This is a genomic window from Pseudomonas sp. MWU12-2319 (assembly GCF_023242525.1).
GTDB lineage: Bacteria > Pseudomonadota > Gammaproteobacteria > Pseudomonadales > Pseudomonadaceae > Aquipseudomonas > Aquipseudomonas gingeri_D.
In genome coordinates, this window is sequence record NZ_JALJES010000008.1 from 54,553 (window position 1) to 111,254 (window position 56,702).

At 63.2% G+C, this 56,702-nt stretch carries 56 protein-coding genes (2 of these 56 only partly in view); 39 read left to right on the top strand and 17 right to left on the bottom strand.

The genetic code is table 11. The annotated features are described in order from the left end of the window. The 3 genes in view from kdpB to M5C01_RS14985 are tightly spaced (at most 44 nt apart) and all read left to right on the top strand, a layout consistent with a single transcriptional unit that may run on beyond the window. Window positions 1-1,305, top strand: partial view of a potassium-transporting ATPase subunit KdpB gene (gene kdpB / locus M5C01_RS14975; protein ID WP_152739442.1) — the 3' portion only. It extends 786 nt beyond the left edge of the window; the window shows 1,305 of its 2,091 coding nt (coding positions 787-2,091); the start codon falls outside the window, past its left edge; its stop codon occupies window positions 1,303-1,305. Between the two features lie 12 nt (window positions 1,306-1,317). Beyond that, window positions 1,318-1,941: a potassium-transporting ATPase subunit KdpC gene (kdpC, locus tag M5C01_RS14980; protein ID WP_152739444.1), complete on the top strand. Its 624-nt coding sequence runs from the start codon at window positions 1,318-1,320 to the stop codon at window positions 1,939-1,941. A gap of 44 nt (window positions 1,942-1,985) precedes the next feature. Then, a complete protein-coding gene (locus tag M5C01_RS14985) occupies window positions 1,986-2,270 on the top strand; it encodes a hypothetical protein (protein ID WP_152739446.1) in 285 nt (94 codons plus the stop codon). Between the two features lie 128 nt (window positions 2,271-2,398). On the opposite strand, the gene M5C01_RS14990 is transcribed toward M5C01_RS14985, so the two are convergent. Continuing rightward, window positions 2,399-3,385 carry an aldo/keto reductase gene (locus tag M5C01_RS14990; RefSeq protein ID WP_152739448.1) on the bottom strand — a complete coding sequence of 329 codons (987 nt, stop codon included), beginning with the start codon at window positions 3,383-3,385 and terminating at the stop codon, window positions 2,399-2,401. 110 nt (window positions 3,386-3,495) lie between these two features. Between M5C01_RS14990 and M5C01_RS14995 the strand changes: the two genes are divergently transcribed. The 7 genes from M5C01_RS14995 (at window position 3,496) to M5C01_RS15025 (ending at window position 9,354) form a co-directional block, all read left to right on the top strand. Then, a complete protein-coding gene (locus tag M5C01_RS14995) occupies window positions 3,496-4,404 on the top strand; it encodes a LysR family transcriptional regulator (protein ID WP_152739449.1) in 909 nt (302 codons plus the stop codon). Window positions 4,405-4,509: 105 nt separating this feature from the next. Continuing rightward, window positions 4,510-5,100, top strand: coding sequence for an amino acid synthesis family protein (locus M5C01_RS15000; protein WP_103494624.1), 591 nt, complete (start codon window positions 4,510-4,512; stop codon window positions 5,098-5,100). 25 nt (window positions 5,101-5,125) lie between these two features. Continuing rightward, window positions 5,126-5,959: an alpha/beta fold hydrolase gene (locus M5C01_RS15005; RefSeq protein WP_103494623.1), complete on the top strand. Its 834-nt coding sequence runs from the start codon at window positions 5,126-5,128 to the stop codon at window positions 5,957-5,959. Next, the gene (locus M5C01_RS15010; RefSeq protein WP_103494622.1) at window positions 5,956-7,437 is read left to right on the top strand and encodes an aldehyde dehydrogenase; all 1,482 of its coding nucleotides are present in this window, start codon (window positions 5,956-5,958) and stop codon (window positions 7,435-7,437) included. Before M5C01_RS15005 ends, M5C01_RS15010 begins: the two co-directional genes overlap by 4 nt. Before the next feature lie 12 nt (window positions 7,438-7,449). Beyond that, window positions 7,450-7,935: a flavin reductase family protein gene (locus M5C01_RS15015; RefSeq protein ID WP_103494621.1), complete on the top strand. Its 486-nt coding sequence runs from the start codon at window positions 7,450-7,452 to the stop codon at window positions 7,933-7,935. A gap of 101 nt (window positions 7,936-8,036) precedes the next feature. Further along, window positions 8,037-8,789 (top strand): GntR family transcriptional regulator, encoded by a 753-nt coding sequence (locus tag M5C01_RS15020; protein ID WP_100943754.1) that lies wholly within the window; start codon window positions 8,037-8,039, stop codon window positions 8,787-8,789. Between the two features lies 1 nt (window position 8,790). Then, window positions 8,791-9,354 (top strand): NUDIX hydrolase, encoded by a 564-nt coding sequence (locus M5C01_RS15025; RefSeq protein ID WP_152739450.1) that lies wholly within the window; start codon window positions 8,791-8,793, stop codon window positions 9,352-9,354. A gap of 6 nt (window positions 9,355-9,360) precedes the next feature. On the opposite strand, the gene M5C01_RS15030 is transcribed toward M5C01_RS15025, so the two are convergent. Then, window positions 9,361-9,654 (bottom strand): DUF1330 domain-containing protein, encoded by a 294-nt coding sequence (locus tag M5C01_RS15030; protein ID WP_152739451.1) that lies wholly within the window; start codon window positions 9,652-9,654, stop codon window positions 9,361-9,363. Between the two features lie 75 nt (window positions 9,655-9,729). Between M5C01_RS15030 and ribBA the strand changes: the two genes are divergently transcribed. The 6 genes from ribBA (at window position 9,730) to M5C01_RS15060 (ending at window position 15,739) form a co-directional block, all read left to right on the top strand. Then, window positions 9,730-10,842: a bifunctional 3,4-dihydroxy-2-butanone-4-phosphate synthase/GTP cyclohydrolase II gene (gene ribBA / locus M5C01_RS15035; RefSeq protein ID WP_152739452.1), complete on the top strand. Its 1,113-nt coding sequence runs from the start codon at window positions 9,730-9,732 to the stop codon at window positions 10,840-10,842. Between the two features lie 237 nt (window positions 10,843-11,079). Beyond that, window positions 11,080-12,105, top strand: coding sequence for an ABC transporter substrate-binding protein (locus M5C01_RS15040; protein WP_103494617.1), 1,026 nt, complete (start codon window positions 11,080-11,082; stop codon window positions 12,103-12,105). Further along, window positions 12,102-13,046, top strand: a complete 945-nt coding sequence (locus M5C01_RS15045) for an ABC transporter permease (RefSeq protein WP_178129840.1) — start codon at window positions 12,102-12,104, stop codon at window positions 13,044-13,046. Before M5C01_RS15040 ends, M5C01_RS15045 begins: the two co-directional genes overlap by 4 nt. Window positions 13,047-13,052: 6 nt before the next feature. Then, entirely contained in the window at window positions 13,053-13,862 is an 810-nt protein-coding gene (locus tag M5C01_RS15050) for an ABC transporter permease (RefSeq protein ID WP_103494615.1), read from the top strand. 17 nt (window positions 13,863-13,879) lie between these two features. Next, window positions 13,880-15,034 carry an ABC transporter ATP-binding protein gene (locus tag M5C01_RS15055; protein ID WP_152739454.1) on the top strand — a complete coding sequence of 385 codons (1,155 nt, stop codon included), beginning with the start codon at window positions 13,880-13,882 and terminating at the stop codon, window positions 15,032-15,034. Window positions 15,035-15,103: 69 nt separating this feature from the next. Beyond that, a complete protein-coding gene (locus M5C01_RS15060) occupies window positions 15,104-15,739 on the top strand; it encodes an START domain-containing protein (protein ID WP_103494613.1) in 636 nt (211 codons plus the stop codon). Here M5C01_RS15060 and M5C01_RS15065 read toward each other — a convergent pair whose 3' ends face one another. Next, the gene (locus tag M5C01_RS15065; RefSeq protein ID WP_152739455.1) at window positions 15,740-16,735 is read right to left on the bottom strand and encodes an endonuclease; all 996 of its coding nucleotides are present in this window, start codon (window positions 16,733-16,735) and stop codon (window positions 15,740-15,742) included. A gap of 3 nt (window positions 16,736-16,738) precedes the next feature. Beyond that, window positions 16,739-19,045 (bottom strand): AAA family ATPase, encoded by a 2,307-nt coding sequence (locus M5C01_RS15070; RefSeq protein ID WP_248764340.1) that lies wholly within the window; start codon window positions 19,043-19,045, stop codon window positions 16,739-16,741. 213 nt (window positions 19,046-19,258) lie between these two features. Between M5C01_RS15070 and M5C01_RS15075 the strand changes: the two genes are divergently transcribed. Then, complete coding sequence (locus tag M5C01_RS15075) at window positions 19,259-19,744, top strand: flavin reductase family protein (RefSeq protein ID WP_100943743.1); 486 nt, start codon at window positions 19,259-19,261, stop codon at window positions 19,742-19,744. 117 nt (window positions 19,745-19,861) lie between these two features. Continuing rightward, entirely contained in the window at window positions 19,862-20,905 is a 1,044-nt protein-coding gene (locus M5C01_RS15080; RefSeq protein ID WP_152739456.1) for an LLM class flavin-dependent oxidoreductase, read from the top strand. Window positions 20,906-20,966: 61 nt separating this feature from the next. Here M5C01_RS15080 and M5C01_RS15085 read toward each other — a convergent pair whose 3' ends face one another. The 3 genes from M5C01_RS15085 to M5C01_RS15095 are packed head-to-tail and all read right to left on the bottom strand — an operon-like array spanning window position 20,967 to window position 23,456. Next, window positions 20,967-21,722, bottom strand: a complete 756-nt coding sequence (locus M5C01_RS15085) for a PAS domain-containing protein (protein ID WP_152739457.1) — start codon at window positions 21,720-21,722, stop codon at window positions 20,967-20,969. A 2-nt stretch (window positions 21,723-21,724) separates the two neighbouring features. Then, on the bottom strand, window positions 21,725-22,384 hold the full coding sequence (locus tag M5C01_RS15090) for a response regulator (protein ID WP_152739458.1): 660 nt from the start codon (window positions 22,382-22,384) through the stop codon (window positions 21,725-21,727). Then, on the bottom strand, window positions 22,353-23,456 hold the full coding sequence (locus M5C01_RS15095; RefSeq protein ID WP_248764341.1) for a histidine kinase: 1,104 nt from the start codon (window positions 23,454-23,456) through the stop codon (window positions 22,353-22,355). Before M5C01_RS15095 ends, M5C01_RS15090 begins: the two co-directional genes overlap by 32 nt. A 220-nt stretch (window positions 23,457-23,676) precedes the next feature. On the opposite strand from M5C01_RS15095, the gene M5C01_RS15100 reads away from it, so the two are divergent. The 9 genes from M5C01_RS15100 (at window position 23,677) to folD (M5C01_RS15140) (ending at window position 34,817) form a co-directional block, all read left to right on the top strand. Next, a complete protein-coding gene (locus M5C01_RS15100) occupies window positions 23,677-24,189 on the top strand; it encodes a dimethylamine monooxygenase subunit DmmA family protein (RefSeq protein ID WP_152739460.1) in 513 nt (170 codons plus the stop codon). Beyond that, window positions 24,186-25,121 carry a PDR/VanB family oxidoreductase gene (locus M5C01_RS15105; RefSeq protein WP_152739461.1) on the top strand — a complete coding sequence of 312 codons (936 nt, stop codon included), beginning with the start codon at window positions 24,186-24,188 and terminating at the stop codon, window positions 25,119-25,121. Before M5C01_RS15100 ends, M5C01_RS15105 begins: the two co-directional genes overlap by 4 nt. A gap of 9 nt (window positions 25,122-25,130) precedes the next feature. Beyond that, window positions 25,131-26,147 (top strand): DUF3445 domain-containing protein, encoded by a 1,017-nt coding sequence (locus M5C01_RS15110; protein ID WP_152739462.1) that lies wholly within the window; start codon window positions 25,131-25,133, stop codon window positions 26,145-26,147. 36 nt (window positions 26,148-26,183) lie between these two features. Next, complete coding sequence (locus M5C01_RS15115; protein WP_152739463.1) at window positions 26,184-27,314, top strand: aminomethyltransferase family protein; 1,131 nt, start codon at window positions 26,184-26,186, stop codon at window positions 27,312-27,314. Between the two features lie 18 nt (window positions 27,315-27,332). Next, window positions 27,333-28,199, top strand: a complete 867-nt coding sequence (gene purU / locus M5C01_RS15120; RefSeq protein WP_152739464.1) for a formyltetrahydrofolate deformylase — start codon at window positions 27,333-27,335, stop codon at window positions 28,197-28,199. 30 nt (window positions 28,200-28,229) lie between these two features. Beyond that, window positions 28,230-29,597: an NAD(P)/FAD-dependent oxidoreductase gene (locus M5C01_RS15125; RefSeq protein WP_152739465.1), complete on the top strand. Its 1,368-nt coding sequence runs from the start codon at window positions 28,230-28,232 to the stop codon at window positions 29,595-29,597. Window positions 29,598-29,612: 15 nt separating this feature from the next. Next, window positions 29,613-31,955, top strand: coding sequence for an aminomethyltransferase family protein (locus tag M5C01_RS15130; RefSeq protein ID WP_152739466.1), 2,343 nt, complete (start codon window positions 29,613-29,615; stop codon window positions 31,953-31,955). A gap of 74 nt (window positions 31,956-32,029) precedes the next feature. Next, entirely contained in the window at window positions 32,030-33,709 is a 1,680-nt protein-coding gene (locus M5C01_RS15135; RefSeq protein ID WP_103499805.1) for an APC family permease, read from the top strand. Between the two features lie 229 nt (window positions 33,710-33,938). Beyond that, the gene (folD, locus tag M5C01_RS15140; protein ID WP_103495376.1) at window positions 33,939-34,817 is read left to right on the top strand and encodes a bifunctional methylenetetrahydrofolate dehydrogenase/methenyltetrahydrofolate cyclohydrolase FolD; all 879 of its coding nucleotides are present in this window, start codon (window positions 33,939-33,941) and stop codon (window positions 34,815-34,817) included. A gap of 102 nt (window positions 34,818-34,919) precedes the next feature. Here the strand turns inward: folD (M5C01_RS15140) and M5C01_RS15145 are convergent, their stop codons facing one another. The 5 genes from M5C01_RS15145 to glnT all read right to left on the bottom strand — a co-directional run bounded on the left by M5C01_RS15145 (window position 34,920) and on the right by glnT (window position 40,873). Then, on the bottom strand, window positions 34,920-36,245 hold the full coding sequence (locus tag M5C01_RS15145) for an ammonium transporter (protein WP_152739467.1): 1,326 nt from the start codon (window positions 36,243-36,245) through the stop codon (window positions 34,920-34,922). Window positions 36,246-36,507: 262 nt separating this feature from the next. Beyond that, a complete protein-coding gene (locus M5C01_RS15150) occupies window positions 36,508-37,845 on the bottom strand; it encodes an FMN-binding glutamate synthase family protein (protein WP_103495374.1) in 1,338 nt (445 codons plus the stop codon). 20 nt (window positions 37,846-37,865) lie between these two features. Then, a complete protein-coding gene (locus M5C01_RS15155) occupies window positions 37,866-38,549 on the bottom strand; it encodes a protein glxC (protein WP_103495373.1) in 684 nt (227 codons plus the stop codon). An 11-nt stretch (window positions 38,550-38,560) separates the two neighbouring features. Further along, the gene (locus tag M5C01_RS15160; protein ID WP_152739468.1) at window positions 38,561-39,466 is read right to left on the bottom strand and encodes a glutamine amidotransferase family protein; all 906 of its coding nucleotides are present in this window, start codon (window positions 39,464-39,466) and stop codon (window positions 38,561-38,563) included. A gap of 72 nt (window positions 39,467-39,538) precedes the next feature. After that, window positions 39,539-40,873 carry a type III glutamate--ammonia ligase gene (gene glnT, locus M5C01_RS15165; RefSeq protein ID WP_103495371.1) on the bottom strand — a complete coding sequence of 445 codons (1,335 nt, stop codon included), beginning with the start codon at window positions 40,871-40,873 and terminating at the stop codon, window positions 39,539-39,541. 290 nt (window positions 40,874-41,163) lie between these two features. Here glnT and M5C01_RS15170 point away from each other — a divergent pair, with 290 nt between their 5' ends. From M5C01_RS15170 to M5C01_RS15200, 7 genes are all read left to right on the top strand, one after another. After that, on the top strand, window positions 41,164-41,763 hold the full coding sequence (locus tag M5C01_RS15170) for a helix-turn-helix domain-containing protein (RefSeq protein ID WP_177098893.1): 600 nt from the start codon (window positions 41,164-41,166) through the stop codon (window positions 41,761-41,763). Between the two features lie 230 nt (window positions 41,764-41,993). Then, window positions 41,994-42,860, top strand: a complete 867-nt coding sequence (gene purU, locus M5C01_RS15175) for a formyltetrahydrofolate deformylase (protein WP_152739469.1) — start codon at window positions 41,994-41,996, stop codon at window positions 42,858-42,860. Next, window positions 42,857-43,762, top strand: a complete 906-nt coding sequence (folD, locus tag M5C01_RS15180; RefSeq protein WP_103497287.1) for a bifunctional methylenetetrahydrofolate dehydrogenase/methenyltetrahydrofolate cyclohydrolase FolD — start codon at window positions 42,857-42,859, stop codon at window positions 43,760-43,762. The genes purU (M5C01_RS15175) and folD (M5C01_RS15180) overlap by 4 nt, the downstream gene beginning before the upstream one ends. Further along, window positions 43,744-44,985 carry an FAD-dependent oxidoreductase gene (locus tag M5C01_RS15185; protein ID WP_152739470.1) on the top strand — a complete coding sequence of 414 codons (1,242 nt, stop codon included), beginning with the start codon at window positions 43,744-43,746 and terminating at the stop codon, window positions 44,983-44,985. Before folD (M5C01_RS15180) ends, M5C01_RS15185 begins: the two co-directional genes overlap by 19 nt. Window positions 44,986-44,998: 13 nt before the next feature. After that, on the top strand, window positions 44,999-45,304 hold the full coding sequence (locus M5C01_RS15190) for a sarcosine oxidase subunit delta (RefSeq protein WP_103497285.1): 306 nt from the start codon (window positions 44,999-45,001) through the stop codon (window positions 45,302-45,304). Continuing rightward, window positions 45,301-48,204, top strand: coding sequence for a 2Fe-2S iron-sulfur cluster-binding protein (locus M5C01_RS15195; protein ID WP_103497284.1), 2,904 nt, complete (start codon window positions 45,301-45,303; stop codon window positions 48,202-48,204). Before M5C01_RS15190 ends, M5C01_RS15195 begins: the two co-directional genes overlap by 4 nt. Window positions 48,205-48,207: 3 nt before the next feature. After that, window positions 48,208-48,774: a sarcosine oxidase gene (locus tag M5C01_RS15200; protein WP_152739471.1), complete on the top strand. Its 567-nt coding sequence runs from the start codon at window positions 48,208-48,210 to the stop codon at window positions 48,772-48,774. A gap of 70 nt (window positions 48,775-48,844) precedes the next feature. On the opposite strand, the gene M5C01_RS15205 is transcribed toward M5C01_RS15200, so the two are convergent. Then, on the bottom strand, window positions 48,845-49,096 hold the full coding sequence (locus M5C01_RS15205) for a DUF1652 domain-containing protein (protein WP_103497282.1): 252 nt from the start codon (window positions 49,094-49,096) through the stop codon (window positions 48,845-48,847). A gap of 201 nt (window positions 49,097-49,297) precedes the next feature. Next, entirely contained in the window at window positions 49,298-51,211 is a 1,914-nt protein-coding gene (locus tag M5C01_RS15210; protein WP_152739472.1) for a PAS domain S-box protein, read from the bottom strand. Window positions 51,212-51,433: 222 nt separating this feature from the next. Between M5C01_RS15210 and M5C01_RS15215 the strand changes: the two genes are divergently transcribed. Beyond that, window positions 51,434-51,976, top strand: coding sequence for a DinB family protein (locus M5C01_RS15215; protein WP_178129841.1), 543 nt, complete (start codon window positions 51,434-51,436; stop codon window positions 51,974-51,976). 72 nt (window positions 51,977-52,048) lie between these two features. Here the strand turns inward: M5C01_RS15215 and M5C01_RS15220 are convergent, their stop codons facing one another. After that, window positions 52,049-52,411 carry a helix-turn-helix domain-containing protein gene (locus tag M5C01_RS15220; protein ID WP_103497432.1) on the bottom strand — a complete coding sequence of 121 codons (363 nt, stop codon included), beginning with the start codon at window positions 52,409-52,411 and terminating at the stop codon, window positions 52,049-52,051. A 117-nt stretch (window positions 52,412-52,528) separates the two neighbouring features. Here M5C01_RS15220 and M5C01_RS15225 point away from each other — a divergent pair, with 117 nt between their 5' ends. Further along, the gene (locus tag M5C01_RS15225; protein WP_103497431.1) at window positions 52,529-53,263 is read left to right on the top strand and encodes an SDR family oxidoreductase; all 735 of its coding nucleotides are present in this window, start codon (window positions 52,529-52,531) and stop codon (window positions 53,261-53,263) included. Between the two features lie 69 nt (window positions 53,264-53,332). Next, window positions 53,333-53,782, top strand: a complete 450-nt coding sequence (locus M5C01_RS15230) for an NAD(P)-binding domain-containing protein (protein WP_152739474.1) — start codon at window positions 53,333-53,335, stop codon at window positions 53,780-53,782. On the opposite strand, the gene M5C01_RS15235 is transcribed toward M5C01_RS15230, so the two are convergent. Then, on the bottom strand, window positions 53,688-54,137 hold the full coding sequence (locus tag M5C01_RS15235) for a helix-turn-helix domain-containing protein (RefSeq protein ID WP_152739475.1): 450 nt from the start codon (window positions 54,135-54,137) through the stop codon (window positions 53,688-53,690). The two genes, M5C01_RS15230 and M5C01_RS15235, sit on opposite strands and share 95 nt — an antisense overlap. A 126-nt stretch (window positions 54,138-54,263) precedes the next feature. Between M5C01_RS15235 and M5C01_RS15240 the strand changes: the two genes are divergently transcribed. Then, window positions 54,264-54,689 (top strand): cupin domain-containing protein, encoded by a 426-nt coding sequence (locus M5C01_RS15240; RefSeq protein ID WP_248764348.1) that lies wholly within the window; start codon window positions 54,264-54,266, stop codon window positions 54,687-54,689. 80 nt (window positions 54,690-54,769) lie between these two features. On the opposite strand, the gene M5C01_RS15245 is transcribed toward M5C01_RS15240, so the two are convergent. Then, the gene (locus tag M5C01_RS15245; protein WP_177098752.1) at window positions 54,770-55,366 is read right to left on the bottom strand and encodes a TetR/AcrR family transcriptional regulator; all 597 of its coding nucleotides are present in this window, start codon (window positions 55,364-55,366) and stop codon (window positions 54,770-54,772) included. Between the two features lie 611 nt (window positions 55,367-55,977). Between M5C01_RS15245 and M5C01_RS15250 the strand changes: the two genes are divergently transcribed. Further along, window positions 55,978-56,702: the 5' portion of an SDR family oxidoreductase gene (locus M5C01_RS15250; protein WP_152739478.1), read on the top strand. It continues 289 nt past the right edge of the window; 725 of the gene's 1,014 nt are visible here — the first part of the coding sequence; its start codon is at window positions 55,978-55,980; its stop codon lies off the right edge, out of view.

Sequence of the window (56,702 nt, forward strand, 5' to 3'; positions counted from 1 at the left end):
AATGCGCAGATCAACGTCGCCGACCTGGTGGCCCTGATCGTCGCGCTGATCCCTACCACCATCGGCGCCCTGCTCTCGGCCATCGGTATTGCCGGGATCGACCGCACGCTGCGCTTCAATATGCTGGCGATGTCCGGCAAGGCCGTGGAAGCCGCCGGCGACGTCAACACCCTGCTGCTGGATAAGACCGGCACCATCACCATCGGCAATCGCCAGGCCACCGAGCTGCTACCGGTCAAGGGCGTCACCCGCCAGGAGCTGCAACAGGGGGCTTACCTCGCCTCGTTGTTCGACAGCACCCCGGAAGGCAAGTCCACCAGTGCCTATGCCAAGAGCCTGGGCGTCCATGAAGAAAGCCGGCTGGAAGAAGCCGTCGGCATGGACTTCTCGGCGCAAACCCGCATGAGCGGTTCCGATCTGGCCGACGGGCGCGTGGTGCGCAAGGGCGCGGTGGATTCCCTGGTCAACTACGTCAGGGACAGCTACGGCAGCGAGATTCCCGCCGACCTCGAGCGCCTGGCCCTCGGCGTCAGCCAGCAAGGCGCGACACCCCTGGCGGTGGCCATCGACGGGCGGATCCTCGGCATCATCAACCTGTCCGACGTACTCAAGCCGGGAATCCGCGAACGGGCCGCGCAACTGCGGGCCATGGGCATCCGCACGGTGATGGTCACCGGAGACAACCCGACCACCGCCAGTGTGATCGCCGCCCAGGCCGGCCTCGACGATTTCGTCGCCCAGGCCACCCCCGAGGACAAGCTCAAGCTGATCCGCAGCGAACAGGCGGCCGGGCACCTGGTGGCCATGACCGGCGACGGCACCAACGACGCCCCGGCCCTGGCCCAGGCGGATGTCGGCCTGGCCATGTACACCGGGACCATGCCGGCCAAGGAGGCGGCCAATATCATCGACCTGGACTCCGACCCGACCAAGCTGCTGGACCTGGTCACCATCGGCAAGCGCATGCTGATCACCCGCGGTGCCCTGACGACCTTTTCCATCGCCAACGACGTGGCCAAGTACTTCGCCATCCTGCCGGCGCTGTTCATGGTCGCCCTGCCGGGCCTGGCGGCGTTGAACCTGATGCACCTGGCCACGCCGCAAAGCGCGATCCTCTCGGCACTGATTTTCAACGCGCTGATCATTCCGGCGCTGATTCCCCTGGCCCTGCGCGGGGTCAACTTCATGCCCAAGAGCGCGGAAACCATGTTCTATCGCAACTTGCTGGTATACGGCGTCGGCGGGCTGATTGCGCCCTTTATCGGCATCAAGCTGATCGACCTGTGCCTGGCGCCCTTCCTGTAGGAGGATCTGATCATGATCAAGTTCTTGTCACCGGCCCTGCGTGTGACAGCCGTCACCTTCGCGCTGTGCGGCCTGGCCTACCCCTTTGCCGTCACCGGGATCGGGCAACTGCTGTTTCCCGCCCAGGCCAATGGCAGCCTGCTGAAAAACCCAGAGGGCCAGATCATCGGCTCGGCGCTGATCGGCCAGCAATGGGATGCCCCACAGTGGTTCCATGGGCGGCCATCGGCCACCACCGACACCGATCCCAAGGACCCGCTGAAAACCGTGCCATCGCCCTATAACGCCGCCAGTTCCTCGGGCTCCAACCTGGGGCCGACCAGCCAGGCCCTGAGCGATCGGCTGAGCGCCGACCGGCATGCCCTGGAGCAGTCCCAGCCGGAACTGGCCGGCCAGACCCTGCCCGCCGATATGCTGACCACCTCGGCCTCCGGCCTGGACCCGGACATCAGTCCGGCCAACGCCGCCTTGCAGGCGACCCGCGTGGCACAGCAACGCGGCGCGCCACTGGATAACGTACTGGCGCTGGTCCAGGCCAATACCCAGGGGCCGACGCTGGGAATCTTCGGAGAGTCGCGGGTCAATGTGCTGGCCTTGAACCAAGCTCTGCAACGGGACTATCCGAGCCATCAATAAGGCGGGACAATAGGCGGGACTTAACCTGCAATAGCGACACTGCCATGAATGTACAAGCTTCACGCAACGCCCCGTCCCTGTTCTGCCTGCTGATGCTGGCGATCAGTTTTTCAATGATCGCCGGCTGTTCGGGGAGAGGTTCGCAAACCCCGGTCGGCGGTTACGCCTGCTACGCCAAGGCGGTGCCGACGTTGGGGGATGGCGGATTGGCGTGGGGGCCGAACGTGAAAAGCGCCAGCGTCAAAGCGATGGGCAACTGCCAGCGCTACGCCGCTGAATCGGGCGGAACGCCGGCGACCTGCAAAGTCACCCTGACCGGCTGCCGCTAAAAGCACACCGCAACACCTGTAGCTGGCTTGCCGGCGATAAGGCCAGTAAGCCTTGCATCGACCTTACTGACGTCATCGCCGGCAAGCCGGCTCCTACAAGAAACGCGTTCAACCTTGATGGACAGGCGTTAGCCGCGAATACCCGGCGCCATGAACTCGGGACCCACCGGGTCCTTGATGGTATTGAGCAGGATCTGGTCGATCTGCTTCAGGTCATCCGCCGACAGGCTCCAGCCAAAGGCGTCTTCGATACCCTTCAACTGCTCAGGCTTGCGCGCGCCCCACAAGGCGATGGTCGGCCCCTGGTCGAGCACCCAGCGCAAGGCCAGGGCCAGCACCGACTTGTCATGCCGCTCACGGGCGTACAGGTCCAGCGCCGCCACGGCCGCCAGGTACTGTTCGAAACGCGGGGCACGGAACTTAGGATCGGCACCGCGGATATCGTCGCTGCCAAACGCCGTCGCCGCGCTCATGGAACCGGTCAGCAGCCCGCGGCACAGCGAACCATAAGCCAGCACCACCAGCGAATGCTGCTTGGCATAAGGCAGGATATCGTTGTCGATGGCCCGTTCGAACAGGTTGTAAGGCGGCTGCACCGTGGCCAGTGCCGTGAACTCACGGAACTCGTCCATCTGCGTCGGCGAATAGTTGCTCACCCCCACCGCCAGGATCTTGCCTTCCTGACGCAGCTTTTCCAGCTCCAGCGCGGTTTCCTGCTGTTCGACCAGAGGGTCGGGCCAGTGGATCTGGTACAGATCGATATAGTCAGTCTGCAAGCGACGCAGGGAGTCTTCAACTTCCCGACGAATCCGCACGGCCGTGGCGTTACGCCGAACCGAACCGTCATCCCACTGCAAGCCGGCCTTGGTGGCGATAACGGCTTGATCGCGTACGCCCTTCAAGGCCTTGCCGATCAGCTCTTCGGAATGCCCCTTGCCGTAGACCGGCGCGGAATCGATCAGGTTGATACCCCGTTCCAGGGCGTGACGCAGGGTCTGGATCGAGACTTCATCGTCCGCGCCTCCCCACATCCAGCCGCCCATGGACCAGGTGCCGAGGGCAATGCGCGAGACCGGTTTGTCGATACCGGCGATGGCGATGTGTTCGATGCTCATGATGATCTCCAATGGAATCGAAGCATAAAAGGATCATGATTTTAGATCATCCATGGTTGAATAAGGCTCAACACCCCGTTCACCTTCTCTCCTCGTAAAGAACCCATGACATGGCAGCTTTCAACCGCTCCGAACTGGCCGATCTCAATGTGTTCATGGCCATCATCCGCCGCCGCAGCTTTCGCCAGGCCGCCCATGAACTGGGGGTCACCACCTCGGCCCTGAGCCACACCCTGCGCAACCTGGAAACCCGCCTGGGGGTCAAGCTGCTCAACCGCAACAGCCGCTCGGTGGAACCCACGGATGCCGGTGCCCTGCTGGCGCAGAAGCTGGCCGTCGGTTTCGCCACCATCCAGGAAGCCCTCGACGAACTCGACCGTTATCGCCATGCGCCGATCGGCCGGCTGCGCCTGAATGTGCCCCGGGATGCCGCCCGCCTGCTGGTCAGTCCGGTGCTCGGCGAGTTCATGGCGGCCTACCCGCAGATCAACCTGGACCTGAAGGTCGAGGACCGTCTGGTGGACATCGTCGCCGAAGGTTTCGATGCCGGTATCCGCTATGGCGCGACGGTGCCCCAGGACATGATTGCCGTGCCCCTGACCGGCGAGTTGCGCTGGATCATGATTGCCTCCCCCGACTATCTCGCCCGCCGTGGCGTCCCGGAAAAACCCGCCGACCTGCTGGAGCATGCGTGCATTCGGATGCGCCTGGGCGACAACACGGCCTACAAGTGGGAACTGGGCAACGGCGCGCAAATGATCCGCCTGGATGTCCCCGGAGCCCTGACCGCCTCGGATACCCAGGCGGTGATCGACGCGGCGCTGGCCAGTGTCGGGATTGCCTATTGCCTGGAAAAACGCGTCACCCGGGAACTCGAGGACGGCAGCTTGCAGGAGGTGATGCCGGACTGGTCGAGCATGGGCGCCCCGTTCTGCCTCTACTACTCCAGCCAGCGCCAGTCGCAGCCGGGGCTGCGGCAGTTGATGGAGATGATCCGTCGGCACAACCTTCCACTGTAGGACTCGCCCTCGCGGCAACCTGAATACTTTCAGGAGGGGCTTGCACAGCCAATATTATGGTATACCATCATACCACATGATCAACGTGCACCCAGGAGTCCCCTTATGAGTTTCGAAATCCGCAAGATCGTCAGTTATTCCGAACAGACCCTGATCGAAGGCGGCAAGGCCGCGGACAAACCGGTGACCATGATCGGCCTCGCCGTGGTGATGAAAAACCCCTGGCTGGGTCGGGGTTTCGTCGAAGACCTGAAACCGGAAATCCGCGCCCACTGCTCCGACCTCGGCGCCATGATGGTCGAGCGCCTGGTGGCCGCCATCGGCGGTGCCGACAAGATCGAGGCTTACGGCAAGGCCGCGGTAGTCGGCGCCGACGGTGAAATCGAACATGCCTCGGCGGTGATCCACACCCTGCGCTTCGGCAACCACTACCGCGAGGCGGTCCAGGCCAAAAGCTACCTGAGCTTCACCAACAAGCGCGGCGGGCCCGGCACCTCGATCCAGATCCCGATGATGCACAAGGACGACGAAGGCCTGCGCTCGCACTACATCACCCTGGAAATGCGCATCGAAGACGCTCCGCGCGCCGACGAGATCGTCGTCGTGCTCGGTTGCGCCGACGGTGGTCGCCTGCACCCGCGCATCGGCAACCGCTATATCGACCTGGAAGAACTGGCCGCCGAGAAAGCGCGGTAATCAATAAGAAAGGCAGGAGCGCTCCATGATTCGGCTCACCGCTGAACGCACCCCGGCTGGCACCAGTTACCTGGCGACCGGCCAAGGCCAGCCTGTGGTCTTGATCCACGGCGTGGGCCTGAATAAAGAAATGTGGGGCGGCCAGATCGTTGGCCTGGCCACGACGTACCGCGTGATCACCTACGACATGCTCGGCCACGGCGCCAGCCCGCGCCCGGCCAGCGGCACCCCGCTGCTCGGCTATGCCGACCAGTTGCTGGAGCTGCTCGACCATCTGCAATTGCCCCAGGCAAGCGTGATCGGCTTTTCCATGGGCGGGCTGGTAGCACGGGCGTTTGCCTTGCACTACCCGCAACGTCTGCAAGCCCTGGTGGTGCTCAATAGCGTGTTCAATCGCAGCGCCGAACAGCGTGCCGGCGTTATCGCCCGCACCGCCCAGGCCGCCGAGCACGGACCGGACGCCAACGCCGAAGCCGCGCTGTCGCGCTGGTTCAGCCGCGAATACCAGGCGGCCAATCCCGCGCAAATCGCCGCCCTGCGCCAGACGTTGGCGGACAATGACCCACAAGGTTACCTGACCACCTATGAACTGTTCGCCACCCAGGACATGTACCGTGCCGAGGATCTGGGCGGCATTCAGGTGCCGACCCTGATCGCCACCGGTGAGCTGGACCCGGGGTCGACCCCGGAAATGGCCCGCCAATTGGCCGAACGTATTCCCGGCGCCACGGTTGCCGTGCTCGCCGAGCAACGGCATATGATGCCCGTGGAGTCGCCGCGCCTGGTCAACCAGGTGCTGCTGGACTTCCTCGCCAACGCCCACGCCCGACAAAATCAGATAAAGGGGATCGTTGCATGACACTCACCCGCTTCCAGATGTGCATCGACGGTGAATGGGTCGATGCCCTGTCCGGCCAGACCTTCGACAGCCTCGACCCGGCCCTGGCCGAACCCTGGGCACAGTTGCCCGACGCCGGCGAAGCCGATGTCGAGCGCGCGGTCCAGGCCGCGCAAAGGGCTTTCGACAACCCGACCTGGCGTGGCCTCAGTGCCACCGCCCGGGGCAAGCTGCTGCGTCGCCTCGGCGATCTGATCGCGGAAAACAAGGAGCGCCTGGCCCAACTGGAAAGCCGCGACAATGGCAAGCTGATCCGCGAAACCCGCGGCCAGGTCAGCTACCTGCCGGAGTTCTTCCATTACACCGCGGGCCTGGCCGACAAACTCGAAGGCGGCACCCTGCCGCTGGACAAGCCGGACCTGTTCGCCTACACCGTGCACGAACCCATGGGCGTGGTCGCCGCGATCATCCCCTGGAACAGCCCGCTCTACCTGACCGCGATCAAACTGGCACCGGCCCTCGCGGCGGGCAACACCATCGTGCTCAAACCTTCCGAGCACGCCTCGGCCACCGTCCTGGAACTGGCGCGCCTGGCCCTGGAAGCCGGCATTCCGCCCGGCGTGGTCAATGTCATCACCGGTTACGGCGCAAGCACCGGTGCCGCCCTGACCCGCCACCCTTTGGTGCGCAAGATCGCCTTCACCGGCGGCGCGGCCACCGCCCGCCATGTGGTGCGTAGCAGCGCCGAGAACTTCGCCAAGCTGTCCCTGGAACTGGGCGGCAAGTCGCCGAACATCATCTTTGCCGATGCCGACCTGGACAGCGCGATCAACGGTGCCATTGCCGGGATCTACGCGGCGTCCGGCCAGAGTTGCGTCTCAGGTTCACGGCTGCTGGTCCAGGACGACATCTATGACGAATTCGTCGAGCGCCTGGTGGCACGCGCCCGGCGCATTCGCATCGGCAACCCGCAGGACGACGCCAGCGAGATGGGCCCCATGGCCACCGCGCAGCAACTGGCCGTGGTCGAAGGCCTGGTGGCCGACGCCCTGGCCGAGGGCGCGCGCCTGCGCCTGGGCGGCAAGCGCCCGCCGAACCTGGGTAACGGCTGGTTCTACGAGCCGACCCTGTTCGAGTGCGACCGCAACTCGATGAAGATCATGCAGGAAGAAGTCTTCGGTCCGGTGGCTTCGGTGATCCGTTTCAAGGATGAGGCCGAGGCCCTGGCCATCGCCAACGACTCGCAGTTCGGCCTCGCCGCCGGCATCTGGACCCGCGACCTGGGCCGCGCCCATCGCCTGGCCCGGGACATCCGCTCCGGGATCATCTGGGTCAACACCTACCGCGCGGTCTCGGCCATGGCACCCATCGGCGGTTTCAAGAACAGCGGCTACGGTCGCGAGAGCGGCATCGATTCGGTGCTGGCCTATACCGAGCTGAAAACGGTGTGGATCAACCTCTCGTCAGCCCCCATGCCCGACCCCTTCGTGATGCGCTAGGAGATAAACGAGATGATCGAACCCGGTATCTACAAAGAAGTCATGGGCTCCTTCCCGTCGGGCGTCACGGTGGTCACCACCCTGGACGCCGAGGGGGGCATCGTCGGCATCACCGCCAGTGCCTTCAGCGCCCTGTCCATCGACCCGGCGCTGGTGCTGTTCTGCCCCAACTACGCCTCGGACACCTACCCGATCCTGCGGGACAGCAAGCAGTTCGCGATTCACCTGCTGTCCGCCGACCAGACCGCCGAAGCCTACGCATTCGCCGGCAAAGGCAAGGACAAGGCCAAGGGGATCGCCTGGCACCTGAGCGCCCTGGGCAACCCGCTGCTGGACAAGGCCACCGCCATCATCGAGTGCGAACTGTGGCGCGAATACGATGGCGGCGATCACGCCATTATCGTCGGCGCGGTCAAGAACCTGATCCTGCCCGAGCAAGCGGTGACGCCGATGATCTACCACAAGGGCAAGCTCGGCCCGCTGCCCGCGCTGGCCTGAGGTTTTGCCACGGCGCGAGCCGACGCGGATGAACGGCGCATGATAAGCTTGCCGGTGATTTCGGCCCTCGATCGGCCCCACGAACTTTTAGAGCGGATCCCATGAAACGCCTGCCACTCGACGACAGCTTCAAGGTCAATCGCAACCCCGTTACCCTGCGCGAAATCGTGCTGGACAAGCTGCGAAGCGCCATCATGAACTTCCAACTCATGCCGGGGGACCGCCTGGTCGAGCGCGACCTCTGCGAGCGCCTCGGCGTCAGCCGCACCTCCGTGCGCGAAGCCCTGCGCCACCTCGAGTCCGAAGGCCTGGTGGCGTTCGCCGATGCCAAGGGGCCGAGCGTCGCCATCATCACCCTGGACGATGCGGTCGATATCTACGAACTGCGCTGTGTGCTGGAGGGCCTGATCGTCCAGCTGTTCACCCTGCGGGCCAAGGCCAAGGACATCAAGGCCCTGGAAAAGGCCCTCGAAGTCAATCGCAAGACCCTCAAGGACGGCGAGCTGCAGCAGGTCATCGATTCGGTGCAGGGTTTCTACGACGTCCTGCTCGAAGGCTCGGGCAACCGTGCCGCGGCCACCCAGTTGCGCCAGTTGCAGGCCCGGATCAGCTACCTGCGGGCCACCTCGGTGTCCCAGGAAAACCGGCGCGGCGCCAGCAACCAGGAAATGGAACGCATCGTCGAGGCCATCAAGAGCGGCGACCCGCTGGCCGCCCACCAGGCCTCGGTCGACCACGTGCGCGCGGCGGCCAAGGTGGCGCTGGAATACCTCAAGCGCAAGCAGGACGAAACCGGCCCGGCCCCCGAGATCACCGCGCCCATCGCCCTCAAAGAACCCCGTATGGGCCGCTGACATGCCCAGCCCGCGCTTCTGCCCGCAGTGCGGCGGCGCCGACCTCGCTCGGCAAGTGCCGCCGGGCGATACCCATGAACGCCTGATGTGCGCGGGCTGCGGCTACATCCACTACGTCAACCCGAAGATCATCGCCGGCTGCATCATCGAGCGCGACGGCAAGTACCTGCTGTGCCAACGGGCGATCCCGCCACGGCCCGGCACCTGGACCCTGCCGGCGGGCTTCATGGAAGGTGGCGAGACCACCGAGCAGGCGGCCCTGCGCGAAGTCTGGGAAGAGAGCGGCGTGCGCGCGGAAATCCTCTCGCCCTACTCGATCTTCAGCGTGCCGCAGATCAGCGAGGTGTACATCATCTTCCGCGCCATCGCGCTGGAGATCACCGGCCAGTTCGGGCCGGAAACCCTGGACTACCAATTCTTCGCGCCCGAGGACATCCCCTGGGACAGCATCTACTACCCGGCGATCCGGCAGATCCTCGAACGCTACATCGAGGAACGCCAGGCCGGGGTCTACGGCATCTACATCGGCAACGACGACAGCGGCAAGATTCACTTTATCCGCTAAGCGCCCTCAGGGCGCCATGCCCTCGACAATGATCACTTCGGCCCGGGCCGCGCCTTCGCGGTGCCCGCGCGCCTCCTGGTATTCCGCCGAACGATAGCAGGCCAGCGCCTGGTCGTAGGAATCAAACTCGATCACCACATTGCGTTGTGGCGTTTCCCGCCCCTCCAGGGCCTCGGCGCGCCCGCCCCGTGCCAGCATGCGCCCGCCGTAGCGGGCAAATACCGCTGGGGCGCGGCTTGTGTACTCGGTGTATTGCTCGGGGTCCGTGACATCCACATGGGCAATCCAGTAAGCCTTCATCGATGACCTCATTGCTGGTTGATTTTGTATTATGGTATACCATAAATCACACTTTCAGACAGAGCGAGCGCTGGCATGGCCTTTGACAGTATCCAGGACATCATCGACGACTACCGCCAGGGCAAGATGGTCCTGCTGGTGGATGACGAAGATCGCGAAAACGAAGGCGACCTGCTGATCGCCGCCGACTGCTGCAACGCCCAGGCTATCAGCTTCATGGCCCGCGAGGCACGCGGGCTGATCTGCCTGACCCTGACCGACGAGCATTGCCGGCGCCTGGATCTTACACAGATGGTGCCGAGCAACGGCAGCGCGTTCAGCACCGCCTTTACCGTGTCCATCGAAGCCGCCCACGGCGTGACCACCGGCATTTCCGCCGCCGACCGCGCCCGCACCGTCGAAGCCGCGGTGGCCGCCGATGCCCGCGCCGAAGACCTGGTCCAGCCCGGGCATATCTTCCCCCTGCGGGCCCGGGAAGGCGGCGTGCTGACCCGTGCCGGGCACACCGAGGCCGGTTGCGACCTGGCGCGCCTGGCCGGCTTTACCCCCGCCTCGGTGATCGTCGAAGTGATGAACGATGACGGCAGCATGGCCCGGCGCCCGGACCTGGAAGTGTTTGCGCGAAAACATGGCATCCGGATCGGCACCATCGCCGACCTGATCCACTACCGCCTCAGCACCGAGCACACGGTGCTGCGGATCGGCGAACGGGAACTGCCGACGGTGCACGGCACGTTCCGCCTGATCACCTTCGAGGACCGCATTGAAGGCGGCGTGCATATGGCCATGGTGATGGGCGATATCCGCCGCGATACGCCGACACTGGTGCGAGTCCACGTCATCGATCCGCTGCGTGACCTGGTCGGCGCCGACTACCACGGGCCGAGCAACTGGACGCTCTGGGCGGCGCTGCAACGGGTCGCCGAGGAAGGCTGCGGCGTCGTCGTGGTGCTGGCCAACCACGAATCGTCCCAGGCGCTGCTGGAGCGCGTACCGCAGTTGACCCGGCCAGCGCGCCAGTACAGCCGTTCGCAATCGCGGATCTATTCGCAGATCGGTACCGGGGCACAGATACTGCAGGACATCGGTGTCGGCCAACTGCGCCACCTGGGGCCGCCGCTCAAATATGCCGGGCTGACCGGCTACGATCTGCAGGTGGTGGAAAGCATCCCCTTCACGCAACCCTGATACCCCGTAAAAAAGCGCCAAGGCCGGATCACCGGTAAGGCAAAGTGCTTGCAGAAAGTTTGGAATACCATAATATGATATTCCGTAGACCGGAGATATTTGCCAAGTGCCCCCGACAGGGAAAGCACCCATAAAAGCCCTTGGCGCGGTCGCCTTAAAAGGCCCCGATGGACCTACTGCTCCCGATAGGCGGGCATCAACAACCCGCTCAAAAACACAACAAATGAGGGCGTGAAAATGGTGTTGAACAAAGGTGCAACCGCGACATTGCTCGCGGGTTTCCTGGCAATCGGCAGTTCCTTCGCCATGGCCGCCGACAGCGTCAACTTCGTCAGTTGGGGCGGCAGCACCCAGGACGCGCAGAAACAGGCCTGGGCCGACCCGTTCAGCAAGGCCAGCGGCATCACCGTGGTGCAGGACGGCCCCACCGACTACGGCAAGCTCAAGGCCATGGTCGAAAGCGGTAACGTGCAGTGGGACGTGGTCGACGTCGAAGCCGACTTCGCCCTGCGCGCCGCCGCCGAAGGCCTGCTCGAGCCGCTGGACTTCAGCCAGATCCAGCGCGACAAGATCGACCCGCGCTTCGTCTCGGACCATGGCGTCGGTTCGTTCTACTTCTCCTTTGTCCTCGGCTACAACCAGGGCAAGCTGGGCGCCGGCAAGCCCCAGGACTGGAGCGCCCTGTTCGACACCAAGACCTACCCGGGCAAACGCGCCCTCTACAAATGGCCGAGCCCCGGCGTGCTGGAGTTGGCCCTGCTGGCCGACGGCGTGCCCTCCGACAAGCTCTACCCGCTGGACCTGGATCGCGCCTTCAAGAAACTCGACACCATCAAGAAAGACATCGTCTGGTGGGGCGGCGGCGCGCAGTCCCAGCAGTTGCTGGCCTCCGGTGAAGCGAGCATCGGACAGTTCTGGAACGGCCGGATCTACGCCTTGCAGCAGGACGGCGCAGCGGTGGGCGTGAGCTGGAAACAGAACCTGGTCATGGCCGACATCCTGGTCGTCCCCAAAGGCACGAAAAACAAGGCGGCGGCCATGAAGTTCCTGGCCAGTGCCAGCAGCGCCAAGGGCCAGGCCGACTTCTCCAACCTGACCGCCTATGCCCCGGTCAACATCGACAGCGTCGCGCGCCTGGACTCGGTACTGGCACCGAACCTGCCGACTGCCTACGCTAAGGATCAGATCACACTCGACTTCGCATACTGGGCCAAGAACGGTCCGGCCATTGCGACACGGTGGAACGAATGGCTGGTCAAATGAAAATGACGGCCACGCTTTCCCCTGACACCCGTCCGACCGGGAGCGCCCCTGGCGCTGCCGGCCTGGCCAGCAGCAAGGCGGCGGTCATGCAGCAGTCTTCCACGTATGCGCAGCGCTGGCGGGGGGCGGGTAACCTGTTACCCGCCCTGCTGTTCCTCGGCCTGTTTTTCCTCGCACCACTGATCGGCCTGTTGCTGCGTGGCGTCCTGGAGCCCACGCCGGGGCTTGAAAACTACCAGCAACTGTTCGCCAACTCGGCCTACGCCCGGGTCCTGCTCAACACCTTTTCGGTGGCCGGGCTGGTCACGCTGTTCAGCCTGCTGCTGGGCTTTCCCCTGGCCTGGGCGATTACCCTGGTGCCCCGTGGCTGGGGCCGTTGGCTGCTGAATATCGTGCTGCTGTCGATGTGGACCAGCCTGCTGGCCCGGACCTATTCGTGGCTGGTGCTGCTACAGGCTTCCGGGGTGATCAACAAGGCATTGATGGCCATGGGCATTATCGACCAGCCGCTGGAGATGGTGCACAACCTGACCGGCGTGGTGATCGGCATGAGCTACATCATGATCCCGTTCATTGTCCTGCCGTTGCAGGCGACCATGCAGGCCATCGATCCGATGATCCTGCAGGCCGGGGCCATCTGCGGGGCCAGCCCGTGGCGCAACTTCATGCGGGTGTTCCTGCCGCTGTGCCGGCCGGGGCTGTTTTCCGGCGGGCTGATGGTCTTCGTCATGTCCCTGGGTTACTACGTCACCCCGGCCCTGCTGGGCGGCGCGCAGAACATGATGTTGCCGGAGTTCATCATTCAACAGGTGCAGTCGTTCCTCAACTGGGGCCTGGCCAGCGCCGGTGCCGCCCTGCTGGTGCTGATCACCCTGGTGTTGTTCTACTTCTACCTGAAGCTCCAGCCGGAATCCCCGGTCGGCGCCAGTAACGCGAGGTAAGCCGTCATGCTCCTGACTCCCAATGCCATGAGCCGGCGCCTGCGCCTGGGCCTCTACCTCACCACCGGACTGATCGCCCTGTTCCTGCTGCTGCCGATCGTGTTCATCGTGCTGCTGTCGTTCGGCTCCTCCCAATGGCTGGTGTTTCCGCCACCGGGCTGGACGCTGAAATGGTACGGCCAGTTCTTTTCCAACCCGGACTGGATGAACGCCGCCCTGGCCAGTTTGAAGGTGGCGATCCTGACCACCTTCTTCGCGGTCGCTCTCGGCCTGCCGACGGCCTTCGCCCTGGTCCGTGGACGCTTTCCCGGCCGCGAACTGCTCTACGGCCTGTTCACCCTGCCGATGATCGTGCCCCTGGTGATCATCGCCGTGGCGGTGTACGCGCTGTTTCTCAAACTCGGCTACACGGGGACGCTGTTCGCCTTCGTGGTCAGCCACGTCATCGTCGCGCTGCCCTTCACCATCATCTCGATCATCAACTCGCTGAAGCTGTTCGACCAGTCGATCGAGGATGCCGCGGTGATCTGCGGTGCCTCGCGCCTGCAGGCGGTGTTCAAGGTGACCTTCCCGGCGATTCGTCCCGGCATGGTCGCCGGGGCGCTGTTCGCCTTCCTGGTGTCGTGGGATGAAGTGGTGCTGAGCGTGATGATGGCCAGCCCGACCCTGCAGACCTTGCCCGTGAAAATGTGGACCACCCTGCGCCAGGACCTGACCCCGGTGATCGCCGTCGCTTCGACGCTGCTGATCGCCCTGTCGGTGCTGGTGATGGTGATCGCCGCCGCCCTGCGCCGGCGCAATGAACTTCGCGCCTGAGCGCCAAGGAGTAGAACATGAGTGCCGTGATCAAAGACCCCGCGCAACAACCCGACCGCCCCCTGGTCAGCCTGCGCAACCTGAACAAGCACTACGGCGACTTCGCCGCCGTGGACAATATTTCCCTGGATATCCGGGAGGGTGAATTCCTCACCTTCCTCGGCTCCAGTGGCTCGGGCAAAAGCACCACCCTGTCGATGCTGGCCGGTTTCGAGACGCCCAGCAGCGGTGAAATCCTGGTGGGTGGACAGTCCCTGGTCAAGGTGCCGCCGCACAAACGCGATATCGGCATGGTGTTCCAGCGTTACTCGCTGTTTCCCCACCTGTCGGTGCGTGACAACATCGCCTTCCCGCTGACCCTGCGCAAGCTCAGCAGCGAGGAGCGCGAGCGCCGGGTCGACGCCATGCTCAAGCTGGTGCAGCTCGAAACCTTTGCCCATCGCCGCCCCTCCCAGCTCTCCGGCGGCCAGCAACAGCGTGTGGCGATTGCCCGGGCGCTGGTCTACGAACCGCGCATCCTGCTGATGGACGAACCCCTCGGCGCCCTGGACAAGAAGCTGCGCGAAGACCTGCAGGACGAGCTGCGCCAACTGCATCGTCGACTGGGCATCACCATCGTCTACGTGACCCATGACCAGGAGGAAGCCATGCGCCTGTCCCAGCGCATCGCGATCTTCAGTCACGGCAAGATCGTCGGCCTGGGCAGCGGCTACGACCTCTACCAGAACCCGCCGAACGCCTTTGTCGCCTCATTCCTCGGCAACTCGAACTTCCTCAAGCTCAAGGCCCGGGGCAATGCCGCGGGGGATTTCGAGGGACAGACCCTGACGATCCGGCCGACCAGCGGGGTTTCCAGCGAGCAGCCACTGTTGCTGATGGTGCGCCCGGAGAAAGCCCTGGCCCTGAGCCTCGAACAGGCCGCCGCCGAACCCTTGCCGGCAGGCTGGAACGAGGTCTCGGCCAAGGTCGGCGAAATGCTCTTTCTCGGCGAAAGCCAGACCTGCAGCGTGGTCACCGACGGCGGCACGGCGATGACGGTCAAGGCGCTGTCGGCCACCGGCATGCCGCTCAAGGCCGGCGATCCACTGCGGGTACGCTGGGCCAGCGCGGACGCTTGCGTCTATACCCAATGGAGCGAGGGCGATCTGAACAAAGCAGCCGGCGCCCATTGAATAAAACCCGGGCTCAGGTGTTATATCCGGGTAGCCAGGCACTATCGGCCGTGCAACCCGGAGATCCGAATGAACATCCTGTTATCTGCGACAGCGCTGGCCAGTGCTCTTCTCAGCACGACAACACTGGCGGCGCCCCCGGACTGGCAGTTGGCCAAGGACGAAGACGGCATCCAGGTCTACCTCCGCCACGTCCCGGGCTCGCGCTACCAGAGCTTTCGCGGTGAGACGCGGATCAAGGCCGATGTCGGCACCCTGAGCAACCTCCAGGAAAACCTGCGGGTCGCCTGCAAATGGCTGTATGCCTGCGCCGATATGCGCCTGCTGAAAAATGACGGTGACGACACCTGGGTCTATCTGACCACTGCACTGCCGTGGCCGGCGCAAACCCGTGACATGGTGATCCATGTGCACAGCGAGCGCGCCGACGACGGCAGCCTGACCCGTTATCTGGAGGCGGTACCCGGCTTCGTCCCCCTCGTGCCGGGACAGATCCGTGTCAGCCAGATGAAGGGCACCTGGACCATGCACCCCGAAAGCGACACGCAAACCCGCGTGACCTATGAGCTGCAAGCCGAGCCGGCCGGCGATATCCCCTCCTGGCTGGCCAACCAGTTCGTGGTCGACGCACCGATGGTCAGCCTCAGGACCTTGCGCGTGGTGGCCGAACACCAGGGCATACGCGACGCCGAAACGGCACCGTAGTCAGTCCTGGAGCCGGACCTTGAAGTCCTCGATCCAGGCCCGGACCATGGCCGAATAAGGTGCCTCGGGCCGGGCCATGCGCTTCATTTCACTGAGAATCCGGTCCTGGAGGAAGTACAGGCGCTTGGCGATACTGGCGACCGTGGCCGAGGGCGGCGCCTCGGGATCAGGTAAAAGCTCATCCGCCATAGTCCCCACTTCCAGCGCGAGCATTTCCAGGAACTCCAGCTGGCGCAACAGACGCGTGCGCTCCTGCACCAGGCCCAGCCGGTTCAAACCGTAGACATGAATCGAGACGCTGCCCTTGAGGCTCAGCCCGGCGGCCAGTGCTTCCTGGAGGTTTCCATCCATGGCCGCATCAGTCATGGCCGGAAGGTCTGCTCCCGCGTGGGGACTGGGCAGTACCAGGCCGATCAGGTTGTCCCGGTCGATATGAAACCTCAGGTGTTCGTTGGGGTTGTCACGACACGGGTCGAGCAGCAGCGGGTATTCGTCGGCAAAGTCCTGCGCAGCGGACATCGCCCGCCGGCCGAGAATAGGGAAGCTGTCCTTCTTGCCGGAAAGCAGCAGGCTGCCCTGGTTGAACCCCTGGCGGTCGTCCCGCAGGGTCAGCAGTTTGGCCGACAACCTGGGGGTGACCTGCTTGCGCTTGCGGTTGCAGTCGATGCAACTGGGCAGCAGATTGTCCCAGTCCATGGCCACCCACCAGTAACCGGGATGGCTGGCGTCCTCGGACACCGCGCCCTTGGGCCGATAATGCTCGACATCCACCGGCGCGGTGGAGGCAAAGAAGCTCTCGCAATAGGCGCATTTGCCGTGGAACAGCTCATCAAGCTGCTTCTTGACGCTATCGGATTTGTACACCGCAAAAGCCGGTGGGTTGCCAGTCGGTGCGGCGAACCAGGCCTTGAGTTTTTGCAGCTCCTTGGCGGCGGGCGAGTCGGCTCCGGACAGGGCATCCGGCGCCTTGGCAATCGTTCGAATGACCGCACGCATGCTTCAGATGCCCTCCAGGACAGCGAGGATCCGCTTTTTGGATTCCTTACGCAGCTCGCCGAGCTTGAGCGCACTGACCTGTCGGCGGTTCTGCAGGTATTCCACCACCGCTTCCTGTACCAGCCGCTGGACTTCGGTGGCTCCCACCGGCAAGGCGTCGCTGATATCCCGTTCGAAGCGGCTCCAGGCCTGCTGCTGGGCGTCGCTCAGGGGCTGGCCCTGCTCGCGGGCGGCCAGCAGATCGGCGAACATCGCCAGCTCGCGCTCGGTATCCGGCTGGTCGGTGGAGGTCAGGCTGAAAAAGTCCGAGGTCAACAGTTGCTCGATGGTCAGTTGGCTGACGTTGGGCAGGCGGACCACCTGCTCCACCATCACCGGCCAATCACTGTCGGGATTGTCCTCGCTGGCGACCCTCTGCATGACGATCACCTCCCCCTCTCGCATGCCGCGCAGGCACAGGGGGTCGTGGGTGGTGGCGATAAAGGTCACGTTCGGCAAGGCGCTACGCAACGCGCCCATGATCTGGATTTTCCAGCGCGGGTGCAGATGGGCTTCGACCTCGTCGATCAGCACCACCGCCTGGGCGGTTTCCAGGCTCTCGAAGTGGGGGTTGATGCGCCGGTTCATCAGGCCCTGGATGATGTCGCAGACCATCGCCAGCACCGAGCGATAGCCCGAGGACGCCAGGCTCAGCGGGGTTCGACAGAGGGCTCGACTACCGGCCGCCGCGGTGACGATCAGGCAGCGCTGGTTTTCGAAATCACGCTCCATGACCTCGAACTCACCCTCGATGGAGAGGATATCCCGCAGGGTGCGCACCACACCGTCGAACTCGACCTGCTTGAGGCCCAGCAGCCATTTTTCCGGGTTGGACAACAGGGCCGTGGCGTCGAAAAGGTTGATGATCGATTTGCCCGGACTGTAGCGCCGCACCTGCTTCTGGTATTGGCGGAAGGCGCCGTAGGCGAAGACCGGCGGTGTGATGGGCGCGCCTTCGAGCCAGTAGTCGCCACCGGCGATGGTCAATTCCCGCTGACTGCCGTCCTGGAAGGTCAAGGCAACGGTGGCCGAGGTGCATCGAGGCATCTGCCCCGCGCCCAGCAGTTCGGGATCGAGGGGCAATGCTGCAACGTCGACCGGCAATTGTGCCCGCGCTTCTTCGCTGCACAACGCCAGGGCCGTGGCTTCGAGGATGGAGCTTTTGCCAGCGGCGTTTTCACCGAGGATCAGCAGGGCCGGTCGAGCGGGCTTCGAGCTCGAAGCTGGGGTCTCTTGCGTGGGAGGCATGAGCAATTCGAGCGCCTCGATGCCCTTGAAGTTACTCAAGTGAATCGATGCCAGCGACGAGTACTCCCGAGGCAAGGGCTGCGCCGGCTCCGAAGTCGGGGAAAGCCTCTGCACAACCGGAAACGCCAACCTGGTTTCAAGCCCTCCGCACCAGTCCTCATTACCCAGACTTTCGAGAACCCGGCGTAGCGTCGCGCAAATGCGTCCGGACGAAAGTGCTCGCGGCGCTACTGGGGTCGGTGAAAGCTCCAACACGATACGACGGCACAATAGATACCAGAGACCGCCAAACTCCAGCGCGGCAAAGTCCAGGAGTGGCGGGAATGACGACATGCCCTCTTCTTGCGCCGGCAGTCCAATGTCGATCAGTTCATCGAAATAAACCTTGAGCTTTCTTCCGCGCTGCCTGAACAACTGAGGGCGATTGAGCTTGAAATGGGCAATCGTTTCACGCCCGCGCTCTGTCAGTGCGGACAGCTCGCCCGAAAGATCGACAGACAGGTGATCAGCGAGACGGATGCGCTCGCAGGGATCGAGCAGGACATGACGCTCCTTGAGCGGATAGCCGGGCCATGTACCCTGATTCTCCGCCACATAGGTTTCAAGCTGAAGTTCGCCAGGTAACGGTGAGCGTCTGCCCCGAACCGGGAAGTATTCCGGTCGGTCAGGTCGACAGTCCTCGCATATGGAATAGATGTTCTCCCAGGCACTGCTCAGCCAGATGTAATACAAATGGGCATCTGGTGCTCGCTCTGCAGGGATCGCCCCCGGCCCCGGACGAAACCGGTAATGGGAGGTGGTGACCGCGCGTTCACAGAACGCACACTTGCCACGAAACAACCGACTCAAGCTGACATGGACTGACGCCTCATCCAGATCGAGGCTCAGTTCCAGGGCCCGGGTCTGCGCTCTCCTTGTCGGCTCCGCCAGAAAAATCCTAGCCAGTGCCTGCCGGCCGGCGCTGGCCTCCGGCCCCTGCAAGAGACTCGGCGGCGGCACGAAACTGCGATCAAACCTTTGCATGACTCTCTTCCCTAAGCAGTCAGGGGAAAGCCTGTCGCCCCCCCAAAAAGCACAGACTCTAAACGGCACCTAGGGAAAAGTGGAGCCGTTTCACACCGGCAGACTGTATCGAGCCAATACACCAGAAAAAAAGCTCTTGCATGCATGGTATTACGGTATACCATAATACTTAAATCCTACAAAAAGCAACTCCAGCCACCCGAGGACCGCCCCATGATCGATGCCGCCATCTACAAACAAGTCATGGGCTCGTTCCCGTCCGGGGTCACCGTGATCACCACCCTGGATGACGACGGCCAGGTGGTGGGCCTCACCGCCAGCGCCTTCAGCTCCCTGTCGATGGACCCGGCCCTGGTGCTGTTCTGCCCCAACTACAGCTCCGACTCCTATCCGGTACTGATCAAGAACAAGCGTTTTGCCATTCATGTGCTGTCCGGCGGCCAGCAAAACGAGGCCTATGCCTTCGCCCGCAAAGGCAAGGACAAGGCCCAGGGCATCCAGTGGACCTTGAGCGAACTGGGCAACCCGCTGTTGCCCAATGCCAGCGCCATCATCGAATGCGAACTGTGGCGCGAGTATGAAGGGGGCGACCACGCGATCATGGTCGGCGCGGTGAAGAACCTGATCGTGCCGCGCCAGGACGCCGGGCCGATGATCTACTGCCACGGCAAGATGGGCGCCCTGCCCGTTCTCGCCTGAGCCAGTACAACACTGCGCAGGCGGTCCTTGCTTAAGGGCAATAAACAGTATTATGGTATACCAATAAATCAGCAGACAGACCTGCCGGCCAACAACAAAAGACCCGAGGTAAGCGTCATGAAGTTTTCCCTCTTCATCCACATGGAGCGTTGGGACGAAAGTGTCAGCCACCGCCAATTGTTCGAGGACCTCAGCGAACTGACCCTGATGGCCGAGGCCGGCGGCTTCAGCACCGTATGGATCGGCGAACACCACGCCATGGAATACACCATTTCGCCGAGCCCGATGCCGCTGCTGGCGTATCTCGCGGCCAAGACCAGCACCATTCACCTGGGCGCCGGCACCATCATCGCGCCGTTCTGGCATCCGTTGCGGGTCGCCGGGGAATGCGCCCTGCTGGACGTGATCAGCAATGGCCGGATGGAAGTCGGCCTGGCCCGTGGCGCCTATCAGGTGGAGTTCGACCGCATGGCCGGCGGCATGCCCGCCTCCTCGGGTGGCCAGGCACTGCGGGAAATGGTTCCGGTGGTGCGCGCCCTGTGGCAAGGCGACTACGCCCATGACGGCGATATCTGGAAATTCCCCACCTCCACCAGCGTGCCCAAGCCGATCCAGAAGCCCAACCCGCCGATGTGGATCGCCGCCCGCGACCCGGACTCCCACAACTTCGCCGTGGCCAATGGCTGCAACGTGATGGTCACGCCATTGATGAAGGGCGACGAGGAAGTGCTGGACCTGAAGAACAAGTTCCAGGCCGCGCTGGACAACAATCCCGAGGTGCCGCGCCCGCAACTGATGGTGCTGCGCCACACCCACGTGCATGCGGTCGACGATCCCGAAGGCTGGAAAGTCGGGGCCACGGCGATCTCGAAGTTCTATCGGACCTTCGACGCCTGGTTCGGCAACAAGCAGGTGCCGGTCAACGGTTTCCTGGCGCCGAGCCCGGAAGAAAAATTTGCCGAACGGCCGGAATTCGCCCTGGAGAATATCCGCAAGAACACCATGATCGGCACACCGCAGGAAGTGATCGCGCGGATCCGTTATTACCAGGAGCTGGGGGTCGACGAGTTCAGCTTCTGGTGTGACAACAGTCTGCCCCACGCCGAGAAAAAGAAATCGCTGGAGCTGTTTATCCAACAGGTGGTGCCGGCCTTCCGTTGAGCCTCGCCAGACCGCGGGAGCACCGACCGGTTGCTCCCGCATCGCCGTGACCCGCTCGGGATCATGGCACCTTGCGTTCGAAAATCGCCCCCTCGATCCCCAGCACCTCGCGATTGTCCGAATAGATCCCCACGCCCTTCTCCCACACCGTCTTGATCGAATGGTCGGCACAGCGGATCCGGTAGTTGAGTTCGAACGCCTCCTGCAGCGACAAGGCATATTGCACCGCTCGCCAGACGTAATCGGCATCCTGCGGATGAATCAGGCTGTTGTAGGTGAAGTCATGGTTGTCCACCAGGCGCTGGGCCGGATAGCCGGTCAGTTGCAGGCAGCCGGCACTGACAAACTCCATCGTCCAATCCCGATTGTTGCGTCCGCGATAAATCAGTCCGGGCATGCTGTCCAGCAGGCTCAAGGTGCTGCGTTGACTGGCCTGCAAGGCAATTTCCCGACGCTTGTGCGCGGTGACATCACCGACTGCCAGGCAAAAGCCGTCGGCATTGCGCTTGAGATTGACCTCGAACCAGCGCAACTCCCCCGACGGGTGCACAAAACGCAAGCGCTGACTGAACGCGGTCTCGGGGCGGCGGCGCAACTCGTGGAGCGCCTGCCGCCATAACGGACGGTCCTCCTGGTGCACGTAGTCGATCAGCGGGCGCTGGGCCTGCGGCCGGTCCATCAAGGCGACCCAGGCGCTATTGAAGCGGGCGATCCGCGCATCGTCGCCCAGCTCCAGCAGGGCCACCGGGAAGCGGTCCAGCGCCGTTTCGGCCGGCTCGTTCAACAGCGATTCCAACAGTGATCCTCGCTTGTCCATGGCTAATGACGCTCCTCTGGTCGCCCGCTACCGACGTTGTGCACCCACGCCGCCAGTTCCAGGCGTGAGTGCAGGCTCAACTTCTGCAGGAGATTCTTCACGTAGATCTTTACCGTTCCGTCGCTGATCCCCAATTCCCGGGCGATCTGCTTGTTGCTCATGCCGGCGGCAATCAGCGCCAGCGTCTGGCCTTCGCGCTCGGTCAGGCCGCCGGGGTCCGCCCGGGGTGGCGCCGGGGTGGACTCACCCTGCCCGGCCAGCAGCGAGACCAGGGTGTCGTCGAGGACAATCGCGCCCTTGTTGCAGTTGCGCATATAGGCCAGCAACGCATCGGGCTCGGTCTCCTTGAGCACATAACCATTGGCGCCCAGGCGCAGCGCGGCGAGCAACTCGCCACGGTCCATCGACGCGGTCAGCACCACGATCTGGCAGCCGAGGCGCAACTGGCGCAACTCGTCGAGTACCTGCAAACCGCTGAGGCCGGGCATGTGCAGATCCAGCAGGACCTGTTGCGGCGCCAGGCTCAACGCCAGGTTGATACCTTCCCGCCCACTGGCCGCCTGGCCCACCACTTCGAAATCCTCACTGGCGGCGAACAACTGCGCCAGCCCCTTGCGGAACAGCGGATGATCATCGATCAACAATAAGGTCGTGCAGTCCATTGAAACTCCCCTGGGGGTCGTCTGGGTGGCGGGAAAGGCCAAGGTGCACGCGCACACCGTGGGGCCGGATCGGTTCGATGGAGAGTCGCGCGCCAATGCTGCCGGCCCGCTCACGAATGATTTCCAGGCCGAAATGGTTGTCTTCGCCACAGGCCTGGCTCAGCCCGATGCCGTCATCCTCCACCGCGACCGAAACCTCGCCCTCCTGGGTCTGGCGCAGTTCGATGCGCACGTGCCGCGCATGGGAATGGCGCACCGCGTTGGCCAGGGCCTCGCGGATGATCTGCAGGATCTGCAATTCGATTTCCGGGTTCAGGGCATCGTCGGCCAGGCGGTTGTCCAGTTCGAAGACAATGATGCAACGCCGGGAAAACTCCGCCACCGAGTCCGCCAGGGCCTGGCGCAGCGAACGCCCGTCCATGGTCAGGCGGGCACTGGTGATCAGCTCGCGGACCTGGCGCTGCAACTGGCTCAGGCCGCTGCGCAGCTCCCCCAGCGACGCATCCGCCTGGGCCGGCTCGCCCATGCGCGACTGCATCAGCCGCGCCTGGAATGACAGATAGCCCAGCTGCTGGGCCACCGAGTCATGGAGCTCCCGGGCCAGGGCGCCGTACTGGGACGTGGCATGCTTGCGCTGCTGCTCGCGCTTGTGCCGCAGCAGTTGCACCGTGACCCCGACCGCCCGCGCCGCCTCCTCCAGCAACTGGCGCAAGGTCCGGCCGACCGGGCCCGGTGCATCGAGCAACAACAGGCCGCGCTGCGCGCTACCCACTTCCGGCAAGGCACAGAGCAGGCGGTGCGTACCGTGCCGGCGACACGCCGTGCAGGGCTGCGGCAACTCGCTCACCACACCGCCGCGCCAGGGGCAGTTGGCTTCGCCGTGGCACAGGCTGGTCAATTGTTTACGGGCCGGGCCCAGGTCCTCGTCACCGAGTATCAGGTTCAGGCGGTAACCGGGCAGCAGTGCTTCGAAACGGTCCAGCAGCCGTGGCCAGGCACCGTCAGCGTGCATCAGGCACAGCGGCAACTCGGCCAGCAGCCCGCGCACCTGGCGGACTTGCCCGGGGCTCACGCGCTGAAACCAGCGGACCCACCACTGTGGTCGTGTTCGCACTGTCGATGACTCCCCGTCCGGTTGCTCCGCCCTGACCACTGCTGAGCAACTTCCATGCCCCGCCGCCCAATAACGACGGGCTATCTCCAAAGAGGTACTGCTTTTTCCAGATTGAGTGGAAATTCCTTCTGGGAAACTATCTTCCCCAGCAAGAAACAAGTCAGCCAGGAAAATCACCATGATGGATAGACCCAGCGCCGCCCCCGACCGGCTTCACAGCCTCCCCGTCTACCGGGAACCGATGCCCCGCGAGGCGGCACGCCGGCACATCGTCGTCATGCAGTCGACGGCAGCCGGCGCGGCCTTTGTCGAAGGGCTCGACCAGCCGCTGCTGCTGAATGCCCAGGGCAGGGATTTTCCCTTGCAGCTCACTGGCGTGCTGGCGGATGCCAGCGTCGGCTGTCACCTGTACATCCTCGGCGACGAAGCCTTTATCTGGCTGGTCCATGGCCAGGCCCGCAACGCCGGGCTGCACGACGACGAAATCGACATGATCCTCTCGGCCCCCGGCAGCCGCCGGGTCTATTGCGTGCATTGCGGGCTGACCCAGGCCGCCGGCGCGGCGGACCGTTTCAACTGCATCGGTTGCCAGGTGCAACTGGGTGTCCGTACGCACTTTTCCAGACGCCTGGGGGCCTACCTCGGGGTCTGCGACGACGCCGACCGCCCCTACGCCGGAGCCCACCCATGAGCACACCGTTGCAGGTCCGGGTCAGCGCGGCGCGCCTGCTCACGCCCCTGGTCCGCGAATTCACCCTGGAGCCTTGCACCGGCACCTTGCCGGGCTTCTCTTCGGGCAGCCACGTGCAAGTTCACCTGCCCCTGGGCGAACGGACCCTGCGCAACGCCTACTCGCTGACCGGCGACCCGTCCGATCACCGTCACTACCGTATCGCCGTGCGCCTGCAAGAGACATCGCGAGGCGGCTCGCGCTACCTGCACCAACAGGTCGAAGTCGGCGACACCCTGATCCTCTCGCCGCCAGCCAATCTGTTTGCCCCGCACTCGACCGCGCGACTACACATCCTGATTGCCGGCGGCATCGGCATCACCCCGTTCATGGCCTATCTCGACGCCCTGCAACGGCGGCAGGCGGATGTCGAGTTGCACTACCTCCACCGGCCGGGCCTGACCGATGCCTATCTCGACGAGTTGCAGGAACGCCTGGGGCCGCGCCTGCATCGTTACGCCGCCGGCACACCTTGCGACCTGTCGACGATCCTGCGCGACCGGCCCCTGGGCAGCCATGTCTACACCTGCGGTCCGCAGCGCCTGCTCGATGCGGTACGGGAAACCGCGAACCGCCTCGGTTGGCCCGCCAGCCGCGTGCACTGGGAAGCCTTCAGCGCCGCGCAGCCCGGCCGGCCCTTCGAACTGGAACTGGCCCGCAGCGGCCGCCGCCTTCAGGTCAGCGCCGGACAGAGCCTGCTCGAAGCCCTGGAAAGCGCCGGCATCGCGCCACCCAGCCTGTGTCGTGGCGGGGTCTGCGGCCAGTGCATGACCCGCCATCTACACGGCGAAATCGAACACCGCGACAGCTTCCTGAGCCGTGCCGAACAGGCCGAGTTCCTTATGCCCTGTGTCTCGCGCGGTTGCGGCCCGCGGGTTTTGCTAGATCTCTAGGAGTCGACCATGTCCGTTCAATTCAGCCCACTCCAGACCTACCGGGAGCCCTTCAGCTTCCGCAACAGCCCCAAGGCCATCCGGCGCTTTCCGTTCCCCTTCAGCGAGGACAGTTACCTCTATTCGGTGAATATCGAACCGGCGAACTCGAAGGACCCCGGCTCGATCTACGAACACTGGTTCGATATCGACGAGCACTACCGCTCGGAAATGGCCGAACGCGCCCGGGTCCTGGACCAGGACCCACGCCGCTACCTGGTAATGCCGCATATGCAGGAAGCCGCCTGGGACGCCCTGGAAATGCTGATGGAAAAGCTCGCCGCCGATTATCCGCAGTGGTTCGAACTCGACTGCGACGGCTTGAACTGGCACTGGCGCAACAAGGCCCTGGCGATCGACCAGCGCTTTATCTTCGGCGACGCCACGACCTTGCCGTGCGAGCCGCTGGAGTTCATCACCCGCCAGGTCCAGGGCGATTTCGCCCTGCTCGACCAACGCGACGGCGACCTGTTCATGGACGCCGGCATGGTCACCAGCCCGGCGGACTGGTCGCTGGCCTTCGATGCCGGCATGAGCTTCAAGCAATGGCATTCGCCGGTGCCCATGGCCCACCAGATGGGCATCTTCGAGCGGGCCCTGAAATACCTGCTCAATGTCCCGGTGGGCCAGCCGGTGCGGCGCCTGAACTGGACGCTGACGATCAATCCGCGCCTGGACTCCTCGCCGGAAACCTTCCACGAATGGGGCGCCGACCGCGGCAGTGTCACCGCCGAAAACGCCGGTCGCCTGGTGCACCTGCGGGTCGAACTGCAACTGATGGCGCGCCTGCCCCGCAGCAACGGCCTGATGTTCAGCATCCGCACCTACCTGATCAGCCTCGACGAACTGGTCAGCCAGCCCGGCTGGGGCTGCCGCCTGCACCGCGTGCTGCGCGACCTGCCGGAGCCGATCGCCGACTACAAGGGCATGGCCCGCTACCGAGAGACCCTGGTCAAGTGGCTGAGCCGCTTCGACCCCGACGCCTGACCCCTTACCCACTCTTTGACCGACAAGGACCTGCATATGGCTCATTCATGGCGCATTTCCGCACTCGCCGAGCGCCACCGCGCACTCGGCTCGAACCTGGAAGACTGGAACGGCATGGGCACCGCCTGGACCTACGCCAGCGACCTCGCCGATCACCACGAGGCAATCCGCACCCGGGCCGGACTGATGGACGTGTCCGGGCTGAAAAAAGTCCACTACGTCGGCCCCCACGCCGAGAGCCTGCTGCAATGGGCGACCTCCCGGGACATCAGCAAGCTGTATCCGGGCAAATCGGTGTACGCCTCGATGCTCGACGAGGAAGGCAAGTTCGTCGACGACTGCATCGTCTACCGCACCGGCCCCAACGCGTTCATGGTGGTCCATGGCGCCGGCAGCGGCCATGAAATGCTGGTGCGTTCGGCCCAGGGCCGGCAGGTCGCGGTGCTGTTCGACGACGACCTCCACGACCTGTCGCTGCAAGGCCCGCTGGCGGTGGATTTTCTTGCCGAGCACGTGCCCGGCATTCGCCAGCTGCCCTACTTCCACCACCTGCAGACCCGGCTGTTCGAGCGCCCGGTGATGATCTCGCGCACCGGCTACACCGGCGAGCGCGGCTACGAGATCTTCTGCAAGGCCGCCGATGCGCCCTTGCTCTGGGACCAGATCCTGGAACAGGGTGCGGGCCTGGGCATCATTCCCTGCGCCTTTACCGCCCTGGACTGGTTGCGGGTGGAAAGCTCGCTGATGTTCTTCCCCTACGACAACTCGCAGATGTATCCCTTCGCCGACGAGAAGCCCGGCGACACCCTCTGGGAAATGGGCCTGGAGTTCACCGTCTCGCCGGAAAAACGCGACTTCCGCGGCGCCGAGGAACACCGCCGCCTGCAAGGCCGCGAGCGCTTCAAGATCACTGGCCTGCTGCTGGACGGCGTCCGCGCCGCCGAGGCCGGCGACACCCTCTGGCAAGGCGGCCAACAGGTCGGCGTGGTCACCTGCGGCATGTATTCGCGCTTGAGCAAACGCTCCATGGCCATCGCCCGCATGAACGTCGCCTGCTCCGTGCCCGGTATCGCCCTGCAAGTGCGCGGCAGCCTGGAGACCGGCGCCGTCAGCCACGCGCTGCCCTTCGACGATCCGCAGAAAACCAAACGCACCGCCAAGGGCTGAGCCACCCCGGGAGTTTCCATGGACCATCCAGAGCCACACTACATTCTCAAGATCACCTGCCCGGCCACCTCCGGCATCGTCGCGGCGGTCACCTCCTGCCTGGCCGGGCAGAACTGCTACATCAGCGAGCTGGCGCAGTTCGACGATGAGTTCACCGGGCGTTTCTTCATGCGCGCGGTGTTCCGCTTCAACAAAGGTCCGAGCGCCGACGTCGGCGCACTGCGCGAAGGCCTCGGTGGCCTGGCCGGCGGCTTCGACATGCAGTGGGAGCTGTTCAGCGGTGCCGAGCCGACGCGGGTGCTGCTGATGGTCAGCAAGTTCGACCATTGCCTGACCGACCTGCTCTATCGCCACCGCAAGGGCGAGATGGACATGACCATCACCGCCGTGGTCTCCAATCACCTGGACCTGCGGCCGATGGCCGAGCGCGAGGGCATCCGCTTCATCTACCTGCCGGTGACCAAGGACACCAAGGCCGGGCAGGAAGCCGAGCTGCTGCGCATCGTCGAGGAAACCCACACCGACCTGGTGGTGCTTGCCCGCTACATGCAGATCCTCTCCGACGACCTGTGCCGCAAGCTGTCAGGCCGGGCGATCAATATCCACCACTCGTTCCTGCCGGGGTTCAAGGGTGCCAAGCCCTATCACCAGGCCTACGACCGTGGCGTGAAGCTGATCGGCGCCACCGCCCACTACGTCACCAGCGACCTGGACGAGGGCCCGATCATCGAGCAGGAGATCCAGCGGGTCGACCACACCCACCGGCCCGATTCCCTGGTCGCCATCGGCCGCGACACCGAAACCGTCGCGCTTTCCAAGGCCCTGAAATATCACCTGGAACACCGGGTCTTCATCAACCAGGACAAGACAGTGATCTTTCGCTGAGCGCCGACCCCATCATTACGAGGCACGATCATGACTTTACGCGTGGCAATCATCGGCGCCGGCCCTTGCGGCATGGCGCAACTGCGAGCCTTCCAGTCGGCCCGTGACAAAGGCGCCGAGATCCCGGAACTGGTCTGCTACGAAAAGCAGAGCGACTGGGGCGGCATGTGGAACTACACCTGGCGCACCGGCCTCGACGAAAACGGCGAACCGGTGCACGGCAGCATGTACCGCTACCTGTGGTCGAACGGCCCCAAGGAGTGCCTGGAGTTCGCCGACTACACCTTCGAAGAGCATTTCGGCCGGCCCATCGGGTCCTACCCGCCGCGGGAAGTGCTCTGGGACTACATCAAGGGCCGCGTGGAAAAAGCCGGGGTGCGCCAGTACATTCGCTTCAACAATGTGGTGCGCCAGGTCAGCTTCGACGCCGACAGCGGCCGCTTCACTGTCCAGGCCCATGACTACAACCAGGATCTTCAGACCGAGGAAAGCTTCGACTACGTGATCAATGCCTGCGGCCACTTCTCCACGCCCAAGGTCCCGTACTTCGAGGGTTTCGAGCAGTTCGCCGGACGCATCCTGCACGCCCATGACTTTCGCGAGGCCCTGGAATTCAAGGGCAAGGACCTGCTGATCGTCGGCAGCAGCTATTCGGCCGAGGACATCGGCTCGCAGTGCTACAAATACGGCGCCCGGAGCATCACCAGTTGCTACCGCAGCGCGCCGATGGGCTACCAATGGCCGGCCAACTGGGAGGAAAAACCGCTGCTGCAACGCCTGGAAAACAACCGCGCCTATTTTGCCGACGGCAGCAGCAAGCACATCGACGCGGTGATCCTCTGCACCGGCTACAAGCATCACTTCCCGTTCCTGCCGGACGAACTCTGCCTCAAGACCGACAATCGCCTGTGGCCGATGAACCTGTACAAGGGCGTGTTCTGGGAGCCCAACCCACGGATGATCTACCTCGGCATGCAGGACCAGTGGTACTCCTTCAACATGTTCGACGCCCAGGCCTGGTATGCCCGCGACGTCATCCTCGGGCGCATCGCCTTGCCGTCTCACGCCGAGATGGTCGCCGACAGCCGGCAATGGCACGCACGCGAGCAGACCCTGGAAACCAACCAGCAGATGTTCGAGTACCAGGGCGCCTATATCCAGCAACTGGTGGACGCCACCGACTACCCCGATTTCGACATCGCCGCGGTCAACGACACCTTCCTGCACTGGAAGCACGACAAGGCCGAAAACATCATGGGTTATCGCGACAAGTCCTACCGTTCGCTGATGACCGGCACCCAGTCGCCGACCCATCACACACCCTGGCTGCACGCGCTGGACGACTCCATGGCCGCCTACCTCGGCGAACCGCCCACCTCGATCCAGTCGGTTGGCTGACAGGGGAGTCGCAGCATGAACGCACCACGTGTTTCGCATCCCCGGGAGCCCGGGCTGTTTGCCCGGGCGCCGGCGCAGGAACGTTATCGGGTGGCCGCCGGCGGCGTCGGCCTGGTGGCCCTGGAGCCCGGCGACACCTTGCAGGTGATCGATGTCGAAGGCCTGCAATCCTGCGAGTTGCTGGCCCTCGCGGCGAACGGCCACAGCGCCCTGGCACAATGGGCACTGGCCGCCACGCCGGGCGGCGAGTTTATCGCCGGGCAATTGGCCGAGCCGAGCCTGCACAGCCGACGCATTCTCCAGGCCTTGCACAAACGCGGTATCGATCTCCGCTCACTGCCCCGCGCCGCCTCACTCTGGGGCGACGACAGCGCAGCCGGGCACAGCCGCCGCTTTGTCGCCAGTGGTCCGCTGCTGGTGCTGGTAGCCGCCCCCGCCAGCCCCCACGCCGTCGACCGGCAATACCGGCCCAGCGAGCTGCGCCTGGTGGTCGAGCGGGCCAACCCGTCGCCGCTGTGGCTGCCCGAACCGCCGGAACCCTTGGGCGAACTGGTGGACGAGTTCACCGTACGCGCCGGCAGCGCCCGCGCTTACCACGTCGCCAAGGGTCAATACATCCAGGTGCTGGACGTCGCCGGCCGACAGTGTTCGGACTTCGTCGCCTTCGACCGTCGGGCACTGGATCGCGGGCTGGAGCTGGACCTCGACCAGACCGTCACCCGCACCCTCAACGGCAGTGCCTACCCGGCGCCGGGACTGTTCTCGAAGTTCTTCGACCGGCAGTTTCAGCCCATGCTCGAAGTGGTGCGCGACACCGTGGGCCGTCACGACGCTTTCGCCCTCGCCTGCGCCGCCCGTTATTACGAAAGCCAGGGCTATTTCGGGCACGACAACTGCAGTGACAACCTCAGCCGCGCCCTCGCCCCCCATGGCGTAAAAGCGCGCGCCGGCTGGCCGGCGATCAACTTCTTCTTCAACACCGTGATCGACGCCCACCAGCAGATGACCCTCGACGAACCCTGGTCGCGCCCCGGCGACTATGTACTGCTCAAGGCCATGAACGACCTGGTCTGCGGCAGCTCATCGTGCCCCGACGATATCGACCCGGCCAACGGCTGGAACCCGACCGACATCCATATCCGCGTCTACAGCGAACAGGAGCGTTTTTCCATCGCCATGAGCACTCGAACCACGGCGGACGCCGACCCGATCCTGACCCGTGAATCGGGCTTCCACAGCCGCACCAGCGGCCTGACCGGCAGCTTCACCGACTACCGCAACTGGTGGCTGCCCCTGCGCTACGACGGTTTCGGTGCCATCGACGAATACCTCGGCTGCCGCGAGCGCGTGGCGGTGATGGACCTGACGGCCCTGCGCAAGTTCGAGATCCTCGGCCCGGACGCCGAAGCCCTGTTGCAGTACTGCCTGACCCGCGACGTGCGGCGCCTGGCGGTCGGCCAGGTGGTGTATTCGGCGATGTGCCACGAGCACGGCGGCATGCTCGACGACGGCACCCTGCTGCGCCTGGGGCCGGATAATTTCCGTTGGATCTGCGGCGAGGACTATGCCGGCACCTGGCTGCGGGAACAGGCGGCGAAGCTGGGCATGAAGGTCTGGGTCAAGTCCGCCAGCGAGCAGATCCACAACCTGTCGGTCCAGGGTCCGCTGAGCCGCGAACTGCTCAAGCAGATGGTCTGGACCCCACCGACCCAGCCGGACCTGGAAAGCCTCGGCTGGTTCCGCTTCCTGGTGGGGCGCCTGGACGGCTACGACGGTTGCCCGCTGATGATTTCCCGCACCGGCTACACCGGCGAGTTGGGCTATGAGGTCTGGTGCCAGCCCGAGGACGCCGGGCGGGTCTGGGACCGGATCTGGCAGTTGGGCCAGCCCCTGGGCATCGTCCCCCTGGGCCTGGATGCCCTGGACATGCTGCGCATCGAAGCCGGGCTGATCTTTGCCGGCTACGAGTTCAGCGACCAGACCGATCCATTTGAAGCCGGGATCGGTTTCAGCGTGCCGCTCAAGAGCAAGACCGACGACTTCATCGGTCGCGACGCGCTGCTGCGGCGCAGCGCCCATCCCAGCCACAAGCTGGTGGGCCTGCAACTGAGCGGCAATGAAGGTGCCCACCATGGCGATGCGGTCTATCGCGGGCGGGCCCGGGTAGGAGTCATCACCAGCGCCTGTCGCTCGCCACTGCTGGGCAGCAATATCGCCCTCTGTCGCGTCGATGTGGCCTGCGCCGAGATTGGCATGGAGCTTGAGGTCGGCAAGGTCGATGGCCTGCAGAAGCGCATCAGCGCCACGGTCACGCCCGCAATCTTCTACGACCCGGACAAGAGCCGGGTGCGCAGTTGATCGGAATAACGAACGGTTACGCCAACTGACTTTGACTGCCCAACGCCCCTCCACTCAGACATGGGAATACAACGATGGAAGCGACGACGTTCGAGACCGTACCGCCGGCCACCGCCGCGGTCGGCAGCCTGCACCGCAAGATCGATTGGCGCGGTGCCTTCTGGGTCGCCAGCGGCGTGCCCGCGCTGGTGCTGTTCTCCATTGGCGCGATTGCCGCCACCGTGGGCAAACCGGCCTGGATCGTCTGGATCGTGTCGATCCTGTTCGGTTTTATCCAGGCCTTCACCTATGCCGAAATCGCCGGGCTGTTTCCGCACAAGTCCGGCGGCGCCTCGGTCTACGGCGCCATCGCCTGGGTCCGCTACAGCAAGCTGATCGCCCCGGTGTCGGTGTGGTGCAACTGGCTGGCCTGGTCGCCGGTGCTGGCCATCGGTTCGGGACTGGCCGCCGGCTATATCCTCACCGCGCTGTTTCCGGCGGATGCGCTGATCAACACCTGGCAGTTCACCCTGCTTGACCTGGGCTGGGTCAAGAGCGGCCTGTCGCTGCGCATCAACGCCACCTTCGGTATTGGCCTGCTGATCCTGCTGGGAGTTTTCGCCGTGCAGCACGGCGGCATCCTGCGTTCGGCGCGACTGACCCTGGTGCTGGGCGCCACTTCGCTGATTCCGCTGCTGCTGGTAGGTGTGGTGCCGCTGCTTACCGGCGACGCGGCGCGGGTCAACTTCCTGCCGTTGTTCCCCCTGGCCCACGACGCCGCCGGACAGGTGATCGACGGGCCCTGGGATATTTCCGGCTGGTCGCTGATGGCCGGCGGCCTGTTCATGGCCGCCTGGTCGACCTACGGCTTCGAGACCGCCGTGTGCTATACCCGGGAATTCAAGGATCCCAAGCGCGACACCTTCAAGGCGATCTTCTACGCGGGCCTGCTCTGCATCCTGGTGTTCACCCTGGTGCCGCTGGCTTTCCAGGGCAGCCTCGGGCTCGGTCAACTGGTGACGCCGGCGGTGCTCGATGCCAGCGGCGCGGTGGTCACTCCCGCCGTCTACAGCGGCCTGCTGTCGCCGGCGATCTACAGCGGCATGGGCGTCGGCCAGGTCATGGCCGACAGCATCGGCGGCGGCAAGCTGGTGGCCAATATCGTGCTGATCATGCTGATACTGGCCACGCTGCTGGCGATCATGACCTCGATGTCCGGCTCTTCGCGCACCCTGTACCAGGCCTCGGTGGACGGCTGGTTGCCCAGGTACCTGGGGCGGACCAACGAACACGGCGCGCCGACGGCGGCGATGTGGACCGACCTGACGTTCAATATGCTGCTGTTACTGATGTCCGACTATGTGTTCGTCCTCGCGGCGTCGAATGTCAGCTACATCATCTTCAACTTCCTCAACCTCAACGCCGGCTGGATCCACCGCCTGGACCGCCCGGACTGGGCCCGTCCGTACAAGGCACCGACCCTGTTGCTGGCGGCCGGCGGGGTGCTGAGCTTCGTCAATCTGGCGTGCATGGGAATGGGCGCGGATATCTGGGGCGCCGGTACGCTGTTCACTGGCCTGTTACTGGCGCTGCTGATCATTCCGGTGTTTGTCGTGCGCCATTACTGGCAGGACAAGGGCCGTTTCCCGGAAGCGATGCTGACCGACCTGCATATCCAGGCCGATGCCGGACTCAAGCGCGCGGGTATGCTGCCTTATGTCACACTGCTCGCCGGCGTGCTGGTGGTATATTTCTGCCACCGGCTGGTGGCCTGACCTGAAGAACCCCAATGACCTGGCTGGCGCTACCAGCCGTCTAGGCTGAACCCGATCCCTGTAGGAGCCGGCTTGCTGGCGATGGGGCCAGTGAGCCTTGCATCGCCTGATCGGCCGCTATCGCCAGCAAGCTGGCTCCTACAGGTTTGGCGGTGTCTTCAAGTCCCCCATTGGGGCGAAGGCGCCTGGCCCCACTCTTTTTCCTATCCAGACCATGGTGACGCATTCGATGAATTCTTCCCTTGCACCGGCCCGTGACATCGACGGCAAGGCAATCGCCGCCCAGGTGCTCAATGAAGTCCGCGACGAAGTCGCGAACCTGGCCCGGCAAGCCATCTTCCCCGCACTGGCCGTGGTCCTGGTGGGCGACGACCCGGCCAGCCAGGTCTATGTGCGCAATAAACTGCTGCGCGCCGAAGAAGTCGGCATCCGCTCGCTGGAACATCGCCTGCCCGCAAGCACCGGCCAGGCCGAGCTGCTGCAACTGATTGGCGAACTGAATGCCGATCCGACAGTGAACGGCATCCTGGTGCAACTGCCGTTACCCGCGCATATCGAAGAAAATGCCGTGATCCAGGCCATCGACCCGCTCAAGGATGTCGACGGCTTTCACCGGGAAAACGTCGGCGGCCTGGTTCACGGCGCCGAAGTGCTGACACCCTGCACCCCCAGTGGCTGCATGCGCTTGCTGCAGGAAACCTGCGGCGATCTGAGCGGCAAGCACGCGGTGGTGATCGGTCGTTCGAATATCGTCGGCAAGCCGATGGCGACCTTGCTGTTGCAGGCCGATTGTTCGGTCAGCGTGGTGCACTCGCGCAGTGTCGATGCCCCGGCGTTGTGCCGGCTGGCGGATATTGTGGTGGCCGCTGTCGGGCGCCCGCAGTTGATCGATGCCAGTTGGCTCAAGCCGGGTGCGGTGGTGATCGATGTGGGTATCAACCGGATTGAAACCGAGACCGGCAGCCGACTGGTAGGGGATGTCGACTATGCCAGCGCCCGCCTGGTGGCCAGCGCGATCACCCCGGTACCGGGTGGGGTCGGGCCGATGACCATTGCCTATCTGATGAAGAACACCGTGATTGCCACACAGTTGCAGCAATCCCGGTAGACGCTGGCGGTTGTGCTGTCCTCGCAGACGCCATCGCCGGCTTGCCGGCGATGCGATGTCAGCCGTTACACCGTTTCACCGGCCGGCACACCGGGTCCAGGCTCAATGGTTGTAAGCGCGCTCATTGTGCTCGGCCAGGTCCAGCCCCATCTCTTCCACCGACTCATCGGCGCGCAAACCGATCAACACCTTGATCACCTTGAGAATCACCCAACTGACGACAAAGCAGTAGGCCGTGGTCAGCGCCACCCCCTTGATCTGCGCCAGGACCTGCCCGCCCAGGGTCACGCCCTCCACCAGGCCGCCCATCGACGGCACGCAGAACACCCCGGTCAGCACCGCGCCGATCATGCCGCCGATGCCATGCAGTCCGAAGACATCGAGGCTGTCGTCATAGCCGAAACGTCGTTTCAGCACGGTCACACTCAGGTAGCAGAACACCCCGCACAACAAGCCGATGGCCAGGGCACCGCCGACGCCGACATAGGCGCAAGCCGGGGTGATCCCCACCAAACCGGCCAAGGCACCGCTGGCCAGGCCCAGGGCACTGGGTTTGCCGACCTTGAACCACTCGGTGAACATCCAGCCGAGAATACCGGCACAGGCGCCCAACTGGGTATTGAGCATGACGATGCCCGAGAGCCCGTTGAGACCGCCGCCGGAACCGATATTGAAACCGAACCAGCCGACCCAGAGCATCGCCGCGCCGGCCATGGTCAGGCTCAGGTTGTGCGCCGGCATCGGCTCGTTCTGATAACCCTTGCGCTTGCCGAGGATCAGGCACGCGGCCAGGGCGGCGACGCCGGCATTGATATGCACGGCGGTGCCGCCGGCAAAGTCGAGCACGCCCCAGTTGTGCATCAGGGCCCCGGACCCGCCCCAGACCATATGCGCCACCGGCGCGTAGACCAGGGTGAACCAGACCGCCATGAACAGCAGCGCCGCCGAGAACTTCATGCGCTCGGCAAAGGCCCCGGCAATCAGCGCCGGGGTGATGATGGCGAAGGTCATCTGGAAGGTCACGAACACCCCTTCCGGGATATCACCCACCAGGCTGTCGGGTTTCATTCCGGCCAGGAAGGCCCGGCCCAGGCCACCGACAAAGCTGTTGAAGGTCACCTGGCCGTCGATCATGCCGGTGGTGTCGACCACCATGCTGTAGCCGTAGATCACCCACAACACGCCGACCAGACCAGCGACACCGAAGCACTGGGTGAACAGCGAGAGCATGTTTTTTGCCCGGACCAGGCCGCCGTAGAACAGCGCCAGGCCCGGCAGGCACATGAACAGCACCAGCACCGCCGCGGTGATCATCCAGGCGGTGCTGCCGGTATTGAGGGTCGGGGTGTCGGCTGCTTGAGCCACGGGTGCTATCGCACCGAGGGCCAGCAGCAGTAAAAGGGATTTGCCAGGTAGACGATTGACCATTATTGAAGCTCCTGCAAAAAGAATGGGGATGTCTGGCAGCGAGCAATGTGAGAGTGGACGGGCCTCGGGGCCTCTTCGAATGATGAACGTGCAAATACCGCCTTCCCTGTCAGGGCCCGTCACGGCTGAGCACGCTCTCTGCAGGAGCCAGCTTGCTGGCGATGAGGCCGGTGAGCCTTGCATCGTCTGAGCGGCCGCTATCGCCAGCAAGCTGGCTCCTACAGGTTTTTCGGCGTGTTCAAGATTCCATTGGAGTCTTGGTTCAGTAGCCCGAACCCGGAATCCACGACGTGCCGGCCAGCGGCACCCGGGCCATGGCCGCCGATTCCACGGTCAGGGCCACCAGGTCCTCGGGATCGAGGTTATGCAGGTGCGACTTGCCACAGGCCCGCGCCATGGTCTGCGCCTCCAGCACCAGCACCCGCAGGTAGTTGGCCAGGCGCCGGCCGCCTTCCACCGGATCGAGGCGCTTGGACAGCTCCGGGTCCTGGGTGGTGATCCCCGCCGGGTCACGACCGTTCTGCCAGTCATCGTAAAAGCCGGCCGCCGAGCCGATCTTCTTCAATTCCTCGTCCAGGCGCGGGTGGTTGTCACCCAGGGCAATCAATGCCGCCGTGCCGATCGCCACCGCATCGGCCCCCAGCGCCATGGCCTTGGCCACATCGGCGCCGTTGCGAATCCCGCCCGAGACGATCAACTGCACCTTGCGATGCATGCCCATCTCCTGCAACGCCTGGACCGCCTGGGGAATCGCCGGCAGGATCGGAATCCCCACATGTTCGATAAACACTTCCTGGGTCGCCGCCGTGCCGCCCTGCATGCCATCGAGCACAATCACGTCGGCCCCGGCCTTGACCGCCAGCTTGACGTCGTAATACGGCCGGCTGGCGCCGATCTTCACGTAGATCGGTTTTTCCCAATCGGTGATTTCCCGCAACTCGGCAATCTTGATCGCCAGGTCGTCCGGGCCGGTCCAGTCCGGGTGCCGACAGGCGCTGCGCTGGTCGACGCCGATCGGCAGCGTGCGCATGCCCGCTACGCGCTCGGTGACTTTCATCCCCAGCAGCATGCCGCCACCGCCCGGCTTGGCGCCCTGCCCCAGGACGATCTCGATGGCGTCGGCCTTGCGCAGATCATCCGGGTTCATGCCATAACGGGACGGCAGGTATTGATAGACCAGGTGCTGCGATTGCCCGCGCTCTTCCGGGGTCATGCCGCCGTCACCGGTGGTGGTGCTGGTGCCGGCAATGGTCGCGCCACGGCCAAGGGCTTCCTTGGCATTGGCCGACAGCGCGCCGAAGCTCATGCCGGCAATGGTCACCGGAATCTTCAGGTGAATCGGCTTCTTGGCGAAGCGGTTGCCGAGAATCACATCGGTCCCGCACTTCTCCCGGTAGCCTTCCAGCGGGTAGCGCGAGACGCTGGCACCGAGCAGCAGCAAGTCATCGAAGTGCGGCAGCTTGCGCTTGGTGCCGCCACCCCGGATGTCATAGATACCGGTCTCGGCGGCACGCTGGATTTCCTGGATGGTCAGGCGGTCGAAGGTGGCGGATTCACGCAGCACCGGAGTAGCGGCTTTTGGGTTAACAGGGTCGCTCATGGCAGTTCTCCTCGCGCGGATCAGTACGCGGACGCGTTATCGACTTTGAAGTTGTACAACTGACGGGCCGAGCCATAGCGCTTGAAGCTGGCGGGGGACTCGTCGAAACCGGCGCGGTTGAGCAGTTCCTGCAACTCTTCCAGGTGCTCGGCGCGCATCTCTTTCTCGACGCAATCCGACCCCAGGGACTGCACGCTGCCTTTGACGTAGATACGGGTTTCGTAGAGCGAATCGCCCAGGGCATCGCCGGCATCGCCACACACCACCAGGCGCCCGGCCTGGCCCATGAAGCAGCTCATATGGCCGATGCTGCCGCCGACCACGATATCAATGCCCTTCATCGAGATCCCGCAACGGGCCCCGGCATCACCCTCGATCACCAGCAGACCGCCATGGGCCGTGGCTCCGGCCGCCTGGGAGGCGCTGCCCTTGATCCGGACCATGCCGGACATCATGTTCTCCGCCACACCGACACCGGCATTGCCGTGCACGGTGATGCTCGCCTTCTGGTTCATGCCCGCGCAGTAGTAACCGGCATGGCCCTGGATATCGATGGACACCGCCTGGTTCACCCCCACCGCGAGGTTGTGCTTGCCGTTGGAATGGGTCACCACCCATTCACGGTCCTCTAGCTGATGGACCTGGTCATGCAGCGCCTGGTTGAGGTCGCGCACCGAGGCCGTGGAAAGATCGATGGTTTTCATGCAGGCACTCCTTAAGCTGATTCGCGTTCCCAGAGGTACAGGGTGGCCGGTGCCGGCTCCCAGACCTTGGCGTGTTCGATACCCGGCAGGCTCGACAGGGCCTGGTATTCCGAGGCCATGGCCACGTAGTCGTCGGTTTCGGCGATAATCGCCGGCTTGCACGCCACCGGATCGCGGATCACCGCGAAGCCGTTGCGGGTGCCGATGGCGAAGGTGAAGAAGCCATCGAGGTCGCGCAGTGAATGGTCCAGCGCCTGCTTCAGCGAGTCGCCCTGTTGCAGGCGCCAGGTCAGGTAACCGGCGGCCACTTCGGTGTCGTTGTCGGTCTCGAAATGAATGCCTTCGCGCTTGAGTTCCTGGCGCAGACGGAAGTGGTTGGACAGCGAGCCGTTGTGCACCAGGCACAGGTCCGCGCCAGTGGAGAACGGGTGACTGCCTTCCAGGGTCACCGCGCTTTCGGTGGCCATGCGGGTATGCCCGATAATGTGGCTGCCCTGCATGCCGGCCAGGCCGAAACGCCGGGAAATCTCCAGCGGCAGGCCCATGCCCTTGAGAATTTCGATGCTCTGTCCGACGCTCATGATCCGCACCGACGGCGCCAGCTCATTGAGCAGCGCCCGTACCGGGGCTTCACTGGCCTGGATTTTCAGCACCACGGCACTGGCGTTCTGAAACCAGTCCAGGGAGCAGCCCAGGCGCCCTTCCAGCTCGGCCATCAGTGGTTGCCAGTCGAAACCCTCAGTGGTCGCCTGCAAGGTCAGTTTGAGCCAGCCGTCGGCCACTTCATCACCGTAGATGGCAAAGCCGGCGCTGTCCGGGCCACGGTCGGTCATGGCCAGCAACATCGGCTCGAACAACTGGCCGAGCCGGGCTTCCAGCTGCGGATTTTTCAGGTAAAGCCCTACGATCCCACACATATCAAGTCTCCCTCGAAGACGCAGGACGCCCGGTTTGACCCCGACCGCCCGAATGGTTGTTGAAGCGGTCGGTCAGAAGAATTCGGTGTAGCGCTGGATTTCCCAGTCGGAGACATGGCGGCTGTATTCCACCCACTCCATGCGCTTGAGCTTGATGAACTCACCGACGATTTGCGGGCCCATGACCTCGGCGAACAGCGGGTCGGCTTCGAGGGCGTCGGTGGCTTCCTTGAGCGATTGCGGCAAGGTCTTGATGCCCCGGGCAGCGATCTGCTCCAGGCTCAGGCTGTAGAGGTTTTCGTTGCAGACATGCTCGACTTCCAGTTGCCGGTCGATGCCGTCCAGGCCTGCGGCGATGATCGCGGCGCTGACCAGGTAGGGGTTGCAGCCGGCATCCGGCAGGCGGAATTCGAGGCGTCCGTAAGGCACGCGGACCATCGCCGAGCGGTTGTTGGCGCCGAAGGCGATAAAGGCCGGGGCCCAGGTCGCGCCGGACAGGGAGTTACCCACCACCAGGCGCTTGTAGGAGTTCACCGTCGGCGCGGCGAAGGCACACAGCGCCGGGCCATGGGCGAGCAGGCCGGCGGCGAAGTGATAGGCCAGCTTCGACAGGCCCATGCCGCTCGGGTCGCTGGCGTCATGGAACAGGTTCTTGTTCTCGGCGCTGGCGATCGACAGGTGAAAGTGCATGCCGTTGCCGGCCCGCTTCGGGTCGGGCTTGGGCATGAACGAGCAGATCATGCCCAGGTCGTTGGCAATCTCGCCGGCGGCCATGCGGAAGAAGGTGAAGCGATCGGCCGAGGTCAGGGCATCGCTGTAGGTGTAGTTGATCTCGAACTGGCCGTTGGCGTCTTCGTGGTCGATCTGGTAAACCTCGAAATCCACCGCTTGCAGCGCCTCGGTCAGGTGCTCGAGAAACACCCGGGAACGCGACAGGCCCTTGTAGTCGTAGCAGGGCTTGTCGAGGTTGTCGCTGGCGTCGACCGCTTGCAGCTTGCCCTCGGCGTCACGGCGGAACAGGCTGAATTCCGGCTCCAGGCCAGTGTTGAGGGTCCAACCCTTGTCCTGCAGGCGCTGGACCTGTTGTTGCAGGACATAGCGGCTGTCATAGGGATGCGGCTGGCCGTCGACATGCCCGACACAGACCACGCGGCCATACCCCGGCTGCCAGGGCACCGGCGTCAGGGTCGACAGATCGCCACGGGCCATGAAGTCCGGACCGTGGGGCTCCATGCCCATGCCGCAGATGGCGAAACCGGCAAATCCGGCCCCTTCTTCCGCCACCGTCTTGAGTCCGCACACCGGCACCGATTTGGTTTTTGCCGCGCCATGGATATCGACAAATTGCGCAAGCACGTACTTGATCCCGTGCTTGTCGATAAGGCGCTGGGTTTCTGCTGGCAACATGGGGTCTTCACTCCTCGTGAAAAGGCAAAGCGCTAGGGATGGAGTTGACGCTCTCAACCTTCTTTATTCCGCAGAAGAAAGTTAATTTCTCTTCAGGAATGCAAAGCCCTTGCCAAGTCCCGCCATGCCGAAATGCGACATCAGTGACCGCGCATTTGTGCTGTATATATGGGAAAATTGTTTTCCTTGTGGGAATACACCGCAGCGGCGGACCACACAGGTTGCCGCCTTGCACTTTCTCAGTGCGAAACTAATATTATTGAACAGAAACCGTGCAGGTCCCGATGAATATGCCGAACGAGCTCGAACCCCGCCTCAAGCTGGAGCAGTACCTGGGCATGCAGATCAAGCGCCAGCGCCTGGCCCAGGACCTGAAGCTGTCCGATGTGGCGAAGATCGCCGGCATCAGCCAGGGCATGTTGAGCAAGATCGAAAACGCCCAGGTGTCCACCAGCCTCGATACCCTGAGCCGCCTGTGCGACGTGCTCGGGCTGCCGATGTCCAAGCTGTTCAGCCAGTACGACCAGCAAGGTGGCAGTGCCCTGCTGGTCAAGGCCGACCAGGGCATGGAGGTGGTGCGCCGGGGCACGGAGAAAGGCCACACCTACCACCTGCTCAACCATACCCGCGGGCCGAAGAAGAGCTTCGAGGCGTATATGGTCAGCATGGATGACGCCAGCGAGGAGTTTCCGACCTTCTCCCATCCCGGCACCGAGTTCCTGCATCTGCTCGAAGGCGAGTTGATCTACCGCCACGGCAATCAGCTGTACCGCATGGAAGCCGGTGACAGCCTGACCTTCGAAGGCGAAGTGCCCCACGGTCCCGAGCAATTGGTGCAGGTGCCGATCCGCCTGCTGTCGATCATGAACTACGGCAACGGCAACGAATAAACCCGCCCCTCGCGCACGACGGCCAGAAACGCTGTCGTGCCGCCTGATATTTCCCACCAGTTAAAAAACTTTCAGAAACCTCTGGACGTCCCCCGCGCATTTCCCCTATAAAGCCGCTATTGGGAATATTTTATTCCCCATAAGAAAATACGCTTCATCCATGAAGCTGGCTTCACCGTTGTTTTTTATCGCCCTGCGATGAGCTGCCGCCACCCTCCCGAGGACGCGTCATGCAACACGACAAAAACCATTTCATCATCAAGATCAGCTGTCCGGCGGTGTCCGGGATCGTCGCCGCCGTCACCACTTACCTGGCGGACAACGGTTGCTACATCGGGGAGATGGCGCAATTCGACGACGAGTTCAGCGGCAAGTTTTTCATGCGTGCGGTGTTCCGCTTCAACGACGGCCTGCCCGCCGATATCGAGACGCTCAAGGCCGGCTTCGCCGACGTGGCCAAGGCCTTCGACATGGCCTGGGAGCTGCACGATACGCGCCAGCCCATGCGCGTGCTGCTGATGGTGAGCAAGTTCGACCATTGCCTCACCGACCTGCTCTACCGCTACCACAAGGGCGAGATGGACATGACCATCACCGCCATCGTCTCCAATCACCTGGACCTGCGGCCCATGGCCGAGCGCGAAGGCATCCGCTTCATCTACCTGCCGGTGACCCAGGACACCAAGGCCCGCCAGGAAGCCGAGTTGATGACCATCATCGACGACACCCGCACCGACCTGGTGGTCCTGGCGCGCTACATGCAGATCCTCTCAGACGACCTGTGCCGGCAGCTCTCGGGCCGGGCGATCAATATCCACCATTCGTTCCTGCCCGGTTTCAAGGGTGCCAAGCCCTATCACCAGGCTTACCAGCGCGGGGTGAAACTGATTGGCGCCACCGCCCACTACGTCACCAGCGACCTGGACGAAGGTCCGATCATCGAGCAGGAAGTACAACGGGTCGACCACGTGTACCGCCCCGATGACCTGGTGGCGACCGGTCGCGACACCGAAACCGTGGCCCTGTCCAAGGCGGTCAAGTACCACCTGGAGCACCGGGTTTTCCTCAACCAGGACAGAACGGTGATCTTCCGGTGAACACACCCCGACTGATAGATGGCAAGGCCGCTTCGGCGCGGGTCCTGGAACAAGTGCGTCGTGAAGTCGGCGAGCTGCTCGCCCAGGCGGTGCAACCGGCGCTGGCAGTGATCCTGGTGGGCGGCGACCCGGCCAGCCAGGTCTATGTGCGCAACAAGATCCTGCGCGCCGATGAGGTGGGGATTCGCTCCCAGGAGCATCGCCTGCCCGGCGACACCAGCACCGAGCAGTTGCTGAACCTGATCAAGGGCCTCAACGACGATCCCTCGATCAACGGCATCCTCCTGCAACTCCCGCTGCCGGCGCAGATCGACGAACTGCGGGCCCTGGAAGCCATCGACCCGCGCAAGGACGTGGACGGTTTCCACAGTGAAAACGTCGGCGGCCTGAGCCAGGGCCGCGACGTGCTCGCCCCTTGCACTCCCAGCGGCTGCCTGCACCTGCTGGAACAAACCTGCGGCGATCTGCGCGGCAAGCATGCGGTGGTGGTCGGCCGCTCGAATATCGTCGGCAAACCCATGGCGGCTTTGCTGCTCAAGGCCGATTGCTCGGTCACCGTGCTCCACTCCCGTAGCCGTGATGCCCAGGCGCTGTGCCGCCAGGCCGATATCGTGATTGCCGCCGTCGGCCGCGCCGGCCTGATCGACGCCAGCTGGCTGAAACCGGGAGCGGTGGTGATCGATGTGGGGATCAATCGGATTGATACCGGGAATGGCAGCCGCCTGGTCGGCGATGTCGATTTCGCCAACGCCCTGCCCCAGGTCTCGGCGATTACCCCGGTCCCCGGCGGCGTCGGCCCGATGACCATCGCCTTCCTGATGAAAAACACCGTGATCGCCGCCCGCCAGCAACACCAGGCGCAACGCAACCAATCGGAGGCCGTATGCCATTCAATCTATTGAAATACGGACTGAGCGCCGAATACCCGGTGGACGTCGACCTGCCGCCGCCCTGCGAGCTCAAGCCGTCCTATGACGTGGTGATCATCGGCGCCGGCGGCCATGGCCTGGCCACCGCCTACTACCTGTCACGCTACCACGGCATCAACAATATCGCCGTGCTGGAGAAGGCCTACCTGGGCGGCGGCAACACCGCGCGCAATACCGCGGTGATCCGCTCCAACTACCTCACCAGCGAAGGCGTGCGCTTCTATGCCGAGTCGGTGAAGCTGTTCCAGAACCTCTCCAACGAATTCGACTTCAACATCATGTACTCGGAGCGCGGCCAACTGACCCTGGCCCACACCGATGCGACGGTGCGCTCGTTCCGCCAGCGCGCCGAGGTCAACAAGCACTTCGGCGGCCGCACGGAAATGATCGACCGCCAGCAGATTCGCGAGCTGGTGCCCAGCCTCAATCTCGACCCCGGCCATCTGCCGGTGATCGCCGGGCTCTGGCATATCGACGGCGCCACCGCGCGGCATGACTCGGTGGCCTGGGGCTACGCCAAGCAAGCGGCCAAGCGCGGGGTGGAGATTCATCAGCTCACCGAGGTCCAGGACCTGGTGATAGAGAACGGCCGGATCCGCGCGCTGAAAACCAATCGCGGCACCCTGCAGTGTGGCTGCGTGGTCCAGGCCATCGCCGGGCACAGTTCGCTGTTGATGGCCAAGGCCGGGATCCGTTCGCCGATCCAGACCTTTCCCTTGCAGGCCATGGTGACCCAGCCGTTCAAGCCCTTCCTCGATCCGCTGGTGAGCTCCTCGGCGCTGCATTGCTATGTGCAGCAGACCAGTCGCGGCGAAGTGGTGTTCGGGGGGGGCTCGGACCCCTACCCGCTGTTCAACAGCCGTTCGACCCTGGACCTGAAGGAAAGCCTGCTGGCCCATGCCATCGAGATGTTCCCGTTCCTGGCCAACGCCAAGCTGATGCGCCAGTGGGCCGGGATCACCGACATGACCCCGGACTACAGCCCGATCATGGGCCTGTCGCCGGTGGAAAATTACTACCTGGACGCCGGCTGGGGCACCTGGGGCTTCAAGGCCACGCCGATCTGCGGCAAGACCATGGCCGAGCTGGTTGCCAGCGGCGGCCGGGTGCCGGAGCTGATCAAGCCCTTCGGTCTCGAGCGTTTCAGCACCTTCCAGCAAGTCAACGAAATGGGCGCCACGGCGGCCAGCCACTAATGGAGAGCGGACTGTGAAAATCATCAATTGCCCGCTCAACGGGCCGCGCAATATCAGTGAGTTCACCTACGGCGGCGAGTTCAAGCCGATGCCGGACCCGGGCACCTGCAGCGATGCCGAGTGGGCGGACTATGTCTTCAACAGCGAAAACCGCGCCGGGGTGGTCCGCGAGTGGTGGATGCACACGCCTTCCAGCTACTGGTTCCTGGCCGAGCGCCACACCGTCAGCGACGAGATCATCCGCACCTTCGATGCCAGGGAACTGTTCAGTTCACGGCTCGACTTCAATGCCCCTCAGTCCCGGGAGATCGCCGGATGAACAGTTTCAACCGCCTGCCCGCCCCCATGGGTTTGCTGATCGACCGCGACCAGCCGCTGGACTTCAGCTTTGACGGCAAGGCCTACCAGGGTTTCAAGGGCGACAGCATCGCCAGCGCCCTGCTCGCCAATGGCCGTTTCCTGCTCTCGCGCTCCTTCAAGTACCACCGCCCCCGTGGCCCGCTGACCATGGCCGGCCAGGACGCCAACAGCCTGGTGCAGTTGCCTCGCGAGCCGAATGTGCTGGCCGATGCTTATCCACTGGAAGCCGGCCTTGAGGTCCAGGGACAGAATTTCAACGGTTCCCTGGATAACGACCGCGATGCCTACCTCGGCAAGTTCTCCAAATTCATGCCGGTGGGCTTCTATTACCGCTCGTTCTACAAGCCCAAGGGCATGTGGAAAGTCTGGGAGCCGATCATTCGCAAGAAAGCCGGCCTGGGCGTGCTCGACCTGAAGTTCCAGCCCGAGTACTACGACAAGGCCTACCTGTTCACCGACCTGGCGGTGATCGGCGCCGGGCCCGCCGGGTTGCAGGCGGCCTTGACCGCCGCCAACTGCGGGGCCCAGGTGCTGTTGATCGAACAGCAACCGGTGCTCGGCGGCGCCCTCGCTTACGCGCGTTTCGATATCGCCGGCAGCCGTGCCGAGCACCTGCGCCGGGAACTGCTGGAGGCGGTCCTTGGCCACGCCAATATCCGCGTGCTGAGCGATGCCACCTGCAATGCCTGGTTCACCGACAATTACCTGCCGGTGATCCAGGGCAAGCGGATGTACAAGGTCCGCGCCCGCCAGTGCCTGGTGTGCAGCGGCGCGTTCGACCAGCCGGTGATTTTCCGCAACAACGACCTGCCCGGCGTCATGCTGTGCAGCGCCGCGCAACGCCTGATGAAGCTCTACGCGGTCAAGCCGGGCAAACGCGCGGTGGTGTTGACCGGCAACGATGACGGCTACTACACCGCCCTCGACCTGCACGACCAGGGGGTCGAGGTGGCCGCGCTGGTAGACCTGCGCAATAGCGCCGACCCGGCCCTGTCCCGCGCCCTGGAGCAACGCAAGATCCCCCACCTGACCGGTAGCACGGTCTATGAAGCCCTGCACGAAAAGGGCATGCGCCACGTCAACGGTGTGGAGGTGCGCACCATCAGCGGCCAGGGCCAGGTCAGCGACAGCGGCCTGCGCCTGGACTGCGACCTGCTGTGCATGTCCGCCGGCTATATGCCTGTTTACCAGCTGCTTTGCCAGGCCGGCGGCAAGCTGGCCTACGACGACCAGAAGGCCGAATTCAACCTCAGCGGCCTGCCGGCCAACCTCGCTGTCGCCGGTTCCGCCAATGGCCGTCATGGCCTGGACAACGTTCTCGCCGACGGTGCCAATGCAGGGCTCGACGCGGCCAGGGCCCTGGGGCTGAGCGTCGGCGCCGAGCGGGCGAACTACGCCCGGGAAAACCCGGTGAATTTCGACTGGCCGATTTTCCCGCACCCCAAGGGCAAGGACTTCGTCGACTTCGACGAGGACCTGCAGGTGCGCGATATCATCAACGCGACCAAAATCGGCTACCGCGACGTGCAACTGGTCAAACGTTATTCGACCGTGGGCATGGGACCGTCCCAGGGCCGCCATTCGGCCTTGCCCACCGCACGCCTGGTCGCGGCCTCGACCCAGCGCAATATCAGCGAAACCGGCGTCACCACGGCCCGACCGCCGTTTGTCGCGGAAAAGCTGGCCCACGTCGCCGGCCGCGCCTTCGATCCTTACCGGCAGACCCCGATGCACCGCCGTCACCTGGAGGCCGGTGCGAAAATGATGCCGGCCGGCATCTGGCAACGCCCGGCGTTCTACGGCAAGGCCGAAGACCGCGAGCGCTGCATGCAGGAAGAAGCCCGCCACGTACGCAGCAAGGTCGGCCTGATCGACGTCTCGACCCTTGGCGGCCTCGATATCCGTGGACCGGATGCGGCCGAGTTGCTGAACCGGATGTACACCTTCGCCTTTCTCAAGCAACCGGTGGGCCGCTCGCGTTATGCGCTGATGACCAACGAACAGGGCGCGGTAATCGACGACGGCGTCTGCGCGCGTTTCGCCGAGGAGCATTTCTACGTCACCGCCACCACCAGCGGCGTCGACCGAATCTACCAGCAGATGCTCAAGTGGAATGCCCAGTGGCGCCTGGACGTGGACATCGCCAACGTCACCGCCGCCCTTTGCGCGGTCAACGTCGCCGGACCCGATTCGCGCAAGGTCCTGGAACAGCTCTGCCCGGACCTCGACCTGAGCGCCGACGGTTTCCCGTACCTGGCGGTGCGCCAGGGCACGGTCGCGGGGATCAAGGCACGGTTGCTGCGGGTCGGTTTCGTCGGCGAGCTGGGCTATGAAATCCACGTGCCGGCCCGCCATGGCCTGGCGCTCTGGGATGCCCTGGTCAGTGCCGGCCAGGCCCACGACATCCGGCCCTTCGGCGTCGAGACCCAGCGTCTGCTGCGCCTGGAAAAAGGCCACGTGATCATCAGCCAGGACACCGACGGCATGACCCATCCGGCGGAGATCGACATGGGCTGGGCGGTCAGTCGCAGCAAACCGTTCTTCGTCGGTCGGCGCTCGCTGGACATCCTCGAAGCCCAGCCGCTCAAGCGCAAACTGGTGGGTTTCACCCTGCCCAAGGGCAGCCCGCAACCGCTGGAGGGCCATCTGGTGCTCGACGGTGCGGACATCAGCGGCAACGTCACCTCCTGCGAGTATTCCGCAAGCCTTGGCCGAATCATCGGCCTGGCCTATGCCGGGGCCCGCCAGAGCGAGCCGGGGCAACAGATTCCGATCCGCGTCGAAGGCGCGATCGTGGTCATGGCCACCGTGGTGAAACTACCTTTCTTCGATCCCGAAAACCTGCGTCAGGGGCTTTGACTCATGTCCATTTTCGCCACGCATGACCCCATCGTGACTGCCTTGCCAAGCCACACCCTGAGCGACTTGACCGACCTGCCGCGGGTCGGCTTTCGCGGCCGCGACAGCGCCCAGGCGCTAAAGGCCAGCGGTTTCAGCCTGCCGGATCGACCCAACCGTAGCGTCACCCAGGAAGATGGCAGCCAGGTCATCAGCCTGTCGGCCAGCGAGTACCTGCTGCTGGGCAGTCCCCGGGACCATGGCTTGCGAATCGCCGATGAAGAAGCCCGCTGGGAACTCGACCATCAGGCCAACTACTTGCTACCACGCCAGGACAGCCATGCCTGGCTGCAACTGAGTGGCGAACGGGTGCCCGAGGTGATGGCAAAGATCTGCGGGGTCGACCTGCGTCCGCAGGCCTTCGGGCCGGGGTCGGTGGCGCAGACCTCGGCGGCGCGGATCAACGTCATCGTGATCAATCCCCAGGTAGCCGAGGTCGCGACCTTGCATATCCTCTTCGACCGGGCATCACTCAGCTATTTTCGCGGGGCGTTGCTCGATGCCCTGGCGGAATTCGGGGTGCAGGGCTAGCAACAGCCTTCGGCAGAAGGCTGGCGTGAACGGCGGGTGACGCGTTTGACAGCCGGTGGTGGGTACGAACCTAGTTCATGCCACCGGCAAAAGCCCTGCGCCCGGCCTTCATCTCGGTGCGCAATTCGCCGATGAAATTGGCAATCGAACGGATGCTGGTGAAGCCGCTGGTGGATACGCCATTGAGCTGCAGATCCACGCGACCCGAAATCGGATCGAAGATCTTGATCATCAAGGCACCGCTGGCATTCACCGTGCAGGTGCAGGACAGCGGAAGAAAGCCGGATTCAATGATCTGGCAGAGCTCTGCTTCTGGAATCATGCTGTTCATCCTTGATGATCAGTCCGGGTAGTGCTTGACGGGACCAGCATAGACCGTTTTTTTCAAACGCAAGACTCTGCGCGAGCAGATCGCTCAAGGGACTGTGATGCCTGTCACAGACAGGCACCCATCCTGCCGCGCCATCCGACGAATTGCACTCCCCCGCGACACATGGCCGATATGGCCTCGCGGCAGCACCTCTCAGCGCTGCTGCGAGGCAAAGCGGCCCTTCCCTGCCTGCTTCGCTTCGTACATTCGACTGTCCGCCTCACGCAACAGCTGTGTCGCGGATCTCGGATCATCGCGCCGGTACACCGCAATCCCGATACTCACCCCCACCTGCACGGTGGCCGCCCCGATCAGCACCGGCTCATTGATCAGTTGGATCAGTTTTTGCGCCAAATGCTCCGTGTCCTGGGTGCCGCCGAACTGGCCCTCCACCACGGCGGTAAATTCATCGCCCGCCAGCCGGAACACCGCATCCGTCTCCCGCAGGCAGGTCTTCAGCTTCTCGGCCACGATCTGCAGCAACAGGTCGCCGATTTCATGGCCAAAGGTATCGTTCACCGCCTTGAAACCATCCAGGTCAAGAAACAGCACCCCCAGGGGAACGCCGGTCCGGCGTGCCCTGGCCATTGCGTTGGGCAGGTATTCGAGCAAGGAGCGGCGGTTTGGCAATCCGGTCAGGGTATCGGTCAACGCCTCTTTCTCACGGCGCTCGGCCATGGCCTTGCGTTCGGTAATGTCGTGCAGGAAAACACTGAAAAACCGGTGCCCATCGATTGCGACCGGACTGATCCGCACCTCGACGGGAAAGACCGTGCCGTCACGCCGCAACGCCGATATCTCCAGGCGTTGGCGCAGCGCTTCATCATCACCGGTAGCCAGATACTGCCGCCACGCCGTCAGACGAGCCTCGCGCATGGCCGTGGGGATGACCAGTTTTTCCAGTGACTGGCCCAGCGCTTCATCACGGGACCAGCCGAAGGTCGTCTCGGCCATGCGGTTCCAGGCCCTTATGGCGCCGGCCTCATCGATACTCACGTAGGCATCGCTGGCGTGCTCCAGCACCGCCGACAGCTCCGCCTCACGCTGCCTGAGCTCGCGATCGGCCTGCAGCCGTTGCAGCATCGTATGGGAGAGCATTTCATTGGCCCGCTGCAACTCCGCGGTACGTTCCTCGACACGCTGCTCCAGCCCGTGCCGCAGCGCCTGCAGGGACGCCTCGGTTTCCTTGCGGCGCTGGATGTTCTGGACCGTTGCGATGTAGTACTCCAGGTCACCGTCCACCGACAGCAGCTTGGCCACATGCAGGTCGACCCAGACCGAGGAGCCGTCCTTGTGCCGGTACCTTTTCTCAAGCTGATAACGATCGATTTCGCCACGGTTCAACTGGCGCAACAGATTCAAGTCACTGTCCAGGTCGTCGGGGTGAGTGATGTCCTGGAAGCTCAGGGTCATGAGTTCGTCCGCGTCGTAACCGACGATGGAACAGAACGCACTGTTGAGGCTGAGGAAGCTCCCGTTGCCCGCGACCGCCGCAATGCCCGTGGGCGCCAGGGCAAAGGCGGTTTTCAGGCGCGCTTCACTGGCCGCAAAGGCCGCCGCGGAGTGGGTGATATGGGAACGGGACAGCAACGCCGCCTCGCGCATCTGGAATTCCCGGCTGACCAGCCCGGCAAAGTCCTCCAGGATCTGCTGCGCCTCATCGGTGAAAACCCGGGCCTTGATATCTATCGCGCAGAGCGTACCCAGCGCATAGCCCTCGATGGAGCGGATCGGCGCGCCCGCATAGAAACGAATATGTGGAGCGCTGGTGACCAGCGGATTGGATGAAAACCGCGGATCATTCAGCGCATCCTGGACCACCATCGTATGCTCTTGCTCGATGGCAATGGTGCAGAAGGAAATATCCCTGGGTGTCTGCCGGATGTCCAACCCGACCCTGGACTTGAACCACTGGCGGTCGCTGTCGATCAGCGAAATCAGCGCAATGGGCATCCCGAGCGTGGCGGACAGCAACCGGGTCAGGCGATCAAAAACCGGCTCTGCCTCGGTGTCGAGCACCTCCAGAGCGCGCAACAGCTTTAAACGTCCAGCTTCGGTATGGGGCAAAATAGACGACCTCTCTCAGCTGACCCACCTGCGTTCTCCCTTCCATGTCGAGAATAGTGCAGCGATTCGCTCTGGGCGTGTGTTGGAGCCGCAGGCCACGGTCAGCACGGCTTGATGCTCACAGCATATGCCATTCTGGGTGGGCTTCAAGAAGGGGATGGTATTAGACTGGGCCGGGCGATGAGTGCGGGGCGCTTGTCAAATGATCAAAGGATGAGCGCAGTGAGCCGTACCAGACATATCAGCCTGATGGCGGACTACAACCAGTGGATGAACGCCAAGGTCTATGCGTCGGCCAAGACTTTGCCCGAAGAAGAGCTGGGCGCCGACAGGAAAGCCTTTTTCGGCTCGATTCTCGGGACGTTGAACCATCTGGCGGCCGGGGACAGGGTCTGGCTACAGCGATTCGCCCGGCACCCGGCGCAATACCTGGCCCTGGAGCCGATTCGACAACTGCCCACGCCCGAGCGCCTCGACCAGTTGCTGTTTCCCGGTTTCCAGGAGCTTGCGGTGCATCGGGCATGGCTTGATCAAATCATTGTCGAGTGGTCGGGCTCGGTGACAGAGTCGGACCTGGAGCATCCGCTCCACTACAAAAGCATGAAAGGCGTACCGGCTGACAAGAACTTCTATGGCCTGGTCATGCATTTTTTCAACCACCAGACCCATCACCGTGGGCAAGTGACCACCTTGCTGTCGCAGGCAGGTGTCGATGTCGGGAGTACGGATCTGGTGGGGCTTGTTCCGGACGAATTCCCCACATAATTGACGCCCGCTACCGTCCTGCCTTCCACGAAGGCGACGGGGCGTCCGACTCAGCGGTTCTTCGGCACCCTGCTAGGGCAAAGTGTCGCGCTTGGCGAAGATGCTTGCCATTTGCGCCGCGTTCTCGGTTCCCCAGGTACACAGCGGGACGATCGCATCAGCCAGACTGCGACCGAGCGGGGTCAGTGAGTAGTCCACGCGCGGCGGCACCTCCTTGTAGTCGGTCCTCGTTATGACCCGATCGGCTTCCAGATCCTTCAATTGCTGGATCAGCACCTTGTCGCTGACGCCTTGGGTCAAGCGCTTGAGCTCGCCGTAGCGCTTCGGGCCGCCGCGCAGGAAAAACAGGACCAGCGGTTTCCACTTGCCCGAGATGATACGCAGCGTGGCATTGAGCCCACAGCCGGTGTCGCAGATTTCAGAGGGTGTCGTCATTTTTTTTGGTACTTACCTAAAAGTGCATACTTGTCCTTAGGTTATCAGAACTGCATCCTTGGCCTCAAGCAAGCGGTTCCCTGCTTGCATACACAATGCTTAGGAAGGATGCACGTCATGACCAGACTGAATGGAAAGACCGCGGTAATCACCGGCGGCGCTACCGGCATCGGCCTCGCCGCTGCAAAGCGCTTCATCGAGGAAGGAGCCTTCGTCTTCATCTTCGGCCGCCGGCAGGAAGCGCTCGACGCCGCCGTGGCTGAGCTCGGGCCCAATGCCCGGGCGGTGAAGGGCTCGGTCTCGGATGAGGCTGACCTCGACCGACTCTACGCCGCGGTGAAGGCCGAGCGCGGAACCCTCGACATCGTCTTCGCCAATGCCGGGGCGGGAGGCCAGCTTCGGCTCGGCGAGATCACCGCCAAGCACATTGACGAAACCTTCGACACCAATGTGAAGGGTACGATCTTCACGGTCCAGAAGGCGCTGCCACTGATGGGCCAGGGCGGCTCGATCATCCTGACCGGATCGAGCGCCGGCACCACGGGCGCTCCGGCAATGAGCGCCTACAGCGCGAGCAAGGCGGCAGTGCGCAACCTCGCGCGGTCCTGGGCGGAGGATCTGAAGGGCACCGGTATCCGGGTAAACGTGCTGTCGCCCGGGGCGACTGCGACCGATCTCGCGAAGGAAGCGTTGGGCGAGGAAGGTATGAAGGTTTTCGCCTCGATGACGCCGCTTCTGCGCATGGCCGATCCAGCAGAGATCGGAGCGGCGGCCGCCTTTCTCGCCTCGTCGGACAGCAGCTTCATGACCGCCAGCGAGGTCGCCGTCGACGGCGGCCTGGCCCAACTCTGACGCGCCAGGCCCGGCACGTCATTCGACTATTCGAAGCGCCGTCGGGCGTGGTAAATCCAAGGAGAATATATGAGTTATGCAATTATCGGCTTCGGCAATATCGGCCAGGCCCTGGCCAAGGCGTTTGCCCGCAGCGGCATCGAAGTATCCGTTGCAAGCACCCGCGACCCGAAAAGCTTTGCATCCGCCGCGGCCGCGATCGAACCGCAGATCATTCCCAAAACACTGGCGGAAGCGCTCAAGGCGGACATCGTCTTTTTGGCCGTCCGTTTTGAGTCGCATCCGGATGTCGCGAAGGCGCTGCCCAATTGGAAGGGCAAGACCATCATCGATGTGACCAATGCCTACGGCGTGTCCCCCGAGGAACTGGGAGGCCAACCTTCTTCCAGGGTCGTCGCGCAGGCCTTCACGGGTGCAGGACTGGTCAGGTACTCCCGGGGAAGATACATCCCCCATTGCGGACCAGCGCCTTCACCTCTTCGCCCACCTCCCGTGGGCTTTGGCTCAACCGAGCAATGAACGCCTTGCGGTGCCGCACATACGACTTCGAATCGTGTTTCGCGCTCCAAAGGACGATGTTAAGCACGATGGGGATGAGGTCCAGGCCCTTCTCGGTCAGCGTGTAGAAGTCCTTGCGCCCGTCGTCGGGGCTGGGCGCCCTCGAGAGAATGCCTTGCTCCTCAAGAAAGGCGAGGCGGGAAGCCAGGACATTGGTCGCAATTCCCTCTTCCGATTTCCGGAACTCGCCATATGTCTTCTTGCCCACAAAAACGATGTCGCGAATGATCAAGAGCGACCATCGGTCGCCGAAAATCTCCACACCGTAGTTCACTGCGCAATGGGACCGAATGTCTTCTTTACAGGTCGTTTTCATGTCCGGATCTTACATTGCTTGCATGAGGCAAGTAAATTCCGGCATATCACTTGCTTTTTATAAGTCATGTGAGCAGCATGATTTGTACTTCGAGCGCAGGCGCCGGGTCGCGCCGACGGCAGCCGTATCAGCCCGTCTTTCAACACGATGCCCTTGAGCACCGCCGACCCATTCGGGGAACATCGTCAGGTCGCCTACACCGGGGCCGACGGTATCTGCGCGAGGATTGTAAGCACAGGCCAGGCACTTGATATCGATGTTTTTCCGCACACTGAAATGATTGTGATCCACGCCGGCAACGTCCTGCTGCAATCCCGAGGCCAGACGCTGAAACTGCGCGTCGGCGTCTGGGACTCGACACCGTACGAACGCCAGGGTCGAGCGCACAAACTCAATGAACTGGTGCACCTGATTGAAGGCAGTGTGACCTTGCAGGGCCCCGAAGGTACGAGCCTGACGGTCAACACCGGTGACACGGTGTTCGTACCGCAAGGTACGCCGTGTGCGTGGAAAAGCACTCGCTACGTGCGCAAGTTCTATGCGGTGAAATAGACCCGGGGCGCAATGTACCCTGTCCGAAGTCCGGGCCTCGGACATGCGAATACCGTATACATGAAAAAAATGGCAGAACGCTATAAAGGTTCTGCTGTCTGGATAAGCGAGTTCAACACCAATTTTATTTCAGAAGCCGGATCCTTATGTCCTTGCAGTATCAAACCTTCCGACAGAGCGGTGAAGGTCCGGGCAAGAGCGGCATGGTCAAGAGGAGGTTTCTTGCCGGCATGGTTGAATATAATGGTAATCAGCTTGCCCAGCGCCTCACTGTTTTCCTGATGCAAATCGTAGTAATGCTTCGAGAACGCCTCATCGCGCAAGGCGATCAGTTGCAGTTCGGCATCAAGAATCGCACAATTGGTATTATTCTTAAGCGTGTCAATATACGCATTCAATCCATGGGCCAGTTCTTCCGATGAATAGCCGGCAGCCAGGGTAGCACTCAACCGATCGATTTCAACTCGCTTGAACCGCTGAGTCAATTGCAGAAGCAAATCCGATTTGCTTGCAAAGTTTGAAAAAAAGGCCCCTTTGGAAAAACCGGCCTCCTCGGAAATAGCGTTGACGCTGGCGGCGTGAAAGCCCTTGCTGATCATAAGATCAGTGGCCGTGTCGAACAACTTGTCTCTGGTTACTTGCTGACTTTCCTCTCGCCCCATTCTCTTTTTCATCACGCCTTCGGCTCCTTTGGCCAAATAAAAAAACACCTATTTGTAACTAAATGTAAAGATCGCCGTTTACCGCAAAAAACAATGTCAACTATCATATATTACACCCACCCTTTCAATCGTTTTAAATTTAATTTTCAAGGTGGCCCATCTACACACCATGTATCGGGGCAACGAAAAGAGACCGCAAGATGGCCTGTACCCGCGAGTTTTCGCCGCTATCGCAAACATTGGCGACTCATGAAAACGCCTCGACTCCGATAGCTTCAAGATGCCTTGGTATCCACCTGACACGCTCTCCCTGTCCGATCGAGTCGGTGAGGCTGCCTTGTGACTTTCCTGTACAGAACCCCGTGGAGAAATATTTGCGGGACGCCCTCAAGCCCCTCGATCCGGGCGAATAGCCGTGACCGGCGGAGCGCTTGAGCCCTGGATTGCCGTGTTTCACATCAGATTCAGGTGTCGACCTTGCGGAGCCAAGCAAATACCGCTTGATCTTCAGATACCGTATGGTTTTTAATTGCGCCGTTGACGCCCCCAGCACCCGATCGGAGCATCGAGTCCGGTGGCATCAATCTCAATACAGCAGCAGATGACCCTACAGGAGCTGGATTTTAATGGAATATGCCTTTGTCACAGGTGCTACTGGCCTGCTCGGAAATAATCTGGTTCATGCGCTTTTAAAACGAAATATCAAGGTAAAAGCGCTGGTCCGTTCCGTAGAAAAAGCCAAGAAACAATTCGGCAATCTGCCTGTCGAGTTTGTCCAAGGCGACATGCTCAATGTCGACGCCTTCAGCCATGCCCTGCGAGGCTGCGACGCCTTGTTTCATACGGCTGCCTATTTCCGCGACAGTTACAAAGGCGGAAAGCACTGGCAAAAACTGCATGACACCAATGTGACCGGAACCGAGCGCTTATTGCAGGCCGCTTATGCCGCCGGCATTCGTCGTGCCGTTCATACCTCCTCCATTGCCGTGCTGAAGGGCAATCGAGATCAAGTGATCGATGAAACCATGTCTCGCAGTGAACAGGAGGCTGACGACTACTACCTGAGTAAAATACTGTCCGAGCAAAAAGTTCAAGCATTCCTGTCACAACACCCGGACATGTTTGTCGCCATGGTATTACCCGGCTGGATGTTTGGTCCCGGCGATATAGGCCCCACCTCATCAGGACAGTTCCTGCTCGACTTTGTTGGACAGAAATTGCCGGGGGTGCTCCCTGGAAGCTTTTCCGTTGTCGACGCCAGGGATGTGGCGGAACATCAACTCGCAGCCCTCACACATGGCCGATCCGGAGAGCGCTATCTGGCAGCCGGCAATCATATGGACATGAACAG

Coding starts and splice junctions, on each gene's coding strand:
- kdpC (WP_152739444.1), top strand. CDS start 1,318: ATGATCAAGTTCTTGTCACCGGCCCTGCGTGTGACAGCCGTCACCTTC.
- M5C01_RS14985 (WP_152739446.1), top strand. CDS start 1,986: ATGAATGTACAAGCTTCACGCAACGCCCCGTCCCTGTTCTGCCTGCTG.
- M5C01_RS14990 (WP_152739448.1), bottom strand. CDS start 3,385: ATGAGCATCGAACACATCGCCATCGCCGGTATCGACAAACCGGTCTCG.
- M5C01_RS14995 (WP_152739449.1), top strand. CDS start 3,496: ATGGCAGCTTTCAACCGCTCCGAACTGGCCGATCTCAATGTGTTCATG.
- M5C01_RS15000 (WP_103494624.1), top strand. CDS start 4,510: ATGAGTTTCGAAATCCGCAAGATCGTCAGTTATTCCGAACAGACCCTG.
- M5C01_RS15005 (WP_103494623.1), top strand. CDS start 5,126: ATGATTCGGCTCACCGCTGAACGCACCCCGGCTGGCACCAGTTACCTG.
- M5C01_RS15010 (WP_103494622.1), top strand. CDS start 5,956: ATGACACTCACCCGCTTCCAGATGTGCATCGACGGTGAATGGGTCGAT.
- M5C01_RS15015 (WP_103494621.1), top strand. CDS start 7,450: ATGATCGAACCCGGTATCTACAAAGAAGTCATGGGCTCCTTCCCGTCG.
- M5C01_RS15020 (WP_100943754.1), top strand. CDS start 8,037: ATGAAACGCCTGCCACTCGACGACAGCTTCAAGGTCAATCGCAACCCC.
- M5C01_RS15025 (WP_152739450.1), top strand. CDS start 8,791: ATGCCCAGCCCGCGCTTCTGCCCGCAGTGCGGCGGCGCCGACCTCGCT.
- M5C01_RS15030 (WP_152739451.1), bottom strand. CDS start 9,654: ATGAAGGCTTACTGGATTGCCCATGTGGATGTCACGGACCCCGAGCAA.
- ribBA (WP_152739452.1), top strand. CDS start 9,730: ATGGCCTTTGACAGTATCCAGGACATCATCGACGACTACCGCCAGGGC.
- M5C01_RS15040 (WP_103494617.1), top strand. CDS start 11,080: ATGGTGTTGAACAAAGGTGCAACCGCGACATTGCTCGCGGGTTTCCTG.
- M5C01_RS15045 (WP_178129840.1), top strand. CDS start 12,102: ATGAAAATGACGGCCACGCTTTCCCCTGACACCCGTCCGACCGGGAGC.
- M5C01_RS15050 (WP_103494615.1), top strand. CDS start 13,053: ATGCTCCTGACTCCCAATGCCATGAGCCGGCGCCTGCGCCTGGGCCTC.
- M5C01_RS15055 (WP_152739454.1), top strand. CDS start 13,880: ATGAGTGCCGTGATCAAAGACCCCGCGCAACAACCCGACCGCCCCCTG.
- M5C01_RS15060 (WP_103494613.1), top strand. CDS start 15,104: ATGAACATCCTGTTATCTGCGACAGCGCTGGCCAGTGCTCTTCTCAGC.
- M5C01_RS15065 (WP_152739455.1), bottom strand. CDS start 16,735: ATGCGTGCGGTCATTCGAACGATTGCCAAGGCGCCGGATGCCCTGTCC.
- M5C01_RS15070 (WP_248764340.1), bottom strand. CDS start 19,045: ATGCAAAGGTTTGATCGCAGTTTCGTGCCGCCGCCGAGTCTCTTGCAG.
- M5C01_RS15075 (WP_100943743.1), top strand. CDS start 19,259: ATGATCGATGCCGCCATCTACAAACAAGTCATGGGCTCGTTCCCGTCC.
- M5C01_RS15080 (WP_152739456.1), top strand. CDS start 19,862: ATGAAGTTTTCCCTCTTCATCCACATGGAGCGTTGGGACGAAAGTGTC.
- M5C01_RS15085 (WP_152739457.1), bottom strand. CDS start 21,722: ATGGACAAGCGAGGATCACTGTTGGAATCGCTGTTGAACGAGCCGGCC.
- M5C01_RS15090 (WP_152739458.1), bottom strand. CDS start 22,384: ATGGACTGCACGACCTTATTGTTGATCGATGATCATCCGCTGTTCCGC.
- M5C01_RS15100 (WP_152739460.1), top strand. CDS start 23,677: ATGATGGATAGACCCAGCGCCGCCCCCGACCGGCTTCACAGCCTCCCC.
- M5C01_RS15105 (WP_152739461.1), top strand. CDS start 24,186: ATGAGCACACCGTTGCAGGTCCGGGTCAGCGCGGCGCGCCTGCTCACG.
- M5C01_RS15110 (WP_152739462.1), top strand. CDS start 25,131: ATGTCCGTTCAATTCAGCCCACTCCAGACCTACCGGGAGCCCTTCAGC.
- M5C01_RS15115 (WP_152739463.1), top strand. CDS start 26,184: ATGGCTCATTCATGGCGCATTTCCGCACTCGCCGAGCGCCACCGCGCA.
- purU (WP_152739464.1), top strand. CDS start 27,333: ATGGACCATCCAGAGCCACACTACATTCTCAAGATCACCTGCCCGGCC.
- M5C01_RS15125 (WP_152739465.1), top strand. CDS start 28,230: ATGACTTTACGCGTGGCAATCATCGGCGCCGGCCCTTGCGGCATGGCG.
- M5C01_RS15130 (WP_152739466.1), top strand. CDS start 29,613: ATGAACGCACCACGTGTTTCGCATCCCCGGGAGCCCGGGCTGTTTGCC.
- M5C01_RS15135 (WP_103499805.1), top strand. CDS start 32,030: ATGGAAGCGACGACGTTCGAGACCGTACCGCCGGCCACCGCCGCGGTC.
- folD (WP_103495376.1), top strand. CDS start 33,939: ATGAATTCTTCCCTTGCACCGGCCCGTGACATCGACGGCAAGGCAATC.
- M5C01_RS15145 (WP_152739467.1), bottom strand. CDS start 36,245: ATGGTCAATCGTCTACCTGGCAAATCCCTTTTACTGCTGCTGGCCCTC.
- M5C01_RS15150 (WP_103495374.1), bottom strand. CDS start 37,845: ATGAGCGACCCTGTTAACCCAAAAGCCGCTACTCCGGTGCTGCGTGAA.
- M5C01_RS15155 (WP_103495373.1), bottom strand. CDS start 38,549: ATGAAAACCATCGATCTTTCCACGGCCTCGGTGCGCGACCTCAACCAG.
- M5C01_RS15160 (WP_152739468.1), bottom strand. CDS start 39,466: ATGTGTGGGATCGTAGGGCTTTACCTGAAAAATCCGCAGCTGGAAGCC.
- glnT (WP_103495371.1), bottom strand. CDS start 40,873: ATGTTGCCAGCAGAAACCCAGCGCCTTATCGACAAGCACGGGATCAAG.
- M5C01_RS15170 (WP_177098893.1), top strand. CDS start 41,164: ATGCCGAACGAGCTCGAACCCCGCCTCAAGCTGGAGCAGTACCTGGGC.
- purU (WP_152739469.1), top strand. CDS start 41,994: ATGCAACACGACAAAAACCATTTCATCATCAAGATCAGCTGTCCGGCG.
- M5C01_RS15185 (WP_152739470.1), top strand. CDS start 43,744: ATGCCATTCAATCTATTGAAATACGGACTGAGCGCCGAATACCCGGTG.
- M5C01_RS15195 (WP_103497284.1), top strand. CDS start 45,301: ATGAACAGTTTCAACCGCCTGCCCGCCCCCATGGGTTTGCTGATCGAC.
- M5C01_RS15200 (WP_152739471.1), top strand. CDS start 48,208: ATGTCCATTTTCGCCACGCATGACCCCATCGTGACTGCCTTGCCAAGC.
- M5C01_RS15205 (WP_103497282.1), bottom strand. CDS start 49,096: ATGATTCCAGAAGCAGAGCTCTGCCAGATCATTGAATCCGGCTTTCTT.
- M5C01_RS15220 (WP_103497432.1), bottom strand. CDS start 52,411: ATGACGACACCCTCTGAAATCTGCGACACCGGCTGTGGGCTCAATGCC.
- M5C01_RS15225 (WP_103497431.1), top strand. CDS start 52,529: ATGACCAGACTGAATGGAAAGACCGCGGTAATCACCGGCGGCGCTACC.
- M5C01_RS15230 (WP_152739474.1), top strand. CDS start 53,333: ATGAGTTATGCAATTATCGGCTTCGGCAATATCGGCCAGGCCCTGGCC.
- M5C01_RS15235 (WP_152739475.1), bottom strand. CDS start 54,137: ATGAAAACGACCTGTAAAGAAGACATTCGGTCCCATTGCGCAGTGAAC.